The organism is Mesorhizobium sp. M1322, from assembly GCF_040318085.1.
Lineage (GTDB): Bacteria > Pseudomonadota > Alphaproteobacteria > Rhizobiales > Rhizobiaceae > Mesorhizobium.
Window position 1 is genome coordinate 1 of the sequence record NZ_JAMYLP010000042.1, and the last position, 45,487, is coordinate 45,487.

General features: G+C 59.8%; 39 protein-coding genes and 3 pseudogenes. 24 read left to right on the top strand and 18 right to left on the bottom strand.

The annotated features are described in order from the left end of the window. Window positions 1-88 precede the first annotated feature (88 nt). The 3 genes from NKH12_RS16925 to NKH12_RS16935 form a co-directional block, all read right to left on the bottom strand. A complete protein-coding gene (locus tag NKH12_RS16925) occupies window positions 89-2,170 on the bottom strand; it encodes a sigma-54-dependent Fis family transcriptional regulator (RefSeq protein WP_352954181.1) in 2,082 nt (693 codons plus the stop codon). A gap of 103 nt (window positions 2,171-2,273) precedes the next feature. Continuing rightward, the gene (locus NKH12_RS16930; RefSeq protein ID WP_352954182.1) at window positions 2,274-2,747 is read right to left on the bottom strand and encodes a hypothetical protein; all 474 of its coding nucleotides are present in this window, start codon (window positions 2,745-2,747) and stop codon (window positions 2,274-2,276) included. Between the two features lie 406 nt (window positions 2,748-3,153). Continuing rightward, window positions 3,154-3,804, bottom strand: a complete 651-nt coding sequence (locus NKH12_RS16935; RefSeq protein WP_352954214.1) for a GntR family transcriptional regulator — start codon at window positions 3,802-3,804, stop codon at window positions 3,154-3,156. 194 nt (window positions 3,805-3,998) lie between these two features. On the opposite strand from NKH12_RS16935, the pseudogene NKH12_RS16940 reads away from it, so the two are divergent. The 3 genes and pseudogenes from NKH12_RS16940 to NKH12_RS16950 all read left to right on the top strand — a co-directional run bounded on the left by NKH12_RS16940 (window position 3,999) and on the right by NKH12_RS16950 (window position 8,395). Then, window positions 3,999-5,393 (top strand): annotated as a pseudogene (locus NKH12_RS16940) (malonyl-CoA decarboxylase). Between the two features lie 22 nt (window positions 5,394-5,415). Continuing rightward, on the top strand, window positions 5,416-6,936 hold the full coding sequence (locus tag NKH12_RS16945) for a malonate--CoA ligase (RefSeq protein WP_352954183.1): 1,521 nt from the start codon (window positions 5,416-5,418) through the stop codon (window positions 6,934-6,936). Window positions 6,937-7,049: 113 nt separating this feature from the next. Further along, window positions 7,050-8,395: pseudogene (locus tag NKH12_RS16950) on the top strand (SLC13 family permease). 195 nt (window positions 8,396-8,590) lie between these two features. Here the strand turns inward: NKH12_RS16950 and hutC are convergent. The 8 genes from hutC to NKH12_RS16990 form a co-directional block, all read right to left on the bottom strand. Further along, the gene (gene hutC / locus NKH12_RS16955) at window positions 8,591-9,322 is read right to left on the bottom strand and encodes a histidine utilization transcriptional repressor HutC (protein ID WP_352954184.1); all 732 of its coding nucleotides are present in this window, start codon (window positions 9,320-9,322) and stop codon (window positions 8,591-8,593) included. After that, complete coding sequence (locus NKH12_RS16960; RefSeq protein ID WP_352954185.1) at window positions 9,319-10,323, bottom strand: zinc-dependent alcohol dehydrogenase; 1,005 nt, start codon at window positions 10,321-10,323, stop codon at window positions 9,319-9,321. Before NKH12_RS16960 ends, hutC begins: the two co-directional genes overlap by 4 nt. A gap of 6 nt (window positions 10,324-10,329) precedes the next feature. Beyond that, complete coding sequence (gene hisD / locus NKH12_RS16965) at window positions 10,330-11,652, bottom strand: histidinol dehydrogenase (protein ID WP_352954186.1); 1,323 nt, start codon at window positions 11,650-11,652, stop codon at window positions 10,330-10,332. Window positions 11,653-11,687: 35 nt separating this feature from the next. After that, a complete protein-coding gene (locus tag NKH12_RS16970) occupies window positions 11,688-12,488 on the bottom strand; it encodes an ABC transporter permease (RefSeq protein WP_287098327.1) in 801 nt (266 codons plus the stop codon). After that, a complete protein-coding gene (locus NKH12_RS16975) occupies window positions 12,485-13,429 on the bottom strand; it encodes an ABC transporter permease (RefSeq protein WP_352954187.1) in 945 nt (314 codons plus the stop codon). Before NKH12_RS16975 ends, NKH12_RS16970 begins: the two co-directional genes overlap by 4 nt. Before the next feature lie 65 nt (window positions 13,430-13,494). After that, a complete protein-coding gene (locus NKH12_RS16980) occupies window positions 13,495-14,601 on the bottom strand; it encodes an ABC transporter substrate-binding protein (RefSeq protein ID WP_352954188.1) in 1,107 nt (368 codons plus the stop codon). A gap of 35 nt (window positions 14,602-14,636) precedes the next feature. After that, window positions 14,637-15,782 carry an ABC transporter ATP-binding protein gene (locus NKH12_RS16985; protein WP_352954189.1) on the bottom strand — a complete coding sequence of 382 codons (1,146 nt, stop codon included), beginning with the start codon at window positions 15,780-15,782 and terminating at the stop codon, window positions 14,637-14,639. Window positions 15,783-15,898: 116 nt separating this feature from the next. Further along, entirely contained in the window at window positions 15,899-16,672 is a 774-nt protein-coding gene (locus NKH12_RS16990; RefSeq protein WP_352954190.1) for an SDR family NAD(P)-dependent oxidoreductase, read from the bottom strand. 314 nt (window positions 16,673-16,986) lie between these two features. Between NKH12_RS16990 and NKH12_RS16995 the strand changes: the two genes are divergently transcribed. Beyond that, on the top strand, window positions 16,987-17,235 hold the full coding sequence (locus tag NKH12_RS16995; protein ID WP_352954191.1) for a plasmid stabilization protein: 249 nt from the start codon (window positions 16,987-16,989) through the stop codon (window positions 17,233-17,235). After that, the gene (locus tag NKH12_RS17000; protein ID WP_352954192.1) at window positions 17,232-17,645 is read left to right on the top strand and encodes a type II toxin-antitoxin system VapC family toxin; all 414 of its coding nucleotides are present in this window, start codon (window positions 17,232-17,234) and stop codon (window positions 17,643-17,645) included. Before NKH12_RS16995 ends, NKH12_RS17000 begins: the two co-directional genes overlap by 4 nt. A gap of 634 nt (window positions 17,646-18,279) precedes the next feature. Here the strand turns inward: NKH12_RS17000 and NKH12_RS17005 are convergent. After that, window positions 18,280-18,537, bottom strand: a complete 258-nt coding sequence (locus NKH12_RS17005; RefSeq protein ID WP_352954193.1) for a hypothetical protein — start codon at window positions 18,535-18,537, stop codon at window positions 18,280-18,282. Between NKH12_RS17005 and NKH12_RS17010 the strand changes: the two genes are divergently transcribed. Both NKH12_RS17010 and NKH12_RS17015 read left to right on the top strand, forming a co-directional pair. Continuing rightward, complete coding sequence (locus tag NKH12_RS17010; protein WP_352954194.1) at window positions 18,530-19,048, top strand: transglutaminase-like cysteine peptidase; 519 nt, start codon at window positions 18,530-18,532, stop codon at window positions 19,046-19,048. The two genes, NKH12_RS17005 and NKH12_RS17010, sit on opposite strands and share 8 nt — an antisense overlap. Before the next feature lie 490 nt (window positions 19,049-19,538). Continuing rightward, window positions 19,539-20,276 carry a TylF/MycF/NovP-related O-methyltransferase gene (locus NKH12_RS17015; protein WP_352954195.1) on the top strand — a complete coding sequence of 246 codons (738 nt, stop codon included), beginning with the start codon at window positions 19,539-19,541 and terminating at the stop codon, window positions 20,274-20,276. 16 nt (window positions 20,277-20,292) lie between these two features. Here the strand turns inward: NKH12_RS17015 and NKH12_RS17020 are convergent, their stop codons facing one another. Beyond that, window positions 20,293-21,228, bottom strand: coding sequence for a GSCFA domain-containing protein (locus tag NKH12_RS17020; RefSeq protein ID WP_352954196.1), 936 nt, complete (start codon window positions 21,226-21,228; stop codon window positions 20,293-20,295). A gap of 242 nt (window positions 21,229-21,470) precedes the next feature. Then, window positions 21,471-21,704, bottom strand: coding sequence for a hypothetical protein (locus NKH12_RS17025; protein ID WP_352954218.1), 234 nt, complete (start codon window positions 21,702-21,704; stop codon window positions 21,471-21,473). On the opposite strand from NKH12_RS17025, the gene NKH12_RS17030 reads away from it, so the two are divergent. From NKH12_RS17030 to NKH12_RS17060, 7 genes are all read left to right on the top strand, one after another. Further along, window positions 21,682-23,334 carry an ABC transporter ATP-binding protein gene (locus NKH12_RS17030; protein WP_352954215.1) on the top strand — a complete coding sequence of 551 codons (1,653 nt, stop codon included), beginning with the start codon at window positions 21,682-21,684 and terminating at the stop codon, window positions 23,332-23,334. The genes NKH12_RS17025 and NKH12_RS17030 overlap by 23 nt on opposite strands. A 6-nt stretch (window positions 23,335-23,340) precedes the next feature. Next, a complete protein-coding gene (locus NKH12_RS17035) occupies window positions 23,341-24,519 on the top strand; it encodes a hypothetical protein (protein ID WP_352954197.1) in 1,179 nt (392 codons plus the stop codon). Window positions 24,520-24,527: 8 nt separating this feature from the next. Then, window positions 24,528-25,715, top strand: coding sequence for a hypothetical protein (locus tag NKH12_RS17040; RefSeq protein ID WP_352954198.1), 1,188 nt, complete (start codon window positions 24,528-24,530; stop codon window positions 25,713-25,715). Between the two features lie 256 nt (window positions 25,716-25,971). Further along, window positions 25,972-26,877: a glycosyltransferase family 9 protein gene (locus NKH12_RS17045; protein WP_352954199.1), complete on the top strand. Its 906-nt coding sequence runs from the start codon at window positions 25,972-25,974 to the stop codon at window positions 26,875-26,877. A 190-nt stretch (window positions 26,878-27,067) separates the two neighbouring features. Next, window positions 27,068-28,102, top strand: a complete 1,035-nt coding sequence (locus tag NKH12_RS17050) for a hypothetical protein (protein WP_352954200.1) — start codon at window positions 27,068-27,070, stop codon at window positions 28,100-28,102. Between the two features lie 38 nt (window positions 28,103-28,140). Then, complete coding sequence (locus NKH12_RS17055) at window positions 28,141-28,905, top strand: sulfotransferase domain-containing protein (protein WP_352954201.1); 765 nt, start codon at window positions 28,141-28,143, stop codon at window positions 28,903-28,905. Continuing rightward, complete coding sequence (locus tag NKH12_RS17060; RefSeq protein WP_352954202.1) at window positions 28,902-29,588, top strand: sulfotransferase family protein; 687 nt, start codon at window positions 28,902-28,904, stop codon at window positions 29,586-29,588. Before NKH12_RS17055 ends, NKH12_RS17060 begins: the two co-directional genes overlap by 4 nt. An 18-nt stretch (window positions 29,589-29,606) precedes the next feature. Here NKH12_RS17060 and NKH12_RS17065 read toward each other — a convergent pair whose 3' ends face one another. Beyond that, a complete protein-coding gene (locus tag NKH12_RS17065) occupies window positions 29,607-30,527 on the bottom strand; it encodes a sulfotransferase family 2 domain-containing protein (protein WP_352954203.1) in 921 nt (306 codons plus the stop codon). 396 nt (window positions 30,528-30,923) lie between these two features. Here NKH12_RS17065 and NKH12_RS17070 point away from each other — a divergent pair, with 396 nt between their 5' ends. The 5 genes from NKH12_RS17070 (at window position 30,924) to NKH12_RS17090 (ending at window position 35,561) form a co-directional block, all read left to right on the top strand. Beyond that, a complete protein-coding gene (locus NKH12_RS17070) occupies window positions 30,924-31,535 on the top strand; it encodes a sulfotransferase domain-containing protein (RefSeq protein ID WP_352954204.1) in 612 nt (203 codons plus the stop codon). Between the two features lie 119 nt (window positions 31,536-31,654). Further along, on the top strand, window positions 31,655-32,824 hold the full coding sequence (locus NKH12_RS17075; RefSeq protein ID WP_352954205.1) for a glycosyltransferase family 4 protein: 1,170 nt from the start codon (window positions 31,655-31,657) through the stop codon (window positions 32,822-32,824). A 125-nt stretch (window positions 32,825-32,949) separates the two neighbouring features. Continuing rightward, complete coding sequence (locus NKH12_RS17080) at window positions 32,950-33,765, top strand: glycosyltransferase family 2 protein (protein WP_352954206.1); 816 nt, start codon at window positions 32,950-32,952, stop codon at window positions 33,763-33,765. A gap of 43 nt (window positions 33,766-33,808) precedes the next feature. Further along, complete coding sequence (locus NKH12_RS17085; RefSeq protein ID WP_502910805.1) at window positions 33,809-34,579, top strand: glycosyltransferase; 771 nt, start codon at window positions 33,809-33,811, stop codon at window positions 34,577-34,579. 526 nt (window positions 34,580-35,105) lie between these two features. Beyond that, window positions 35,106-35,561, top strand: coding sequence for an NUDIX hydrolase (locus NKH12_RS17090; protein ID WP_352954207.1), 456 nt, complete (start codon window positions 35,106-35,108; stop codon window positions 35,559-35,561). 57 nt (window positions 35,562-35,618) lie between these two features. On the opposite strand, the gene NKH12_RS17095 is transcribed toward NKH12_RS17090, so the two are convergent. Continuing rightward, complete coding sequence (locus tag NKH12_RS17095; RefSeq protein WP_352954208.1) at window positions 35,619-37,334, bottom strand: hypothetical protein; 1,716 nt, start codon at window positions 37,332-37,334, stop codon at window positions 35,619-35,621. 365 nt (window positions 37,335-37,699) lie between these two features. Between NKH12_RS17095 and NKH12_RS17100 the strand changes: the two genes are divergently transcribed. The 4 genes from NKH12_RS17100 to NKH12_RS17115 all read left to right on the top strand — a co-directional run bounded on the left by NKH12_RS17100 (window position 37,700) and on the right by NKH12_RS17115 (window position 41,568). After that, window positions 37,700-38,005 carry a hypothetical protein gene (locus tag NKH12_RS17100; RefSeq protein WP_352954209.1) on the top strand — a complete coding sequence of 102 codons (306 nt, stop codon included), beginning with the start codon at window positions 37,700-37,702 and terminating at the stop codon, window positions 38,003-38,005. 282 nt (window positions 38,006-38,287) lie between these two features. Next, window positions 38,288-39,100 carry a porin family protein gene (locus tag NKH12_RS17105; protein ID WP_352954210.1) on the top strand — a complete coding sequence of 271 codons (813 nt, stop codon included), beginning with the start codon at window positions 38,288-38,290 and terminating at the stop codon, window positions 39,098-39,100. Between the two features lie 91 nt (window positions 39,101-39,191). Beyond that, window positions 39,192-40,451, top strand: coding sequence for an alpha/beta hydrolase (locus NKH12_RS17110; RefSeq protein ID WP_502910806.1), 1,260 nt, complete (start codon window positions 39,192-39,194; stop codon window positions 40,449-40,451). Window positions 40,452-40,554: 103 nt separating this feature from the next. Beyond that, the gene (locus NKH12_RS17115; protein ID WP_352954211.1) at window positions 40,555-41,568 is read left to right on the top strand and encodes an Lnb N-terminal periplasmic domain-containing protein; all 1,014 of its coding nucleotides are present in this window, start codon (window positions 40,555-40,557) and stop codon (window positions 41,566-41,568) included. Between the two features lie 151 nt (window positions 41,569-41,719). Here NKH12_RS17115 and NKH12_RS17120 read toward each other — a convergent pair whose 3' ends face one another. After that, window positions 41,720-42,247 carry a hypothetical protein gene (locus NKH12_RS17120; RefSeq protein ID WP_352954212.1) on the bottom strand — a complete coding sequence of 176 codons (528 nt, stop codon included), beginning with the start codon at window positions 42,245-42,247 and terminating at the stop codon, window positions 41,720-41,722. A 338-nt stretch (window positions 42,248-42,585) separates the two neighbouring features. Beyond that, a pseudogene (locus NKH12_RS17125) lies at window positions 42,586-42,731 on the bottom strand (IS5/IS1182 family transposase); the annotation flags it as partial. Between the two features lie 187 nt (window positions 42,732-42,918). Between NKH12_RS17125 and NKH12_RS17130 the strand changes: the two are divergent. After that, on the top strand, window positions 42,919-44,994 hold the full coding sequence (locus tag NKH12_RS17130; RefSeq protein ID WP_352954213.1) for a mechanosensitive ion channel family protein: 2,076 nt from the start codon (window positions 42,919-42,921) through the stop codon (window positions 44,992-44,994). Window positions 44,995-45,487: the final 493 nt, after the last annotated feature.

The window sequence follows — 45,487 nt, forward strand, 5'->3', positions numbered from 1 at the left end:
CAACCGATCCATTACACCCAAGGCTGCCTCCAAAAGCAGTCTTGAATCATGCTACGGTCAAAAAGGGAATCCTAAGAGTCCACACCACCTAGAGGAAACCGCGGCGGATGCCGTATTGCTCGAGCTTGCGGTAGAGCGTTGGCCGGGAGATGCCGAGCCGTCGCGCGACCCGGCTGAGGTTGCCGCCTTCCGCGGCCAAGGCCTTCTTCATCGCCTGGCGTTCCGCCTCGACGAGCGTGCCTCCGTCCTGCGGGGTCGCTGCACTGATGTTCGATCCGGCTTCCAATCCAGAGCCGGACGCGGTGATCTCCTCAGGAAGGTCGTAAAGCCCGATATCTCGGCCCCGCGCCAGGACATGCAACCGCCCGATGAGGTTCTTCAGTTCGCGTACATTGCCCGGCCAATGATAGGCGAGCAGGGCATCGAGCGCTTCTTGCGAAAATTCCAGCAGGTCCTCGCCCGCTGCGGTGGCGATCTGCCGGTTGAAATGTTCGACTAGCAGCAGCACATCCTCGCCGCGCTCGCGCAGTGGTGGAACAGTGATCGAAACCGCGCCAATTCGATAGTAGAGATCGCGGCGGAATCGGCCTGCGGCAATTTCGTGCTTGAGATCGCGATTGGTCGAGGCGACCAGGCGCACATCCACCGGGCGGCCCCGGCTGTCGCCAATGCGGTTGACCACGCGCTCTTCCAGGACACGCAGCAGAAACGGCTGGATCTCGAGCGGCAATTCGCCGATCTCGTCGAGACTGAGGACGCCGCCATGGGCGAGCTCGAAAACCCCCGGTTTGCCTTCACGCGAGGCGCCGGTAAAGGCGCCGGCGACATGGCCGAACAACTCGCTGCCGAACAGGTCCCTGGTGATCGCCCCGCAATTCATGGCGATGAACGGATCGTTCGCCGTGCGCCGGCTGCCGGCATGGACAAGCCGCGCAAAAAGCTCTTTCCCGACCCCTGTTTCACCTTCGACCAACAGCGATGTTACGCTGCTCGACCGGGCGACGCGGCAGGCGACGTCGATGGCGGCATGCAGAGCTTCGCTTTCGCCGACGATCATGGCGACAGCATCTTGAAGATGCTTGTTGACTTCCCGGTAGACCACCGCCGCACTGGAGGCTGCCGGCACGGAGGGGAACACCAGCGCTGCGCCGCGGAGGTCGCCATCGAGCTTGAGCGGGGTGATATGGCAGGATCGCAGATGGGCCGGCAGCGCCCTGGTAAGGTCGGCTTCGGAGCCGGAGGACGGAAGGTTCATCAGCCAGCGGCCACGGCCTGGCTCCATCGGGCCGTCCATCATCTCAGTGGCCTCGCCATCAGGCACATTGTTGCAGAAGATGGCACGACCGCGGTGGTCGACGATTACCAGCCCGTCTTTTCGGCGGTAGCCGGGAGCCGATGAAATGAAAGCTTCGAGCAGGCGCGTGCGCTGTTCCTGCTGCTGTTCGGCCAATGCCTTTTCGATCTGCCGGGCTGTCGCGGCGACGAGCGCGGTGTTGTGCGGCCTGAAGATCGGCGAATAGCCTGACAGGTCGACCACACCGATGATCTTGCCGTCCAGCGAGTCGCGAATGGGCGCGCCGGCGCAGGTCCAGGACTTGATGCCGGCGCAGAAATGCTCGGCCGCATGCACGAAAGTCGGCTCGCCGGTCCACAGCGCCGTACCGATGCCGTTCGTCCCGACGGCATCCTCGTTCCATTTGCCGCCAATGGCGAGGTGGATATCCATGCCGTCATGCAGCGTCTTCTTGTCGCCGATGGCGTCGATCAGCACGCCGTCGCTGTCGGCCAGAACCAGCATCGCGCCGGTCCCGTCCAGTAACTGGCCAAGGGAGGCAAACGACCGCCGCGCCGCCGAAAGCAGTTCTGCATTGGCCCGAGTCAGATATTCGATTGCGTCGCGATCACTGCTCAGCGGCGCTTCAACGCCTTGGGCGTTGATGCCGCCGGTGGCACTGCGATACCAGGAATCGTGAATGAGGGAGCGGACGTGGCTTGGGTGGACAGGATCGCCGGCGCATTTGGGCTCGTCAGCCAGAAAACTTTCCCAGGCGCGCATGGTGGCACGCTCGTCATAGTCGATGTTGCTCAGAGCCATTTGGCCGGTGGCCAGCGAAGTACGCGCCGGACGGGCATCGATTTTCATCTGGTTGGGGGCTATCTCGCGTTTCATTCAGTCATCACAGAACCTTTGAGGTATGCCATTTCTGTATGCTGTCGTGTTCGTAGGCTGCCGCGAGTTGGACGTGAAGAAGCACGCCTAGGCGTCGGCCTGATCAGTTGATGCCGAGTTTCGCGCCGATGTCGAAGGCAAGCTGTTCTTCGGTATAGTTGGCAGCGAGGCGGGATCCGTCCATGTCGGCAAGCGCCTTGGCAACGATTTCGTCAACCGGCGAGAAGAAGCCATTCTGCTTTGTTGCCAGCACGAAGACTTGGTCGCCGCCGCGGTCGCGGATATCGCCGATGTGATGAAGTTGACGGCCTGTATTCCGATCCTTCGAAATGACCCGGCCGTTCATGGTGACTTGGATGGACGGCTTGGCCTCGGCCACCGGTGCCGCGCCGCCACCGACATGGATGATCAGGCCTTCCGCCTTGGGTTGCTGGCGTGGCTTTCGCGAAGCTGAATAGCCGCCACCGCTGATCTGGTCGGCAAGGCGGACGATGGTCGAGCGGTTCTGCTCGATCAGTCTTTTGACTTGTGCGTCCTCGCGCCGCGGGCCATCCCGCTTGGAGATAATCTCGATCATGAATCCTCCCAGATTCGCTCCGCGTCGCCGTTTCTACGGCTCAATTCTTCTTTTGAGGTGAACCCTACACCGCCTCGGCGAAGTTCGCCATTCATATCAGATAGCGCCAAAATTTGCTTTGCTGGTAGCAGGCGGCTGCTACACGGGATTTCCGGACGTTTTGAGTAACGCCCGCTTGTCAGGCTGCCTTGCTCGTCAAACTCCGAGGGTTGCTGTCGAGTTGTTGCCTGTCGCGCACGTCACGCTTTCGCAGGATGCCTTCGGCTAGGCCTCGCTCCTACAGTTCGATCACCACGCCGAACGGGGCGAACGCCCGCTTGCTCAAATGCACGCCCGCTGGCATGCCGGCCTCGGCATGCCGCTTGGCTTCATTGAGGCGGCGGCGAGAGGCTCGACTTGCGACGGACTATCTGCTCGCCAGCGTCGCTACAAGATCGCTGAAACGTTCGCCCTGGATGCTGACATGTTGGCGCAGGAGCGTGCGCGCCTGCTCCGCGTCGCCGGCGAGGATTGCTTCCACGATCGCGTCATGCTCGGCGAACGACGTGGCAACGCGGTTGCGCACGCGCAGTTGGAGACGCCTATAGGGCTGCAGACGGCGATGCAGTGCGACGCACTGCTCGGCCAGAAAACCGCTGTGGCTGCCAGCGTAGATAGCTTTGTGAAAGCGTTCGTTATCGTAATAGTAGGCGTCGCTGTTGCCGGCCGAAGACGAACGCTCGCAATCTGCATGCGCGGCCAGGATGGTTGTGCGATCGGCATCGGTGAACCGTCGCGCAGCCAGCGAACCGGCCAAACCTTCAAGTTCCGCCATCACCTCAAACATTTCGAAAATGCGGTGCGGTCCCGGGTCGATCACCACGGCACCCCGGCGCGGCCGGATCTCTACCAGCCCGATTGCGTTCAACTGCATCAGCGCCTCGCGCACCGGCGTTCTCGACACGCCGAAGCGTGTTGCCAATTGCACCTCGTCCAGCCGCGCACCGGGGGCGAAGTCGTTCGAGATTATGCCGTTTTCAATCTCGTCACGTAGGCGCTGAACGACATTCTCCGACATTTCTTGGGCCTTCCAATGCAGCATGATAAATCTTGTATGCAAGAACGTTGACTTTGCGTACAATGACGTTTAAAAACGATACCATAAAAGGCAAGTCGCACACAAATCGCTGGACGCATCCGAGCACCAGCACGCGTCGAGACCGCGTGGAAGGTCTGCTTGCGCCGATTTCGACTTTGCCAGGAGGACTCGACATGGCCGGCATCTCGTTCTTCAGCGATATGGTGCAAAGCATCACCGATCGCGGCCGCAGGTTGCTTGCGGCAGGGGCGCGCAGCGAGCCGGTCCAAGCCGAGACGAATATCGAAACACTCTGCGACATGCTTTTGTCGAGCCGGGGCGAAGCCTCGGGCATGGCATTGGCCGCCGAGGTCCTTCAGCGCTGGGCCCACTGGACACGGCCGGTCACCAAGACTTCGTGCGTATGCTGCACGAACAGTTCGGCCCAGACATCGCCAAGCTTGACAAAGCCCTCGAGCGCTACCGCAGCGACAGGAGTTCGGACGCCGTCATCGAACTGCACCAGGCCGCCGAGCCGCGTCGCCAGGAACTGGTGCGCAGACTCAACCTGGCCCCCAAAGGCACGGCAAGACTGGTGGAGATGCGCGAGCGCCTATTAGCCATGAAGGATGCGACGGAACCGTTTCGCGCCGTTCGATGCCGACTTCGCCCACCTGTTCGGCTCATGGTTCAACCGCGGTTTTCTGACCCTGCGTCCGATCGACTGGTCGACGCCAGCCGACATCCTGGAGAAGATCATCAGATACGAGGCTGTGCATGAAATCGCCGGCTGGGAGGAACTGCGGCGGAGGCTAGCTCCAGCCGACCGCAGGTGCTTTGCGTTCTTCCACCCGCGTCTCGCAGACGATCCGCTGATCTTCGTTGAGGTTGCGCTCACCAAGCCGATTCCCTCTGCAATCGCTGATGTGCTCGACGTAAACCGTTCGCCGATCACGGCCCAGGACGCCACCACCGCTGTCTTCTATTCGATCTCGAACTGCCAGGACGGACTGCGCGGCATCTCTTTCGGGAACTTTCTGATCAAGCAGGTGGTGGAGGATTTGCGCCGCGACCTGCCGGGCTTGAAGACCTTCGTGACGCTGTCGCCGGTTCCGGGTTTCGCTGGCTGGCTAGCAAGACTGCGCAAGGCAACCGATGCGAGCCTCGATGATCAGGCCCTCAAGACGCTCGAGCTGCTGGACGATCCGAGCTGGGCGGACAATCCGCAGAAGGCACGGGTCGTTGAAGCTGTGCTCCTCCCGCTCGCCGCACGCTATTTCGTCAAGGAACGTGCCACCGGCAGACGGCCGGTCGATCCTGTGGCGCGTTTTCATTTGGGCAACGGCGCTCGCCTTGAACGGCTGAACTTCCTCGCCGATCGCTCCGCCAAGGCGATGCGGCAGTCCCACGGCTTGATGGTCAACTACTTTTACAAGTTGGACGACATCGAGGCGAACCACGAAGCCTTGGCGCAACATGGCGAGATCGCTGCTTCGCCGGAGGTGAGAAAACTGGCGGCAACCGCTTCGACCGACACCAGTATTGACGCCCCGGTTCGTCGACGCCGCACCGAAATGCAGAAAACCTAATAAGCAAATTGGGAGGAGTTCAATGAGCAATCACCTGTTCGACGCCATGCGAGCATCCGCCAAGTCAGGCGAGTCGATTTTCATCGAGACTATTGATGGTCAGCGTTGGACCTATGGAGATGCGCTGCGGCTCTCCGGACAGATCGCCAGCGCAATTGATGTGCTCGGCGTTCGCCCAGGCGACCGCGTCGCGGTCCAGGTGGACAAGAGCCCGCTGGTTCTGATGCTCTATCTCGCATGCGTGCGCTGCGGGGCGATCTATTTGCCGCTGAATACCGCCTATACGCTGGCTGAACTCGACTATTTTATCGGTGACGCCGAACCGCGGCTCGTCATCGTCTCCTCGAAGTCGCGAGCTGATGTCGAAAGGATCGCGCACGGCCACGGCGCGATTGTCGAAACGCTCGATGCGGACGGCGCCGGGTCGCTCATGGAGTTGGTCAGGGACGAGTCTGCCGATTTTCTCGACGCGGCGCGCGCGCCTGACGATCTCGCCGCGATCCTGTACACATCTGGGACCACCGGCCGTTCCAAGGGCGCAATGCTGACGCACGACAACCTTTTGTCCAATGCATTAGCACTGCGCGAATGCTGGCACGTGACCGCAGCCGACCGGCTGATCCACGCGCTGCCGATTTTTCACACGCATGGGCTCTTCGTGGCGACCAATGTCACGCTGGTTTCCGGCGCCTCGATGTTTCTGCTGCCAAAGTTCGAGCCTGACGAAATCCTTCCTCTGATGTCGCGGGCGACGCTGATGATGGGCGTGCCGACCTTCTATGTCCGGTTGCTTCAGCATGAGGGCCTGAACCGGGAGACGGTCGCCAACATTCGGCTGTTCATCTCCGGCTCGGCGCCGCTGCTCGCTGAAACGCACGCCGCATTCAAGCAGCGCACCGGTCACGCCATTCTCGAACGCTACGGCATGACCGAAACCAACATGAACACCTCAAACCCCTATGACGGCGAGCGAAGGGCAGGGACAGTCGGTTTCCCACTCCCGGGCGTGTCGGTGAGGGTCACCGATCCGGCCACGGGCGAGACGCTCGGACCAGGCGAAACCGGCATGATCGAGATCAAGGGCCCGAACGTTTTCAAAGGTTATTGGCGGATGCCTGAAAAGACTGCGGCGGAGTTCACCAAGGACGGCTATTTCATCAGCGGCGACCTCGGCAAGATCGATGAGGCGGGCTATCTCCACATCGTCGGCCGCGACAAGGACCTGGTGATCTCCGGCGGCTATAATATCTACCCGAAGGAAGTCGAGGGTGAGATCGATCAACTCGACGGTGTCGCCGAGAGTGCGGTCATCGGCATTGCACATCCGGATTTCGGGGAGGGGGTCACGGCCATCGTGGTGCTCAAGCCCGGTGCCACAATGGACGAAAAGGCCGTGCTCAACGCGCTGCGCGACCGCCTCGCGCGCTACAAGCAGCCGAAACGGGTGATCTTCGCCGAGGACCTTCCGCGCAATACCATGGGAAAGGTGCAGAAGAACCTTCTGCGCTACCGGTTCAGCAACCTTTACATGCCCGCCTCCTAGCAGGCGCTGACTGCCCTGCGTTGGTGATTGGGAGCGAGACCAACGCAGGCTGATCTACGAACCGATGGAAAATTAGAACGGGCGCCTGAAGGCGTTTCCCGAGGGAGGAAGCTATGAACATCCAGATTCTGTCGATCGCGCTGCTGGTCGGCATGTTCGTGATCGCCACCATCCAGCCGATCAATATGGGCGCACTCGCATCGCATGCGCCTTTTTGGTCGGCTCGCTCATCATGGCCATGAAGCCGGCGGAAATATTTGCTGGCTTCCCGAGCGACCTCTTCCTGACACTGGTCGGCATTACCTACCTGTTCGCCATCGCCCAGATCAACGGTACCATCGATTGGCTGGTCGAGGGCGCGGTCAAACTGGTGCGCGGACATGTGGCGTGGATTCCCTGGGTCATGTTCCTGGTCGCCGCCGTCATCACCGGCTTCGGTGCGCTCGGACCTGCGGCGGTCGCCATCCTGGCCCTGGTGGCGCTGGGTTTTGCGTTCCAGTACCGCATCAATCCGGTCATGATGGGATTGATGGTTATTCACGGTGCACAGGCGGGCGGCTTTTCGCCGATCAGCGTCTATGGCGGCATCACCAACCAGATCGTCGAAAAGGCGGGCTGCCGTTCGCGCCGACATCATTGTTTCTCTCCAGTTTCTTCTTCAACGTGGCCATAGCCGTCCTCGTATTCTTCGTCTTCGGCGGCTCGAAGGTGCTGCGTAAGTATTCGGTCACGTCGGGACCGCTGCCTGACCTCCACCCCGAGGGCGTGACGCAGTCAATCGTCGGCCACGGTGGCACGCCGGCTACTCCGATCAGCCATCACGTCTTTGAGGAGCAGACAAAAAATGTGTCGGCGCTTTCCGGCCTGACGACGGAAAGGTTGATGACATTGATCGGCCTAACCGCGCTCGCGGTCGGCGCACTTGTCCTCAAGTTCAATGTCGGCCTGGTGGCGATCACCGTCGCGGTCGCTCTCGCGCTCCTCTCGCCGAAGACCCAAAAGGCAGCGATCGACAAGGTCAGCTGGTCGACGGTGCTCCTGATCGCCGGCATCATCACCTATGTCGGCGTGATGGAGAAGATCGGCACGATCGACTACGTCGCCCACGGCATTTCGAGCCTGGGCATGCCGCTGCTGGTTGCACTCCTCCTCTGCTTCACCGGCGCCATTGTATCGGCATTCGCCTCGTCCACGGCATTGCTGGGAGCCATCATTCCACTGGCCGTGCCGTTCCTCCTGCAGGGACAGATCAGTGCCATAGGTGGTTGCCGCGATCGCGATCTCCACAACCATCGTTGACACCAGTCCGTTTTCGACCAACGGTGCGCTGGTCGTCGCCAATGCCCGGGAAGAAGAGCGCGAGAGCGTGCTGAAGACGTTGCTGATCTACAGCGCGCTCATCGCCATCATCGGTCCTGTCATCGCCTGGCTGGTTTTCGTGGTCCCCGGGTCAGTTTGAACGGTCGGCCGCTTCCCGGACATTCCCAATCAGTCTGGCCGCTCCGGTGCAATTTGACAGGCGGCCAGGCTTGACCCAGAACCTGAGCCGGTCGGCGTCAACAAGAAAAACGGCGGCGCAGGCGGAACTGATTCCCTATCAAAGCAGCCGTTGGGCCGATAGGGTGCCCCGCCCGGCTTGGCTACGTGACCCCGCTCATGCGGGCGAGGGCGCGTAGCGGCTGCCCAGCGAATAGCGGCTGCCGACATAGGTGAGCTTGTTGACGGTAGCGACCGCCGCGCCTGACCAGGTCCGCCGATGCAGGAGCAGGCAGGGGTCGCCTGGCCGGATCATCAAACGGCCGGCGGCCATCTCGTCGGCGGCGACGGCCGAGATCACGTGCTCCACTTCCGTCAGCGGCGTCGCCCGCTGCAGATAGTCGTAGGTGGTGGTCGCGACAAAATTTTGCCGGTGGTAGTCCGGTGCGAGAGCCGAATTGACGAAGCGTTCCTCAAGCTGGACGGGCACATCGTCCTCGAAATGCAGGATGATCGAATGGGCGACCGGTCTGCGGCGCATGAACTCGAACGCGACAATGAGGTCCAGCGCCGGGTCGCGGATCTTCTCGAGCACGAGGACCTCGGCCCTGTGGCGTCCACCGCGCGCGGCGATCTCGCCGGCGATGTTCCTGATTTCGATGAGGGCAGATTGCGGTTTCGGCGGCGCCACGAAGGTGCCTACGCCCTGGATGCGCAGGAGGTGGCCTTCCGAGGTCAGTTCCCTCAGCGCCCGGTGCACGGTCATGCGCGAGACGCCGAGCGTGCTGACCAGTTCGTTTTCGGAAGGCAGCCTGCGGTCCTTCGGCCATTTGCCGCTGCCGATGTTGCCAAGCACGTAGTCCTTGACCTTTTCGTAGAGCGGTCCGGCGGTTTCGGGAAGCTTGATCATCGCCCTCTCTCCATTCGGACGATGGTCTTCAGGCCGCCGCTGGCGCCTGCGATCAGGCGCTGGTAGGCGGCGGGGATTTCATCGATCGCGATCTCTTCGGCCACGAAACGCGACAGCGCCGGGGCGAGATCGCCAAGCATGCCTACGGCCGGCGCAAGCTCGTCGGCGAAGGCGTGGCAGCCGACAAGCGTGATCTCGCGCTCGACCAGGAGGTTGGGGTCGAGGTCGAGGCGGCCATGCGAAATGCCGACCAGCGCAAGCGTGCCACCGCCGGCCAAAAGATCGAGCAGCCGCGCCATCACCGTCACGTTTCCCGTCGCGTCGATAGCATGGCGCAGGTTGGGATCACAGGGCACGGCGTCCAGGTCGACGACGGTCGCGCCGCTCACCTCGGCCACAAGATCCGCACGCGCCGCATTGCGGTCGGCGACGAGGACCGGTCTCTTGCTGCGCCGCGACAGGAGCAGCGCCGCCAGCCCGCCAATCGGGCCGCAGCCGGCGATAAGCACCGGCGCCCCGGCCGGCGCCGACAGCCGCCGCACTGCGTGCAGGGCGACCGCCAGCGGCTCCGCCATGGCGGCGATTGCGGGATCGAGCGCAGGGTCATGGCGCATGAGCAGCCGCGCCGGCAGCTCTGTCTCTTCCGCGAAGCCGCCGTCGCAGACCTCCCCTACAAAGCCCAGTGTGGCACAGACATTATTCAGGCCGGCCCGGCAAGCAGGACATTCGCCGCACCAGAAACGCGAATTAGCGACGACCCGGTCTCCGAGGGCCACCTGGGACACGCCGGCCCCCACGGCAGTCACTTCGCCAGCGAACTCATGTCCAACAACGCTCGGCGCGCGGCTGATCCACTGACCGGTGCGGAAATTGTGGAGGTCGGAGCCGCAGATGCCGGCGGCCGTCACCCTGAGCCGCACCCAGCCAGGCGCTGGTTCGCCGGGAGACGGCACATCCTCAACCCGCAGATCGCCCGCCGCATGGAGTCTGGCCGCCTTCATGATCCGCTACCGCACCAGATATCGGTCGCGCACGTCGGAAACGGCGTGTTCATGCGAGGAGAAGCCTTCGTAGCGGGCAAATGTGCGGGCATGGCGGGCGAATTCCGGATAGGCCGCCGCCGTCACGTAGCCGATCGAAGAGCGCTTGACGAAATCCGTGACCGAGAGCGGTCCACAGGTACGCGCCCAGCGGCTGGTCGGCAGCACGGCGTTGGGACCCAGCCCGAAATTGCCGATCGAAACCGGCGTGTGCGGCCCCATCAGGATCTCGGCAGCTTCGGTGATGTGGCTAAGGTGCGCGAACGGATCGGTGGAGAGGATCTCCAGATGCTCGGGTGCATAGTCGTTGATGAAGCGGTAGCTCTCCTCGATCGACGCCGTCAGCACGATTCCGCCACAGGCGCCGGTCAGGACCGCGGTGGAGAACGCTACCCGCTGCTCGGTCATGCGCGCCCAGTGCTCAGGCAGCGCCGCCAGTGCCTCCTCCGCCACGCGGCGGCTGTGGGTAACCAGATAGGCCGACGAGTCCGGCCCGTGCTCCGCTTCGATCAGGAGGTCGAGCGCGGCCAGCCCGCCATGCACACTGTCGTCGGCGAGAATGATCGCTTCGGACGGACCGGCGGGAAGGCCGGGATCGATGACTCCCGCAAGCAGCCGCTTGGCCGCAACGACCCAAGGGCTGCCTGGACCGACGATCTTGAGCGCGGGCCTGATCGTCTCTGTACCGTAGGCGACCGCTGCGACCGCCTGCGCGCCGCCGCATTTGTAGACCGTTTCGACGCCAGCGAGGCGCGCCGCAACCAGTGTCGCTGCGTCCACCGAACCATCGGCCGCTGGCGGCGTGATGATAGCAAGCTCCGGGACGCCCGCCACGACGGCGGGCACTGCGGTCATCATTGTCACCGAAGGGAACGCCCCCTTGCCGCGCGGGACATAGAGCGCCACCGAGCGGATCGGCGTGAAGCGGTCCCCGGCATACGCGCCGGGCCGCATTTCCTTAAGCCACATGGCTTCCGGCTTCTGCTCTTCGTGGAAATGCCGGATGTTGTCGATGCCGAAGCGAATGGCGGCGACCACGTCCTCATCCACCATGCCGAAGGCGGCGTCGAGCTCGGCGGGGCTGACCTTCAGCCGCGCGGCATCGAGATCTGCCTTGTCCAAGTCGCGGGCGAAGCGGACGAGCGCGGCGTCGCCTTCCGTTCGAACCGCCTCGATGATCGGTGCGGCCTTCTCCATAAAACCGGAGAGGTCGATCTCGGAGCGTCGCATTAACGCCGCACGACCAGCGGCGTCGATCTGGCTCAAGTCATGGAACGATACGTTTGGCATAGGATTTCCTTCGCGACCCGGCGGGCCGGCATTCCTCATTTCGATTTCAGGAAGATGTCGAGCCCGACCAGCCTGTCGAGCAGGAAGATGGCGACAGCCGAGCAGGCGATGAAGACCACGGAGATCGCCGCAAGGTCCGGTGTGATGATCGAGCGGATGGAATTGTAGATTAGCACCGGCAGCGTCACGATGCGCGCATCGACGAGCAGCAGGCTGACCAGGAACTCGTTGAGCGCAAGGATGAACATCAGCAGCGAGCCGGTAATCACCCCCGGCATAACCGCCGGCAAGGTGACGGAGAAGAACACCTGGAGCGGCGGCGCGCCGCAGTTGGCGGCGGCCAGTTCCAGGTCCGGGTCAAGTCCGGTGGCACTCGCCGTGACCGCCCAGATCATGAAGGGAAGGTTGATGACGCAGCAGGCGATGCCGACCGGCCAGAGCTGGCCGAGAATGCCGGCGTTGCCGAAAATCAGCATGAGGCCGATGCCCGATCCGATCAGCGGGATGGTGAAGGGCAGCAGCAGATAGATCTGGATCGTCTTCTCAAAACGCACCGCATATTTCGCCAGCGCGATGCCAGCCAGCGTGCCCACGGGAATGGCAACGATCGTACAGACCGTTGCGACATGGAGCGTGCGCAGGAAAGCGTTGCGCAGGTCGGAGGCCTGCGAGATGCGCGCGTACCACCGCAGCGACAGCCCGTCCGGCGGAAACGTGATGATGTTGCCGCCGGTGAAGGAAGCGCCGAGCACGACGATGGTCGGCGCCGAAAGCGTCACCAGGGCGATCGTAACCAGGGTCCACAAGACAACGGATTTGCTGCGCGAGCCGCTCACACCCGTGACCTCCCCATCGCAAGCGTTCCGGCTCCGAACAGCGCGAACACGAGGCCGACAAGGATTGACCCGAGCGCGACCAGCATAAGTGCCAGCGTCGCGCCGAGGCCCTGATCGGACGTTCGGAAGAACTGATCGTAGATGGCGTTGGCGATGAAGTCCTGCGAGCCGCCGCCAAGGATCGCGGGGACTGCGAAATCGGTTAGCGAAAGCGTCAGCACCACCACTCCGGCGCCGATGAAGCCCGGACGAGCGAGTGGCAACACGACATGGATGAACGTGCGAACCCAGTTGGCGCCGAGCGATCCAGCGGCCGCCTCCAGTTCTTCGGGAATGGCGGTGAGTGCCGGCGCGAGCATCAGCACGGCAAACGGCAGCATGTATTGGACGAGGCCGAACAGCACGGCGGGATAGTTGTAGATGAGCCGCATCGGGGCGACCCCGACAAGGCCGAGCGCCTCGTTTACCATGCCCTGATTGCCGAGGATGATCAGCCAGCCATAGGCACGCACCACCTGGCCGATGAAGAAGGGCAGGAACAGCGCAATTAGCAGGAATTTGCGCAATCCTGGCGAACGCGTGCGCACCATCAGATAGGCGTAGGGAAAGGCGAAGACGAGCGTCACTGCGGTGACGATCAGGGCGGCGATGAGGCTGCGCTGCGCGACAACGAGGAACAGCGGCTCCGTCAGTGCGCGGCGGAAATTGGCGATGGAGTAGTCGTCCGAGAACTGGAAGGTGGTGGTGTCGAGCGTGCGCAGGCTCGCATCCGCGATCTGGATGAGACCGAGCACGAGCAGTCCGACCAGCAGCACCGCCGGAAGCAGCATCAGATAGGGCGTAGCGCGCCGGAACCGCGCTGGCCAGATGGCGGCGGCAACGCCTTCCAGCGCATCCATGATGCGCCATTTGAGGGGATAGGCTGTCCTGGTTGCCCGCATGAAAAATCCGTACCGACATCGTGAAGGAGCCGGTGCCGCGCAAGCGCAGCACCGGCCGACCGGCGTCAGCCCTGCATGATCGCCTTGAACTTGGAAAACCACTCGCTCTCATTCTCGACCTGGATCTTCGACGAGATGCGGATGAGGCGCTTAAAATCCGCTTCGGTGGTCGGATAGGACGGATCCCCCAAGAGATCCTTCGGCGGTGTGAGGCCCGGCACCACACCCGGCAAACCGAGGCCGTCCAGCCAGACCTGCTGGGCTTCCTTGGTCAGCGCATGGTTGATGTACTGCTTGGCCCAGTAGAGTTCGTTCTCCGGCAGGCCCTTGGGAATCCACAGACCGTCCGTGTCGAATTTCGCACCCTCCTCCGGCACGACCCATTCGATTTTCACGCCGTTCTTGCGGGCCTCTCGGGCGTTGGTCGAGATGGTGCAGGCGGCGTCGATCTCGCCGTTCTGGAACCAGGTGGTGAAGTCGGGATCTTCGCCGAGCAGCGGCTGCTGCGCCTTCATCTTTGTGATGAAATCCCAAGCCGGCTGCATGTTGCCGGGTATGTCCTCCAGCTTGCCGCCACCGGCGACCTGGGCTGGGAAATGGAAGCCGATGCCGTCATTGTAAAAGGCAAGCCGGCCCTTGAACTTCGGGTCGAGCAGGTCTTTCCAGGACTTCGGCGGTCCGTCCGGGAATGCCGCAGGCCGATAGGCGAGCACATAGACATAGCCGTAGGTGTTGACGATCGGGAAGCCTTCCAGGCCGGCCGGCTTGGCAAGGTCCGTCACATTGGCGAGGTTCGGCAGGTCGGAGAGGTCTTCCGTGACCCCGCGCAATGCCGACTTCGTGGCATTGGTGGTGGTGTCCCAGTTGATGTGGATCGGCGGGACGCGGTTCTGCGCCACGGCTGCCCAGACCTTTGGCTGGATCTCGTTGTCTTCGGTCAGGTCGTGACGGACGGCAATCCCCGTCATTTTGGTGAAGCTGTCGGACACGCCGGCCTTCAGGCTGTCCACCCAGCTGCCGCCCCAGGCGCGCACGATGATCTCCGCCGGCTTTTCCGGTTCCTGCGCATAGGCGCCGCGCAGGCCGAGCGCTGAGGCGCCGCCGAGCGCGGTGGTGGCTTGAAGGAAGGTTCTGCGGGAAAGATGGGATAATGTCGGCTTAAAGCGCTTCATCTGCATTCTCCTCTGGGTTTGACCGGTTTCCGGTTCTATCGAAAAACAAGCATGTCCCTGGCATTCCACCCCAGGAACACGCTTTCGCCTATGTCGAACTGCGTGTGCGCGGCGGGATCATGGTCGAAAACGCGAATGACCTCGTCGCCAATCGCGGCGCAGGCTACCTCGTAGACCATGCGCTCGCCTTCGAAGATTGTGTCGGTGACAGTCCCGGCCAGCACGCAATCGAGCTTCGACAGCTGAGCAGCATCGCCGGCGAGACGGATCTGTTCTGCTCGGATCGCTCCCGACGCCTTGCCGCCCTCGATGGGCGGATTGACCGGATGGCCGACCTTGCCGGCAAGCATCAGAGCACCGCGAAGGATGGAGACGTCGCCCCCTTCCGATACGGACCGTACCGTACCGGCAATGAAGTTGGTGACGCCGATGAAATTGGCGACGAAGGCGTTGCGGGGCTGACGGTAGGTGTGGATCGGCCGCGCCTTCTGCTGGATCTCGCCCTGATCCATGACGACGATGTCGTCGGAAACCACCAGCGCCTCGCGCTGGTCATGGGTGACGTTGATCGTGGTGACGCCGAGCTCGCGCTGGATGCGGCGGAATTCGAGCTGCATTTCCTCGCGCAACTTGCGGTCGAGTGCAGCCAGCGGCTCGTCGAGAAGCAGCAGGTCGGGCTCGAACACGAGAGCGCGCGCGATCGCGACGCGCTGCTGCTGTCCGCCGGAAAGTTCGTGAATGCGCCTGCCGCCGTAGCCCCCGAGGCGGACCAGCGCGAGATATCGCTCGACGCGTTCGGGAATGGTGCGTGCGTCGCGCCGACGCATCTTCAGCGGGAAGGCGACATTCTCTGCCGCCGTCATATGTGGAAACAACGCAAGCCTCTGAAAGACCATGCCGATCGACCGCTTGTGCGGTGGTACTGCGCTCACCGCTTCGCCGTTGATGAAGATCTCGCCGCTGCTCGGGGTCTGGAACCCGGCGATCATGCGCAGGAGGGTTGTCTTGCCGGACCCCGAGGGCCCGAGAATGGTGAGGAAGCGGCCCTTCGGCAGATCGAAGGACGCATTCTTGACGGCATGAACCCCATCGAAGTCCATCCCGACATTGCGGACCGTGACCGCGATTTCCCTGTCGCCTTCCGCTTCGCGCGAAGCTGTGGCTCGGAAAGGCTCCTGCATTGTGGTTCCCCTTTTTGCCGCCAGTCGCATGCAAGAACACCCAGCGTGTCAGGTGGTATATACAACCATATACAAGATCGGTCTACACGGTCCTCATTGCACCGAACCTCAATCGCTCAGATGGATGCGAGGTAGCCGCCGTCGACTGGGAGGCAATGCCCGGTGACATAGGCGGAAGCCCCGCTCGCAAGGAACACAACGGCGCCGGCCAGATCCTGCATCGTGCCGAAGCGCCGCTGCGGGATCTTGGCCAGCATCGCTGTCTGCCAGTCGGGATCCTGATAAAAGGCATCCGTCATCGCCGTATGGAAATAGCCCGGAGCGATGGCGTTGACGCGGATGCCGAGCGATGCCCATTCCGCGGCGAGCGCGCGCGTCATGCCCAGGAGCCCAGACTTGGACGAACCGTAAGGCACCGCGGTCGGAATGCCGACATAGGAGGTCAGTGAGCAAAGATTGATGATCGCGCCACCGCTCTTGTCGGCAGCCATCCGCCGCGCCGCAGCCTGCGCGCAGAAGAAGGCGCCCTTCAGATTGGTCGATACGATGCGGTCCCACACTGCTTCGTCCACGTCGAGCGAGGGCTGGACTTGTTCGTAGCCGGCGTTGTTGACTAGGATGTCGAGCCCACCAAAGCCATTCGCGACATCGTCGACCACCACGCGGATACGGTCGGTGTCGAGCACGTCGAGAGACCGGCAAAGCGATCTTCGCCCGTTAGCGCTAATTCGGTCCGCCGTCTCACGAAGCGATGTTTCGTCGCGGGCGGTCACCGCGACGTCGGCACCAGCCGCGGAGAGCGCCTCCGCCATAGCCTGGCCGATGCCGCGGCTGGCGCCCGTCACCAGAGCCGTTTTTCCCGTCAGGTCGAACAAGGGAGCGGCATCCATGGCGTTACGGTTCCTGCATTCCCGAAAATTGAATGCGGGAAGCGAACACCAGTTGCGGCCGGTTGTCTATACATCTTGCGATCTTCGCTGGCGGCAGATCACTGATCAGCGCCAGTAGGGCGGGATGTAGAGGTTGTCGCGGGCCAGCCTTCATCTCCTGTAGTAGTCGCTGCTTGGTCAGGGCGTTCAGATAAACCGAGCCCGCTTGGCAATATCGGCGAAGACGACCTCGCCCAGCTCACGGATAGCAAGCCATCACCTGCCATCTTGCTAGCAGTGCGATGAAGGGCTATATCTGTGCCAAAGGAGTCCATATGGCCGAACCTCAGCTTTCCGTACGCAGCGCCAAGGCGCGTGATCTTGCGCACCGGCTTGCTCGACGCGAGAACCGCTCGATCGCCGACGTGGTCGAGCGTGCCCTGGAATCCTACGAGGTCCGGGAAGCAGGTCGCGAGCCGGCATCGACGTTCTACGCTCGTATTGCTAGCGCTTATGGCACCGAAATCGACCTTGAAGCAGTAATCCGGGATGATCGGCAGGTTCATGCGGGACCTGAGCTTTGATCTTCCTTGATACAAACGTCATTTCCGAGACGTTGAAGAAGTCGCCCGATCCTGCCGTGATCGCATGGTTGGTCCGCCATGACGCTGAACTTGCGCTTCCGACCGTGACGATTGCCGAGATCGCCTTCGGCATCCAGAAAATTCGACCAGATCAGCGTGCCGAGCGTTTGGAGCAGGGGCTCTCGGATTGGCGTCGTCGGTTTGCTGATCGGATCTTCGGGCTGACCGAGGAAGCCGCGATGGCCTACGGGGAAATCATGGGTACTGCCGTGCGGCAGGGCCGGGGGATGTCAGCGCCCGACGGCATGATTGCTGCAATCTCAAAGGTGAATGGTGGCCGCTTGGCGACGCGGAATTTGGGTGACTTCGGCACGACCGGTCTCAAGTTGTTTTCTCCGTGGGAGTTCTGACCTGGGATATGGGCTCATTCGGTGAGGTTGAAGCGGAACCGATCGCAGCGCTTGAGACATTCAATTCATCCATGGCAGCAGGATTTCTTGCGCTCCCCTGTCCAACCACCCTCGTTGCATGGCGGGTGATTGGACATTTTTCCATGGGAGGACAAGGTCAGTATGTTAACGGCCCGCCCACGGTGCACGACCCTGAGGACCTTGCCGGGCTGTGGTTGTTCTTCTTTGGGGGCTACCACGGGCTGAGGCAAGGAAGCCGTATGACTGGTGTCCAACGTCATTTCGCCGTTGTCGACGCTAGTAGCAAATCCGCGGGTGGGATCGCGATCCGGGTTTTGATTGGCAGCGAGCGAGACTCCCGTCGACATGGCAAGAAGGGCTTGTTCATCGTATTTTCCTTTCTTCGAATGAGCAGACCGGCCAATCGGCGGCTCGCGCGCTATGGACTCCTGCTTGCGAAATCGCTGTCGGCTTTCCGTCCCGTCACTATGACGAGGCTTCCTGCTCACTATTGAAACTTACGCCACGTCTGTCGCGGAGGTTTGCCCGGGTGCCATCGAAACGTATCCGAATGTATGTGAATCTACGCGAGAGCCCCGTAGCTCTTGGACTTCGGTCGCTTCGACAAATTTGGCTACAATTTTATCTCGGCCGCCTGTCCACGTTTGGCGATGGCGACGTCGCTGTAAATTTGTGACGGCTGCGTTGATGTGCCCATGAAAAGATGGTAACGCGATATTAAAGATTGTTTCGGGTCGTTACCTTGGGCGGGGCGAATGGGATTGGTGATACCGAGGGCATGGCTGTGTGCCGGCCTATTGTTGGGCTTGATGATGTCCGCGACGCCGATGGAGAAAGCTTCGGCGGATGCGGTGCCTGGTGCCATGGCCATCGGGCAGCGGAGTTCCATCCCGGTCGGCTACATGGAATTCTGCCGAAGGCAGGCCGCAGAATGCAGGATACGATCGGGCAGGGTCCCTCCAGTCCTTTTGAGCAGAGGCATGGAAAACAAGCTCGCGTCCGTCAACAAGCTGGTGAATGGATCGATCAAGCCCGTGAGTGATTTTGCCGTTCACGGCACGATGGAATTTTGGTCCTATCCTGTTAGCGCGATCGGCGACTGCGAGGACTACGTCCTGCTTAAGCGTCAGATGCTCAATTTGGAGGGCATATCGCTCTCGAACCTTCTGATCACCGTCGTCAGAAAGAAGGACGGCGAGGGGCACGCAGTGCTGACAGTCAAGACCGACAAAGGCGACTATGTGCTCGACAATCTCAGCGACGATGTGAAGCTTTGGTCGGAAACTGGATATAGATTCCTAAAAAGGCAATCGTCCACGCATAGCGGGCGCTGGGTCGCGATACTTGAACACCCCGATGTTCTGGTCGGGGCAGTCGACTGAACCTCTCGATTTGCGACTGAACAATACCTGGCGCACCCGCGCCTTGCTCGAGAATGGCGGGAATGCGCCAGCCAGCCGTTCTCGCTGTGTTGAGACCTGTGGCCTTCCTCCGCCAGCGATCGATGTTGAGGGCTGCCTGCCGCCGCCAAGCGCGATGACGAGCCTGAGCTTTTCGATGGGCATCTGCCGCAGGCGCCGTCACTTGCGGCGCGCGCAGCGCCAGCCGGGCAATGCGTTAACTCAGACAGTCCGCCTGGGATCGACTACTTCCTGCCTGGGGCTAGGCACGTGACCCGTGATCTTCAGTCGCACTCCATGGGAGTTCCATTCTCGGCGCTGGCTCTTATTACGAGCACTCTGAGCGCTTCCTTGCGGCGCTCGATAAGCCAATGTCCTTCAGCCGGGAACTCGATTTCATTCCGCGTCTGATGCCGGCAGAGCTTTCTCTTCTGCCCGTTTTGTGAACATATCGAAATGCTGGAGGATACAGATGAAATTGAGAGACGCGGCACTTGCTGTTATTTCGAAAAAACGCAGAGGCGTGGCTTGGTATAAGGTCTCTCAGAAGAAGGCCGACAAATACGGCTTCTATGTTTATTCCAGTCATATGGTCTGGAAGGACCAGCCGTTTTTCCGAAAGGCGCTGCAGCGGGTCAAAGACATCCGCGGGATCCCAGATCCCCGGGCTTTCGTCCTGCAAAGCTGCTTGCGATCGATCGAGCGCATCGATGGCGATGTGGCCGAATGCGGCGTCAGGCAAGGCCGGTCGACGATATTCATGCTGATGAGCGATCTTCGGCCCCGGCAATACCACCTTTTCGACTCGTTCGCTGGCCTCTCCGAACCAACCGCAGAGGATCGCAAGCTAAACGGCCGAACGCCATGGAAGTCCGGCGATCTCAGCACCGACGAGAAGATAGCCAGAGAGAATATTTCCGACTTCAGCAACACCACTTTTCATGTGGGATGGATACCAGACACTTTTTCCAGCGTATCCGACCGGCGTTTCGCCCTGGTCCATATTGACGTCGATCTATACGAGCCGACACGTGACGCGCTTGCCTTCTTCTACGATCGGGTGTGCGCGAATGGCATGATCATCTGTGACGACTACGGCTCTGCGCTCTGTCCTGGAGCCCGAAAGGCATTTGACCAATTCTTCGAAAACCGCCCGGAAGGCATCATCGAGCTTCCAACGGGGCAGGCGATCGTCGTAAAGGCAAGCTAGCGCTGAATGGCTGCGGCTACGGCGACGACGGCGAAAAGAACGCATTGAAGAACTGTTCAACAATCTCGTCGACGACTGATATCTTTACGTGCCGTAAGTCCTCTCGATAGCTACGAGCAAGGCCTCTATAGGTGACAAACTCGAACGAGGGAAGGTAATGGACATTGTCCCGTTCCCGGCAGACTTGACCAAGCACAGCCCGAAGAACGGATTTGCCTTCAGTGCTCGCGGTGACGACATCCACGTCTTGAAACGTGCGAGCCAATGCAACCGGTGAGACTGTGAGAATTATCGGTGCATCGGGTTTGTGTTGACGGACCATGTCCACGGTCGCCATCACGTTGGCGTAGTTTTCCTGGAAGCTGCTGACGTGAAGCGTCGTTTCCTGCATTCCGCCTCCGCCACGATAAAGCGGTTTCTGTGCTGCTACTTTGCCACTGGCCCTGTTGATGAAGACCTCAGTCATTCCGAAGGTGAATATGAATGCCGTGGCTGCATCAAAGCCAACCCGCATCTCTCGGTTCATGCTCTCGATCACCTCTTTGAGAACTTCCGGAGATTTGGCGAAGATGCCGCGGCGGTACGGGTCCTGAAAGCAGATTGGGCCCCAAGGAGCACGTTTCTTGACCTGCCACCAGTCGTCATCGGCCTGATCCCACAAGCCAAGCATTTGCTCGACCTGAAGGCGAACAGTGAATGTGTTGTAGAAGTTCATATGCTCCTGCCGAGGCAGCTCATCTACAATGGCCTGTGTCGGGTCGAAGCTGATATTTCTGTAAGACGGAACGCATGCGATATGCCTGCTTGTCAATGCACGTCGAATTTCCTGCGCGAAGCAACTCCCCATCGTGAAGAATATATCGTCAGAAGTGAATATTGAAGTTTTGCGGATTGTTATGGTGCCAGAACTGGCAAAGTCGTCATACTTCGTGTTTGGTTTGTTCGATGCCATCAAACGAATAGGTTTAATGTATCCGAGTTGGTGGCGGAGCCGAAGATACTTTCGTCGAACTCGCTCTAGCAATGTCACAATGGCTCCATGATCTTCATAGCCGGCCGCCGACAGCAATGCCCGACACTTAGTCCGCTTCGCCGCTAGCCGCAATCAGGAGGATTCAAGATTGACTATAACTTCGAACGAAGTCAGACGTCAGGTATCAGTTTGGCGCATGTGTGACGGCGCCGAGAAAATTTTCATGGATCGGCAGGAGCGAGGGTCGTCAGAAAACGATACATCGCATCGGGAAACGGAATGAGCGCAAAGAAACGAATTTCAGCGGCCCTGACGTATCCGCCGGTCAAGCGCCTGATCGTCGAAAACCTGCCACCGCATAAGACGCTGTATTTGACAGGCTTGCTGTGTTCGATCGCCGCTGCGGCGGCGACCGGCGCAACGGCTTGGATCATGAGTGTCATGATCAATACCATTTATGTGGATCGGAACGCTGCCGCCGCATGGGGTATCAGCCTCGTGATCATCGGCATTTTCCTGATCAAAGGGATCGCTGACTACTGCCAGACTATTACGACGGGGAAGATTCGCCGGGCTATCGTTTCGGACCTTCAAAATCGGCAGTTTTCCCGAATGGTGCGTTTCGACATCGGCCGGTTCGCCAACCAGCATCCGGCGAAATTCGTCTCCAAAATCATGTTCAACGCGCGCGCCGGGGCCGCCGTTATTCTCACCCTCACAAGCAGCTCTGTCTCCGATGTGCTCAAGCTGATTGCCCTGGCAAGCGTCATGGTCAAGCAGGATCCGGTGATGTCGCTGATATCCGTGACGGTTCTACCGCTGCTGTTCCTATCGGTGGGCGCCATAACCAGGAAGCTCAAGGCGCTGGCAAGGGGTGAGACGGAGTTGGCTGCACTGGTCCAGTCGATCGGCACGGAAGCCGTCGAAGGCATCCGCACCATCAAGTCCTTCCAACTCGAAGACAAGGCAGCCGCCAGCTTCGCAAAGGCCGTCGGCAAGATGGAAAGGCGCGGCATCCAGATCAACCGGACATCGGCGTTGATGAGTCCGTTGATGGAGACCGGCGGCGGTTTCATCATCGGCCTTTTCGTTATGTATGCCAGTTGGCAGACCCTCGGTAACGGCAAGACGCCGGGCGAATTCATGGGCTTCATAACCGCCTTTATGCTTGCCTATGAGCCCGTCAAGCGGCTCGCCCGGGTCAATGTCGACATCCAGAAGCAAATGGTGGCCGTCGAGCAGATGTATGATTTGATCGATACCCCCGAACAGCGACAACTCGCAACCGCGGGCGAACATCTCACCGACGTCGAGGGCAGCATCCGTTTTGAAGATGTCGCCTTCACCTATGGCGGCAACAGCCCGGCGCTGCATGGTGTTTCCTTCGAGGTGCGACCTCGTGAGAAGCTGGCGATCGTCGGCCGCTCCGGCGCCGGCAAGACAACCATCGTCAATCTTGTCCTGCGCCTGATGGAGCCGGACAAGGGCAGGATTCTCCTCGACGGAAAGGATATTTCGAAGATCAGCCTCTCCGACGTTCGCGACAATATCGCACTGGTGTCACAGGACGTCTTCCTGTTCGAAGGCTCGATCCGTGACAACATTCGTGACGGACGCCCGAACGCCACGGATCGGGAGATCGAGTCCGCGGCGGATCTCGCCCGGGTCACCAGCTTTGCCTCTAACCTGGAAAACGGGCTCGACACGCTTGTCGGGCCGAGCGGTACCAATCTATCGGGCGGACAGAAACAACGCGTTGCCATCGCGCGCGCCCTGCTCAAAAATGCTCCGGTGATTGTCTACGATGAAGCAACATCCGCGCTTGACGGCGAAAACGAACGGGCGGTCATGGAGGCTGCCTTCGACGATGCATTTCAGCGCACTGTGATCTGCATTGCGCACAGGCTTTCAACGATCAAGGCGGCCGATCGTATTCTGGTATTTGATGCTGGCATGCTCGCGGACTCCGGGACTCACGACGAGCTTGCCGAGCGCAGCGAAATCTATCGCTCGATCTTCCATCTGGAAGCATCCGCTCCGATCGTTGAAGGCGGCAAAACGCTGCGGCAGAGCGTATCGCGCTGAAGGCCGATGACCAGCTTTTACCACGGTTCCTATATCCGGTACGTGATTGGTGGATTGGGCCTGCGGTTGCGCCGATATACAAAGGCCGTGCGGAGGCTGTTTACCGGTTCCAAACCCCGTTCCGTTCTTGAGCAGCAGGCCAAGGTCGACGCGCTGATCGCGCGCAGGGACTGGACAGGTCTTGAAGCAAGTACCAATGAAATGGCCATCATGGCCGATCGTGCCCGCGACCCTGAAATGATGCAGAAGGCAGGCCAGGCGTTCGAACGGCTGGGCAACTTCGCGCGGGCGGCCGAGCTTCGGCTTTCCGCTCGCCGGCAACGAAAAGGGAAAGGTGTCGATGAGTGGACTGGAGAAGACCTCGGTTCGGATAGACTGCTGATCGATCTTGTAGAGGATGACCCTCGCAGTCTTGGCCGGGTTATCCGCCATGCGCGACTAGCCGGCGCCGCCGCTGGATGTGCGCAAAGCGCGACAATTCGGGTCGAGCCGCGTCTCGTATCGCTGCTGCAGCGGACGTTCCCGAATGCGACCGTGGTTCCAGCGCAGCAGAATGTCGTTGGTGACAAATTTGCGACCTTCGAAAATCTCGCTTGGGTTTTCGGCCGCGATGCCGAAAGACTTGCCGCCGATTTCGTGCCGCTGCGGGCAAATCCTGAACTCGTCCAGACATTCCGCAAGCACTATCGCTCGATGACGGATCTGCCGCTGGTGGGTCTGTCCTGGGGCAGCAAATCCCACACCAAGGACGTGCCTGATTTCCCCGAATGGGCACGCTTTATCGCCCGGACACACGCGACGTTCGTTTCCCTCCAGTACGGACAGATCAAGCCGGCGCTACGGCGCCTGCGCAACGGCAATGATGCGCGGCTTATCTATGACGATAGTGTCGACCAGATGGTTGATATGGACCGTTTCGCGGCGCAGGTCGCCGCGCTCGATGCCGTCGTAACGATCAGCAATACGGCGGCCCATCTATCCGGAGCACTCGGCGTGCCGACTATTTTCCTGATCGACGACAATTTTCAGACAGCGTGGCCAGTGATTGGCGATCGAACGCCCTGGTATCCGAACGGCGTCGTCATGCGCAAGGAAGGACGCGCGTGGCCGGTGGTGCTCGACGACGTCGGCCAGCGCCTCTCGTCGATTCTGACGGCGCGTTCGACGCTGTCTAGCGATAGTTGAGGGTCGCCGTGGCGAGCAGACGATCCATCCTTGAGAAGGCAAAAGCCGCCGACCTGCGCCCGCAAGGTGTTGACGGCAAGCGGCTGCAGAAGGTTCTCGATCGGGCGAAGAAGTTTTTTAGGCGTCCCTCGCGCCATGCTGACGAAAGCGTCGAACGGCATATGAGCCTGATGGCGCAGAGTGTCGAGCGGCGTGACTGGCAGGCGGCCCGGGATCATGCGCTGGCACTCGGCCTGCTCGGTGAGCAGCTTGGCGATCCCGGGCTTGTCAAAAAAGCCGGGCGTGGACTGAGACGTCTCGGCGGCGGGAATCGTGCCTGGCAGCTGATTGCGTCGAGCAAGCAAGTGCCGGGCCGGCCCGAATGGGATGGCAGTGATCTTGCGGGTCGCCGGCTTGCCGTCGAGCGGCGCGAAGGCGATCTTGCAATCTTCCTCCAGTTCGCATCGCTGCTTGGCCCGGCGATTGCAGCTGCCGACCGATGCACCGTCTTTGTCGAGCCGCGATTGGCGCCACTTTACCGCAGAACATATCCTGCGCTCGATGTCAGGCTAGAAGGAGAAGAGGAGGTGGCGGCGATGGACGCCGATGTCTTCGCCTGCTTTGAGACACTGGCGAAGCACTTCTGGCCGGATGAGCCGGCAGCACGCGCGCCGTTCACTCCGTTGGAGCCGGACCGCCGACTGGTCGCCGAGTTACGCCGCAGCTATCTCGATCGTGGCCCGGGGCCTCTGATCGGCTTCGCCTGGGGAAGCTTGAACAAGAGCAAGGATCTGCCGGCTCTGGATGATTGGCAGGCGTTGCTCGGCAATCTGCCGGGACGTCTCATCAGTGTGCAATATGGTGACGTCGGGCCAGCGCTCTCCGAATTCGAACACTGGGCGCCTGGACGCATTATTCATGACGCTTCCGTCGACCAGTTGTCGGATATGGACCGCTTTGCCGCGCAAATCGCGGCGCTCGATGCGGTGGTGACGATCAGCAATACCGGCGCCAATCTGGCGGGAGCGCTTGGCGTTCCGACTGTCGTCATGCTCGACGATGGGTTTCGGCTGTCGTGGCCTGCCTTCGGCGAGACGGTAGCCACATATCCGAACATTCGGCTGGTTCGAAAGGGTGGCCAGGCATGGGGGTCTGCAATGCAGGAAGCAGGCAAACGGGTTACACAAATCATCGATGGAGTTGATGATGGCCGGTAGCCAATTCCTTCGCCGGTTCCGCCGCGGTGTCGCGCTTGCAGGCTACAACTACAAGGTCTGGTTCCGTCGCCACCGGCGGCAGCTTTTCCTTCGCTGGCGTGAGGGCGACATTGCCGATCAGATGGCGGATTATCGGCGAAGCGTTGAGGCGCGCGATTGGCCGGCAGCGCTGCCGAAAGCGCTGGCTCTGGGGTCGATTGCCAAGTCGCGGGGCGAGGTTCGCCTGCTCGACGAACTCAGCAAGGCGCTGATGCGTATGGGCGCCTACGGCCCGGCGGCCGAGCTCAAGATCGCCCGGCGCCACATCGTTGAGGGCCACGTCAACGGCGAATGGCTCGGCCAGGATATCTCGGACCAGACCCTGCTCGTCGATCTGATGGAGACCGAAAAGCAGGGGCTGGCCACCGCGATCCACCATGCGAGTTCCGTCGGCCGTGCGCTCGCCCGGGCCGCTCGTTTGATCGTCCTGGTCGAGCATCGGTTGGTGCCGCTCTTTCAGCGGACATTTCCCGCCGCCGATGTGCGAGCGGTCGGTCCCGGCACCAAGGCCGCCTACGGTGAAGCCCAGGCCTTTGCGGGCGTTCAGCATCTGACGGCCGTATTCGAGACAGATGAGACCGCGATCCGGAAGAATTTTGTCCCCCTGAAGCCGGATCCGGCCCGGGTCGCTGAACTTCGTGCGCGCTATCGGAAGGATGGCCGGCCGTTGGTCGGCATCGCATGGGGCAGCTCCAATCCCGGCAAAGACCTGCCGCCACTTACGGCATGGCGCGGGCTTCTCAGCCGCCCGGACCTCCGGTTCGTTTCGCTGCAATATGGCCAGGTCGCGTCCGACCTGAAGATCCTGACCGATGGCGAGCTCGCGCGTATTCTCCATGACGGATCAATCGACCAACTCGTCGACATGGACCTTTTCGCGGCGCAGGTTGCCGCGATGGACGCCGTGGTAACCATCAGCAATACCGGGGCGCATCTGGCCGGCGCGCTCGGCATCCCGTCGGTCTTCATTCTTGGTGATGGGTTCAAACGTTCCTGGCCGGTCGAGGGCGATCGCACACCCTACTATCCGTCCGCAGTGCTGGTCTCGAAACGGGAACGGCCTTGGGCCGCGGTGATGGAAGATGCACAAAACCACATGGGCTCACTCATCAGCGCTGGTTGAATCCACCACGCAAGACATCGCGCGTGTGCCAGGCAGGTCACAACCGGCGAAGTAGTCAAGCGCCTTTCTTGACGGCGAGTGCATTGTAAAATACCCGGCGGGCGGCGTTCTAAATTTCACGGATAAGAGGCGATGCATATCTTTGGGTAGGTTGGGAAACAACGCGGCTTCTCCTGTCAGGGAAGGCTTTGTGCAGCGGCTCCTCGCGGCGTACCGGCTTGTCCATCCAGGAAATCTGTTCAAGCGCGGGCGTATCTACGCTCGCGGCAGAGCAGCGAAGAGGACTGTCTACTTCGTCCCCCACAACCGCAACAATGTTCGGCTGCTGGCAGACGCGGCAGGTATACTGGTTGACTGCGGCATCCGATGCGTGTTCGCGCATCTTGATGGATTGAAACGTGGCGGCGTAGCGCGGCCTGAACTCGACGCCCGGGGAATATCGCATATCGGCTTTGCCGAACTCGAGCGGATGATCAGACCCGGCGACATGCTGGTGACTGGAAATGACTATGCGCCGCAATTCTTTAGGCGGTTCATAGACTCCATTAACTTCGGGATGGTTCGCGTGGTCGGCCTCATCGGAGGTGCGCGACTGCTGCAGCCGCATCGATTTGTGAGAGCTGACTACATCCTGTCGATGGGACCAGCCGCGCTGCAGCAAAGACGACAGCCGACATACGTTGTCGGCTCCCCGGTCATTGAGCGTGCCGTCGGAAGTGCTGGGGCCAGGCACGAGGAAGGGCTTTTTGTGCTGGTGAACTTCAAGGGGGATATCGAAGACCCCGCAGATCGCCAAGCGATTGAAGCCGTGGCAGCCGCATGCGCTAAACTCGGCCTTGCCTATGTCGTTAGCGTCCACCCCACGATGTTCGCAAAAGTCGATATCCCGAACAAATCGACCCTGGATTTCGCACAGCTGCTCCCGGACGCTCTGGCGCTCGTAACGCGCCCAAGCACCACTGTTTACGAAGCAATCGCCTGCGGCATTCCGGTGGTGCTGTTTCCGCTGGTTTCGCCCATGGTTGAGTTCGACAGCCCTATGGGCGCTTTCAAACCAACATTGTCGGAGCATGACCTTGTCGACGATATCCGCGCTGCGGTCAGGTCAAGGCCGACTTATTTTGAGCAAAGTCGGGACTTCCTCAACGCCAATCTGTCGATTGATCCAAAGGTGCCGGCTTCGCAACGGATCGCCAATGCCTTAATCGATATTTACAATCACTGATCTGCTCGATCAAAGCGCCCGCAATCGGAGTCCGCAAGTTGAGTTTGTTTTCCAAGTTTTTTGCAAGAAAGCCGCCCCTCCTTGTCGTCTCGTTTCCCAAATCCGGGCGGACCTGGCTGCGCGTAATGCTTGACGATCTGGGCGTCGATGCGGCTTACACGCATGACGGTTCCGACCACAAGGATTTGCGTGACATTATGCAGATCAGCCCCGACAAATCTCGCTACAAACGGCAGCGAATTCTATTCCTGACGCGAGACCCCCGCGACACTGCGGTGTCTGGATATTTTCAGGTCAACAAACGCCATGGGCTGGAAGCAGGTCCGATCGGCGACTGTATAAGAAGCCCCAACCACGGTGTCGAGAAGATTGCCCTTTTCAACCTGCAGTGGTTCGCAGCCGCAAGTCACCTGCGAAGGGTTGCGCTTCTGCGCTATGAAGATGTGCAGCGGGATACCAACGACTCATTGCGCAGCATCGGGAAATTTTTGGAAAAATCCTTTGAGGAGTCCCAGCTTGCTGATGTTGCCGTCAGCAGATCGTTCAAACGCATGCAGCAATCTGAGATGTCAGGAGAACTGGGTGCGCGCTATGGCGGGAGATTGCAACCGCGCAATCCTGACGACCCGGAAAGCTTCAAGGTTCGAAAAGGTAAGGTCGGTGGTTATTTGGACTACCTCAGCGCGGATGATGTAGCCTTCTGTGACGATGTGCTTGCGCGGCTCGATTACTGGAAGCGGCTCGACGAAGCCTTTCAGCGGCACGGCATATCTTATGTCGACGACAGGGCAGGTGTGAATTGATCCGATCCACCGGGTTTGTCTGCGGATGCGGGCATAGCGGCACTACGCTGATAGCGACGATTCTTGCCTCGCATGCCGATGTCTTTTTGCCATTCGAAGAAACCAATGTGTTTTTCAAATGGACCCCACTTGCGCTGTATCGCTACTCAAAGCTGAAGCAGGCGGCCATTGGCGCGGGCAAGTCGGTGCTGCTTGAAAAGACACCGCGTCATATCAGGCGTGTCGACCGGATACGACGCCTGGTGCCGGGCGCGAAGTTCGTGATGCCGGTACGCGATGGGCGCGATACCGTCGCTTCGCTGACCAGGCGGCTTGGCGATGCGACCGAGAGCCTGGATCGCTGGATTTCGGACAACACAATGGTGCTTGCCGAGCGCGGCAGCGCGGACGTCCTGATTTATCGTTACGAAGATCTTGTCGATGACCCGCAAACCACCGTCGAAAAGATCTGCACCTTCCTGGGATTGTCGTTCGACCAGAGTTTGCTCGACTATCATCGGAACCCGCAACGATGGTTCACACTTGACGCGCAACCCCAACACGCCGCGTTGCGCAACCAGCAGGTGAACCAGCCAATTTATGATGGCCGCGGCCGCTGGAAGGCTGAACTGGGTCAGCAGGAATTGATGGAGCTTACCGAGGGGCGGGGGAAACCCCTGATGCAGGCATTTGGATACATTTGAGACGGCCGCGCGACCACTTTACTCTGGAAGCGCGCGCGGATAGCCAAACTGATCGAAGTCGCGCTCATACGCACGATAAATGGTGTCAGCCAGCTCTGGCGTGAAATAGTCGGCAAGCCTGCGGCGCGAGGAGGTGTGCAGAGGAGGCATCGCCGCGCGTCGCACCTCGTCGCTCGCATCGACATGATCGAGAACCCGTTCGAAATCCTTTGCGAAAGTCTCGGTCTTACCGATGAGGTCGAACGCAACCCCTGGAAGGTCGATGATGTCGCTTTGCCTCTGCCAATGCTTGTCGATGCGCCATGTGGACGTCGTGCAGGCAAAGGCGACGAAATCTGCAAAGGACAGGCTCTTGTCAGCACCGACAGGCAGCGCCGGATCAGCCCTTTCGCGGTGGGCTAGATAGACCTCAACCCTGCCATAACCGGGCACTAGGGGACGTTCACGATATTGGTCGGCCCAGCACGACAACAGCCTTGTATAGGGATTGCGAACGAAGGTAAATCGCAAGGCTTCGGGACTTGTGGCCATGCGATAGAACTGCACGACTCCATGGCGAGGCGCCTGCAAGTTCGACGCCTTTCGGTTGTGCACCTTCCAGTTCTGGTCGCTGCGCCACCCCGACACGGTGTCGTTGCCGATCATGGCTGCAAGGTTGCTGCGAATGCGGCTGCTCGCCGCCTTTGGCGTGGCGAGGTACAGGATCTTGAGTTGCGGGACTACGTCGATCAGGTCGTCCGGCAGATATGCGGTTTCCATAGCTCTGCGGTAAAAAGCCAACGCCTCGGGATTGCGCCAGCTCAAAACCTGCTCGACAACCCGCCACCGAAGCGACCGCAGTTTCGGCCTCAACTGGCGTTCGATTTTCCTCAATCCACGAGTCTGCTTCGATTTCGGGACGGGAATCTCATACGACAGGTCGGGGGTGCTGGTGTTCATCCGCTCTTCCTATTAGTTTCTAAATGCCTCACCGCTGGGAAAACCGCAAGCAACAGTGGACAATCGACCCAAATCTGTTTTCGCCGCGCGCCAGCACCGACTTCCTGATCTACCGCAACAGTGATTTACAGTTGACCAACCCGTCGCCGCGATTGGGAAGCGCTTATGGTGAGGCGCGACAAAATATGTGGTTGCTCGTCGGCCAAGTTTGATCGAGATGATTCGTCATGTCATAAGGTCCGGGAGGCGGGTCCTTAGCAATCGGCAGATGATAGGAATGTTTGCGAGGTGACCATGAAACTACTGCGGTGGCTCAAGCCGAAGGCAGACGGAAATTCAACTAATTTAGGCGTTTGCATTTCCTACCCAAAGTCAGGGCGGACATGGTTGAGAGTCATGCTTGATCAGCTTGCCGTCGGCCTTGATTATACCCACGGCGGCAGCGTGTTCCACAGAAAAGATTTCCGCTCTGCCGACGCTTTTTTGGGAAAGCGGCCCCTGATTTTTTTGCATCGCAATCCGATCGACACAACAATTTCCGGATATTTTCACGTCACCAAACGCGAAGCATGGCGCGGCCTATTCCAAGGTGATTTGTCGAGCTATGTACGAGACCAACGGTTTGGTATCGAGAGGACAGTCCGGTTCAATGCAATGTGGCTGGCCGCAATCAGCGAAAGAGACGATGTGTTGATCACACGATACGAAACGCTCCACAGCGATGCCCTCTCCGAGCTTAGCCGAATCGCAAAATGGATGAAGGTAGAATCAGACGAGGAGAAAATTACGAAAGCAATTAACGCCGGTCGATTTGAGTCCATGAGAGCCAACGAATCCTCTGGGCAAAGTGATGAGAGCTATGGCCATCGCTTGAGAACGGTAGACAGAATGGATTCCGATAGCTTTAAAGTTAGACGCGGCGTAGTTGGCGGGTATAAGGACTACCTTACCGAAAAAGAAATTTTATACTGCAAAAATATCATGGAAAATTATGGAATAACTGCCTAGCAATAACCACAATATTCACTACGGCAGTGCAGGCGGATAGCAAAACTGGTCAAATCGCGCTCATCCGCGTGATTCATCAATTCACCAGTTCCGGAGTGCAAAAAGTGTAGCGAGATCGCATGGATTTGTCACAGCATGATCAACGGGTTCAAGCTGAACCGAAGACGCCTATTGTGTTCGTACGCCAGCGCTATGCGCCTTTTGGCGGAGGCGAGATCATGCTGGAAAACATCATGGCGGCGTTCGCCGCGCGTCAACGGCCGGTGGCCGTGCTGTCCGGCGACTGGCCGCGATATGAAGGCATAGAATTCATCCAGTGTGCCGGTCGCCGCTTTCCCCGCTCCTTGCGGGCGACGTCCTTTGCTCGAGCCGCCTGCCGCAAGATCGCCGAAATGCCGCCGGCCTTGGTGCAGAGCAATGATCGTCTTCCATGCTGCGATGTCTTCCGGGCCGGGGAAGGCGTTCATGCCGCCTATCTTGCCGAGCGGCGGCGTTTCGAGACGCGGCTTGACAGGGCAGCGATGGCGCTTAGCCCCTTTCATCGCCAGACGCTGCGTCTTGAACGCACAACCTATGCCAGCCCGCGGCTAAAAGCTGTGATCGCCATTTCGAAAATGGTGGCTGAGGACATTGTCCGTCACTACGACTATCCGGCGGAACGTGTGCACCATGTTCCCAACGGGGTTGACCTTGACCGCTTCAACCTGGAGCTGCGCCAACAGCATCGGGCGGCGGTCCGCGCGCAGCTCGACGTCGACGATAACAGGCCGGTCGTCCTGTTTGTCGGCTCGGGTTTTGCGCGAAAAGGCCTTCTTCCATTGATGAAGGCTGTCGCCACGCTTGATTGTGAGCCGGAGTTATGGGTCATTGGCCACGATTCGCGCGCCAATGCCTTCAAGCAGGCTGGCGACAGACTTGGTCTTGGCGCAAGGCTCAGGATGCTGGGGCCGCAGAAAGACACGTTGCCATGGTACGGCGCGGCGGACATTGCCGTGCTGCCTTCCATTTATGATCCATTCGGCACAGTAGTGATCGAAGCCATGGCCAGCGGCTTGCCCGCCGTGGTAAGCACCGGGTGTGGCGCGCGCGAGCTTGTCGATCGGTTCGACCCGGCGCTTGTTTGCGACGCAGCCAGCGTAAACGACCTCGCCGCCGGGCTTGCCCGCGCGTTGCAGCTGTCGTCACGGCCTGAGACTGCGGCTAAGGTCAGAGCGGCGGCCGAACACTACGATTTCAACGTCATGATCGGGAGAATGATAGCGCTCTACGAAAGTCTCGACCTGAGATAATTTTCGACATTCTTTTTGAATCCGTTAGTATCTTGAATCCGTTAGTATCGCTCGGAGTGCCAACAGGCGGGGGGGGCAGTTTCTTTGAACAACAGTAGCAGTTTTGATGCCGGAACCGTCTGACCGTGCCGGCGCTCTCAGTCATCATAATCAGCCGCAATGAGGAAGCGTGCATTGCACGTTGCCTTCGCTCGGTGCATTTTGCCGACGAAATCGTCGTCCTCGACAATAACAGCACCGATCAAACCAGGGACATCGCCAGTGGACTCGGGGCCAAGGTCCTGATCACCCTCGATTGGCCCGGTTTCGGCGCGCAAAAAAACCGTGTCCTCGCCGCGGCGACAGGCGATTGGGTCCTTTCGCTTGATGCCGACGAATGGGTCGAGCCACCGCTGGCTGCAGAAATCAGAGCCGCTATCGCCAACCCAAAAGGCTATGATGGCTTCGAAATACCAAGAAGATCCCGCTTTTGTGGGAACATCGTCCGCCATGGCGGCTGGTCGCCCGATCTGGTGCTCAGGCTTTTCCGTCGACAGTCCGGGCGCTTCAGCAACGACACGGTGCACGAGAAAGTTGTGGTGAATGGGAAGGTCACGCGATTGTCCCACTCTATGGAGCATGACTCCATCGCCGACCTGGCAGACGCGCATGACAAGATCGGCCGATACGCAGAAGCGTCCGCGGCGCGGCTGCTTGCCGAGGGCAGAAAAAGCTCGATAAGCAAGGCGGTCTTCCGCTCGGTCTGGGCCTATATGAACAGCTACGTTTTCAAGCTGGGATTTCTGGATGGTTCGACCGGTGCGATGGTCGCCGCTTATTCGGCCAGCTACACCTATCAGAAATGGGCGCTTGTCGCATTGGGCAGCGAGACGAAATCCGCCGAAAAAAGCCGGCCCGCGGTGAAAGGCAAATCCGTGCGGTTCAGAAATCGTCCTGGCTAATTTCTGCACCATTGTTGCCGAGTTGTTGCCAGACAGTTAGTGTATGACCGTTTTGAAATCAGGAGCCAAGGTACTGAATATGACTGATGCGTTTAGGGTATTCGTTGGATGGGACAGCCGTGAACCGATCGCCTACGACGTAGCGCGGCACTCTCTGCTTAAAAACGCTTCGGTGCCTGTCTCCGTTATTCCAATCAAACAGGACGAACTGCGCGCTCGTGAACTGTATTGGAGGGAAAAAGATCCGCTCGCGTCAACAGAGTTCACCTATACGCGGTTTCTCACGCCTTTTCTCGCCGACTACACGGGTTGGGCCTTGTTCTGCGATTGCGACTTCCTGTGGCTCGGTGACGTCGCAGGTTTGCTGGAATACACGAAGTCGGATAAGGCGGTCTATTGCGTCCAGCATGACTATACGCCGAAGGCCACCACCAAGATGGATGGCGTGGTTCAGACGTCCTACCCTCGAAAGAACTGGTCCTCGCTGATGCTGTTCAATTGCGCGCATCCTTCGGTTAAATCGCTTACGCCAGAGGTCGTGAACCGCGAAAGTGGTGCCTACCTCCATCGAATGCAGTGGGTCGCCGATGAGGACCTGGGCTCGTTGCCAGTAGAGTGGAACTGGCTTGAAGGTTGGAACGAAAAGCCGGCGCTTGGCACACCTAAGGCGGTCCACTATACGAGCGGCGGCCCGTGGTTTGCCGAGTGGCAGAATGTCGACTATGCGGATCTGTGGATAGCCGAACTCGACGAATTCTTGAGTAATGCCGATCAGACAGAAGCGTCTCTTCGCGCTCGGCGAGCCGGTAGCTAAGCCAACCGATCGGCTCGACTATATCAGACGTTTCGTCGAGGTCGCCGGCAACACGCGGTTCGTGCAGATCGGCGAACAGACCGCGCGTGTCTGGCCGAAATCGAACCGAGCGGGTCGTCGCAAAGCCATTTTTGGCGGCGTGCTTTCCAGCGCGCCAATGAATCGCCTTGGGCCAATCGCACCCGGTTCAATTCCGCAGGGCATTGCGGCATTTGTTCGCGGATTGCCGACCACTCCGGATCGAATGAGTTTGCACTCGCTACTGTGATTTTCTGAGGATCACCTCTGGCGGAGCTATTGGCCCTCCGATGCCTGTTGGCCCAATCCGCCCGATGAGACGGGACGGGGCCGCAGCCCAGAGGACGATATGCGGTCGTCTTTGAAAAGCGGGGGGCTCGATCGTTTCGTGTCGTATTGATGGGGTGTAGCCAGTCGCATCGACACAGGGCAGGGCAGTCTATCGACAAACCGAACATCCCGTTCAGCCTACCTGCGATGGTAGGCCGGATTCAGGAGGCTTGAGGCGATGGCGAAAAGAAGTGCGGGCATACTGCCTTACCGCAGATCGAGCAACGAACTGCAGGTGTTGCTTGTTCATCCGGGCGGGCCGTTCTGGCAAAGCCGCGATCTTGGCGCATGGTCGATTGCGAAGGGCGAGTATGGTGATGACGAACAGCCGGAAGCTGCGGCGCGTCGCGAATTCGTGGAGGAAACCGGCTGGGAGATCAAGGGAGCACTGCTTCCGCTGGGAGAACTGCGCCAGCGCGGCGGCAAGCTCATTACGGCGTTCGGCGTCGAAGGCGATTTCGACGCCGGCAGCCTGCGCAGCAACATGTTCGAGATGGAATGGCCGCCGCGCAGCGGCCGCATACAATTCTTTCCAGAGATCGATCGCGCAGGGTGGTTCGGCCTGGATATGGCCCGGGAAAAGCTACTTGTCGGTCAGCGGCCTTTTCTCGACCGGCTTGTGGTGTCTGTCTAAGGGTCGGGGCAAGTTCTGTGCAGAACAACTAACGGTATCCTATTCGCAGGATTACGGTCAGTCTGCGATGCTAAGGCCCGCTTTCCTCAGCGAGCCGAGGAAAAACTCGACATCTTGCGATCGGGCCAACCGCGCCGAAACCACCTGGCGCATGTTCTTCACCAAATCAGGTTGATTTTGGTTCAGCCATGCGACCTCGCGATCAGCGGCGATTTTGTATCCTCCCTCGCCGAAAACGGCAGCCGCAAGCAAATGATAGACCGGATTCGACGGAAATGGCGATTTGTTGATCCACATAGCTGCCTGAGGATAATCTCCGCTGAAATACGAGCAAAGGGCCAAATCCACGTCATAGTAGCCTGACCCTGGGTTCTTCTGACGCGCTTCCGCGATCAACTGGCATCCGTCATGCCAGTTTCCAGAAACCGCCAGACGCTCTCCATATTCGCCCATAAACTCGGTGTCGTTCGGGTTGATGGTCAAAGTCTGCTTGCCCACTTTCAATGCGGCATCGATCTCCTTGTGGAAATAGAGCGCAACCATTTCTGCCTGGCGTCCGCGGATGTTGACAGGGTCAACCCCCACAGATCGCCTTGCCGCCGCCAAGGCGCGCTCGAGCGCAGCGGCGGACTGTGCGGGGTCGCCTGAAAACTCGAATCGATAGTCATCTATGTAGATCAGCGAAAGAAGGCCCCAGGCGGTGGCGTAGTTTGGAAAGCGGTCCACTGCCTTCTCAAGGCACGCGCGTACCGATGAACGGCTTTCTGCATCGACACCGGCCCGATATGCGTAGAAGGAAAGCGTGCAAGAGTAGGCGGCCCAATCGTCCGGCGGATTGTCGACTTGGAGATTGGCGTCTGCCTGAAAGATGACGCCATATGCCTGGGCCAGGCTCGATGACACATTGCGCGCGATGTCCGTCTGGACTTCCATAAGCTCCGCCACTTTCAGCCCACCATCATAGCTTTCTGCCCACAGAACCGAGTTGTCCGCCCGGTTGAGCAGCCGGACCCGAAGGCGGAAGGCATCGGTCGACAGGTTCACGCTTCCGGCCAGGACATATCGTGCTGGCGAGATCGATGAATCCTCCCCCTTTGCGGCCGACTCCACGACCACGATGTCCTTGAACTTGGAAAGCTGGCTGACGACTTCCTGCTTTAATCCACTCGCGACGGCCGCCGCGGCGTGAGTGCCGTTCAGATCGTCAAACGACTCCACAAGCACCCGAGGCGTTTCCGGGGCGCCCACTCTGACGGAGGTCCACCACCACGCCAATACAAATGCGCCGGCCGCGAGAAAGGCCACAAGGACAGACGGCAGCAGCAGCCGTGACGGCAAGCGCCGGAAGGGAAGTTGAGCGACAGCAGCAGAAACAAGGGGCATCGGTGGGTCCACCAACAACGGTTGCGAACGGAGCGAGAAGACAGGAACGTAGCCGCCTTTCGGAATCGTGATGAGAATTGGATCGTCATGTCCGGCAGTCAGGTAGTATCGCTCGAGCCCGCGCCGGAGGTGGCCAGCCTCGATGCGGACAATCGGATCCGTCTGCGGGTCGAAGGCCATATCGCGGCCGAACACTTCGACGGCGATCGAATACGCCTTGATACGATCGCCGCGACCGGCCAAGGTCTCCTCCACCACATGGCTGAGGAAGCGGCGCTCGCGACCGGTTGCATCGAAGTCCGCGCTGTTGAGGATCAGGACAAGCTGGGCACGACAATCCTCCGGGGTGAGCTCATGCCCCCTCCCTGCGGCTGGTTCCGCCCGGATCATCTTGGTTCCCTCACCTGACGTCCTGGGAGGATTTACTCCCAGTTATATTTTCTTTTTCGCCGGTTACCTCTGCCGCGTAATTTACATGCGCGAGCCAATTCTTGCAATACTCCTAGTAGTCTGAACGAATAACATCCGGATGACGGCTGCGGTTTGCGCAACGCCGCGGCGGGTGACAACGGATCAATAGTCAGGCGACCTCACCGGCAGCGTAGTTGGAATTTTCGATTTTTAGGGCTGGTGCCGACCGAACTCGCTACTGGATGTTCAGAAATTACCCTGTCGCCCACGTAACTTACATTCCGCAGGCGCCTCCATGCGATAGGCTAGGGTGGTTTCGGAAACTGCGAATTAGCGCCATGAGGATGGACAACGAACCGGCTGATAGAAAAAGAGCCGTCTCGGCGGCAGTGCGTCGGTTCCCGCAATTTGAATTAGCGATCCATCGGCTGATGGGCCGAACTGAGGGTTTTCAGGATATGTGCGAGGAACTTGCAGAAGCGGAGCTCGCACTGTCGAGGATCGACAAGGTCCCGCCGGCATTGCGCGAGTCCAGACGAGCCGAATGGCAGGAACTGGTGGATCGGTTGGTTGGGGAAGTCGGAGCCGTGCTGCACGCGGACGCCACCCGCAAACCGCATGTCATTCCTTGGCCGCCACGCCAGGACTAAACGGAGGCTGGCTTGGAATTTCTGTCTGGCAATCGACCTGTATGCGGTATTGGGCGGTGGCCCGACGGCTTCGGATTCCGCACGGGAATTGCCCTGCTGTTCCCGAAGTAGGCCCAGCACTGTCTGTGACAGCCACGAACAAATGAACCGCTTTCGACAGGAAAAAACAATCGGAAGCCGATATCATTAGCTGAGCAGCGCGAATACATATATGTTGTCACTGCGGACGCAAGACGATCGCATCGGACATGAAGTAAAAGGCGGAATTAGAGGGGACTTTATATGGGAATCATCCGAGCTCTCGTGTTGGCTTCGGCGGGAACAGCGGCAGCGCTGCTTGCGGTGCCGGCGATCGCTGCGGACGCTGCCACGCAACTTCCTGAAGCCGCGCCCGTGCCTGCTGAAGCCGCGCCGGCCTGGACCTTCACCGCAGAGCCCTATTTCTGGATGGCAGGCATGAAGGGCAGGGTCGGCGTCAGGGGCCTGTCGCCGGTAGACATCGACGTCGATTTCAGCCAGATTTTCGACCACATCGATTGGTCCCCCCCGCCGGTTATGCTTGCCGGTGAGGCGCGCAATGGCCGCTACGCTCTTTTCACTGACTTCATCTACCTGGGACTCGAGGCCGATGGCACGTCGGCCGGCCCGTTGGCTCTTTTTTCGGCCGAAGTGAACATGAACACGGTGGTGTGGACCTTCGGCGGCTCCTATCGGGTCGTCGACAATGGCACCGCAAGCTTGGACGTTCTGGCCGGCGGACGGCTCTGGTACCTGGACACGGATTTGACGGTTACTGGCCCTCTCGCCGTAAGAGAGGCCAGCGGCAGCAAAACTTGGGTTGACCCCATTATTGGTGTGGCCGGCGATGTTGCTCTCGGGAACGGATTCGGACTCCATGGCGAGGCGGATATCGGTGGCTTCGGCCTTGGCGCCGACATCGATTGGCAAGTGCAGGGCACGCTTCAATACCGGTACAGTGATTCGGTCACGCTGGAAGCCGGCTATCGCTACCTTGCCGTAGACTACGAGGACGACGGATTTGTGTTCGACATAGCAATGCAGGGGCCAATCATCGGCGCCAGATTTCGGTTCTGACTGGATCTGAGCCTGGGATGACTTCGAACGGGAGAAGAGTTTGGGGAACTGTTTCGTGAACCCGCCCAAAGTCGGACGTGTCAGCAACGTTTTGTTGGCGTCGGCCTTGGTTGGCCTGCTGTGGGGGTGCGCGTCCCGTCCGACGAATGTGCTGCTGCCCGTGGCCGATACCTCCCCTTCCTCCAGCAAGGTTGAGATGCTGGTCACAACGACACGCAGCCGTTCCTCCAATCCGGCACAAATGTATACGGGCGAGCGCGGACTGGCCCCCTCGTTCGCGGAAATTACGGTTTCGATCCCTCCGCCATCGGTCCGCAAGGTTGGAGAGGTCGCATGGCCCAAGAAGCTGCCATCGAACCCGGCGACTGATTTCGCAGTCGTGCAGGCCCAAGAGTTGACGCTCCAGACAGCGAAGGGGTGGCTTAGCGCCTCTGTCAGGAAGAGCCCGGATCACAGCGTCCTCGTCTTTATTCACGGATTCAACAATCGCTTTGAAGACGCGGTCTATCGCTTTGCGCAGATCGCGAAGGACACGGGCACGCAGAGCGTCCCGATCCTGGTCACATGGCCGTCCCGAGGCAGTGCGCTGGCGTATGGCTACGATCGTGAAAGCACCAACTACACGCGAAATGCGCTTGAACTGCTGTTCCAATATCTTGCCCGCGATCCTGAGATAAAGGAAGTTTCGATCCTCGCCCATTCGATGGGCAACTGGCTTGCATTGGAAGGCTTGCGGCAGATGGCCATCCGCAATGGCGGCCTTCCGGCGAAGTTCAAAAACGTCATGCTGGCTGCGCCTGACGTCGATGTCGACGTGTTTCGCACTCAGATTGCCGACATGGGCAAACAGCACCCGCAGTTCACCCTCTTTGTCTCGCAGGACGATCGCGCGCTCAAAGTTTCGCGCCGGGTCTGGGGCGATATCCCCCGGCTCGGATCGATTGATCCGGAACAAGCTCCATACAAGGAAGAACTCGCCAGCAACAATATAACCGTCATCGATCTGACGAAAATCAAATCCGGAGATCGTTTGCATCACGGCAAGTTCGCGTCGTCACCGCAGATCGTGCAACTGATCGGGGCGCGTATGGCCGGCGGCCAGACGTTGACCGACAACAGGATAGGCCTGGGCGACACGATCATTCACGCAACGACCGGTGCGGCGGCAGCGGCGGGCAGCGCGGCAGGGTTGGTGATTGCGGCACCTGTTGCAGCGGTCGATCAAAACAGCAGAGAAAATTTAGGCAATCACATCGGCGCCTTGACGGGTTCCCAGACTAGCCGGAAACCGAACCCTGGCAGCAAGGATTGCGCTGTCTCCTCCCCGACTATCAAAGACTGCAAGAAATAATCATTCGTCGAGCCAAAGAGGCAGCACTGAAGCCGGATGACGGGAGGGTCAACCGCATCCGCAGGAACGTTGCCACGGTTCCGTCTGGCTAAAGGGGGAATGAATGCGTCGCGTCGCTCGGATCTCGCTTGTCATCATCCTTTCACTAGCCGTCGCAATCCTGACTGCCTGGGCCGGACTTGCCATCTGGTATCGCCTGCCCGTGGCTGAGCTTGGACGGGCTGTGGCCGGCGGCCTTTTCATCTTGTTCGGCCTCGCTACCGTCATCGCGCTCTTCAGCCGGCTTCGCATCAGGGCGCTTGTCCTGTTTGCAGCTGCGTTTGCTGTGGTTCTGGTTTGGTGGAGCACCATCAGGCCTTTCGATCATGCGGACTGGGCGCCCGACGTCGCCCGTCAGGTAACCGGCGCCCGCGACGGCAATCTGTTGACGCTGACCGATGTGCGCGACTTCGAATGGCGTAGCGACACTGATTTCACCGAACGCTGGACAACGCGCACCTACGACCTCTCCAACGTTCAGACGGTCGACCTCTTTATGTCTTATTGGTCCGGGACCAAAATCGCCCATGTCATCATAAGCTTCGGCTTTGCAGGCGGTGACTTTCTTGCCTGGTCGATCGAGGTGCGGCGCCAGGGAGACGGCAAGTTTTCCCCCATGGCAGATCTGTTCAAGAGCAATCCCCTGGTCATTATTGCGGCTGACGAGCGAGACGTCGTCGGTGTCAGGTCAAACATTCGCGGAGAGGATGTCCAAATCTATCGGCTAAAAGTGTCACCGGAAGCGGCCCGGGCGCTCTTGCTGGAATACGTCTTGGACGCAAATGCACTTTCCAAGACTCCGGAGTTCTATAATTCCATTACGACGAACTGCACGACCACGATCGTCAAGATGATGCGAGCGGTCGGCGACGTGGTCCCGCTTGACTGGCGCCTCATCGTTAACGGCTATCTTCCGGAGTATGCGTATGCACGGGGTGCACTCGATATCAGCTTGCCGATGTCGGTTCTGAGGGAGGCAGCCCACATTGACGGCCGTGCGCGGGAGTCGGGCCTTTCGCCAGACTTTTCAAGATTCATCCGTGTTGGCGTACCGTCTCCCATCGCAAATGCGCATTGAGCTGCATCATGGCCGGCGAACGCGCCACCCAAGAAATCCAGCCGCACGGTGCCCGACTAAACGTCGGGTAGAATAGAATTGCCAATTCTGTTTCAAACGCCAACTTCGAGTTCCGGACCTATGAAAGGCAAATGAGTGGTCAGAGCTGGGGTCACTGCTTGAGGCACTTGCGGCCCATTGCCATTGCCTTGAAAGTCCCCTTCAGATCGACGACAAAGGCCCCCTTGGTTTCCGGAAACACGATCATTTCATATTGCTTCGCTACGTCGCGCTTGAACTTCGGGTCGTCTGTCAAGATGTAGCCGCCAGAGTATCCACCCTTGAGTTCGCCGCTCGTGCTGGTGGCCACACCACTATAGAGACGGCCGCCGATTGAGACGAAGATTTCCGACTTGTTCCCGTTCTGAAGGCCGATATCCTGCTTCGTGAACACGCCAAGATATCCGACCTCCTGATTTGCGGTAACGCCCATTTGCACCGAACTTGGGCCATCTGAGTGCACGATCAAGCAATCTCCGCGGGTTTGATTGGCATAGACGGTCCAGCCCTCGACGTCGTCCCCGTATCTGACAAGCACATCGCTGGCCTTGGGAAGGGGGTTTTGATCTTGTGCGTAGGCTGTCATCGTAGACGAAAGTGCTACTGACGTTGCCGCGATGAGTGTCATGAATTTTCGCATTGATATTCCCCTTGTGTGCAAAATTGTTTTTGGCTATGGGCGCCCCTATCGATTGCCCAGAGGCTGCTGTCCTCTTGCGGGGCGAGGCGGTATTATGCGCTGTGAGTGACCTTGGCCGATCGGCTCACGTCAGGGAACGTAAATAACTGTAACCTACGGGCTAATGCTGGCCAGCGCACTGCAACCGTTCAGTCCTCGACGCCATCGACAAATGGCGGTTGGGCACACACACGAACGCCGCCTAGTCGACCGTGAACAATCTTGACCGCTGAGCGGCAAGCTGCTTCGGCCGGTTCAGAAACGCGGCGATCAAGAGTCACAAAAATTGGTTCCGCCGGGGAGAAGATATAGCCGGCTGCGGCCAGGATGGGCCTTGATCGCATCGCCTTGGGTGTGAGCGAGGTAATTGCGGCCCAATTCTGTGTTCGTTCTTGATTTGGCCGATCACCGGCTCGACGGCCGATCGCCCCCGCATCTGGCGCCTGCATGGAGTTGGCGAAGCGGACCTTCCAGTTTAGCAAGGTCCTGTATTTATGCACCTTATCGTTTGACGAAAACATCCTTGCTGACGTCTCCCGGGAGACGTATCATGCAGCCAGCACAGTTGCCCTTAAAAGGGGAGGAGCCGCTATGTGCGGAAGCAGCTGCGGCGTTCAGAACTCGGGGGACTCATGAAAAACATGCTGCGCCTTGGGTTCTTGCCGGCTGTCGTTGTGCTCTTGCTGGCGCTCTTGCCGGGAACTTCGCTCGCTCAACAGCCGTCCCCCGACGTCCCGCCCGAAAAGGCAAAGCAGTTCCTCGAGCTTTTGTCCGATCCAGAACTAAAGGCATGGCTCGAGAGAAAGATTCCAGCGGCCACGGACGAACCCGGCCTGTCCATTTCCGAGGACATCTTGAGCCTGGAGGCGGGTATCCGTGCCCGTATCGGCGCGCTCGGTGCCGCGATCCCGCGCCTGCCGGAAGAACTGGCGCACGCTGCGGGCGTTGTTTCGCGTGACGTGAACTCCGGCAGGCCAGGGTTGGTAATCGGCATTCTGGCGGTCCTGATTGCGGTCGGATTCGGGGCCGAGTGGCTGGTCCGACGAGCGCTCGCCAGGACGAGGAGCGCGGTTGCCCAGGAAGATGCTGGTCAGGCGATCCTCTTCGAGACTGTCGCCCTGCTGACTTTTGCGCTCGCCAGCACCGGTTCGTTCTTGGCACTCGGATGGCCACCCTTGCTCCGCAGGATCATTCTGACCCTGCTTCTTGCGTTCATCGCGTTCCGTATCGTTCGCGCGGCGGCCCGATTGCTTTTTGCGTTCGGCGGTTCGACGGGCGACCCCTCGGACAGGCCGACTCCGCTTTTCGAAAGCGAGGCTTCGATCCGCTTCTGGCGGTGGCGAGTCAGCCTTGTGGCCGGGTTTTTGTTGTTCGGCTGGGCAATCGCCAGCCTCATGCCTGGCCTGGGCTTCTCGCAAGAGGTTGCAGAGCTCGCCGCCTTCCTGTTCGGGCTTGGTATTCTGGCGACCGCGATCGACGTCGTCTGGCAACGGCCCGACGGGCGAGGCTCTCTGGTCAAGCAGTCGTTTCTCACCTTGTTCCTGATCCTGCTTTGGGTGGCTTGGGTCACCGGCCTGCTCGGCGTTCTGTGGCTTGGTATTTTCGCCCTGGTGCTGCCGACAGCCTTGCGCGGCGTCGGCGCCGCGGCACAGGCCTTCGCAGGCAGGTCGAAACGCAGCGGCGCGATGGGCGTCGTACTCAACGTGCTCATTGTCAGGGGCTCCAGGGCGGCGGTCATTGCCGCGGCGGTCGCATGGCTCGGCTATATCTGGCGGATTAGGGCCGCGAGCCTCGCTGGCAGCGAAACCGGCGGCTTCCTGATAACCGGGCTGCTCCACGGCATCATCATTTTGCTGATTGCCGACCTGCTCTGGCAACTGTCGAAGTCCCTGATCGAATATCGCATGAACCTCGCGCCGGCAGATGCAAGCAGCGCGGATGTGCTGGCTCGCAGCGGCCGGCTGCGCACGCTGCTGCCGATATTCCGCAACGCCCTTGCCGTGTTCATAGCCGCCGTCACCGCGCTAACGATCCTCGCTGGGCTCGGCGTGCAGATACTCCCGCTGATTGCCGGCGCCGGCATCTTCGGCATCGCCATCGGCTTCGGCTCGCAGACCCTAGTCAAAGACGTGCTGAGCGGCGTGTTCTACATGATGGACGACGCCTTCCGGGTCGGTGAATACATCCAGAGCGGCAGCTACAAAGGCACGGTCGAATCCTTCAGCCTGCGTTCGGTGCGTCTGCGTCATCATCGCGGCCCCATCTATACCGTCCCGTTCGGTGAGCTCGGGGCGGTCCAGAACATGAGCAGGGATTGGGTGATCGACAAGATCACGATCGGCGTGACCTATGATTCCGACGTGGACCTCGCGCGCAAGCTGATTAAGAAGATAGGCCAGGAACTGGCAGCCGATCCTGAATTTGCGGCCGACACAATTGAGCCGCTCAAGATGCAGGGCATCGACAATTTCGGGGATTATGCGATCGTTCTCAGGATGAAGCTGACGACGAAGCCCGGGACCCAATTCGGCATCAAGCGGCGCGCCTTCATGATGATCAAGGCGGCATTCGCGGAAAACGGCATCAAAATCGCCGTGCCGACCGTCCATGTTGAGGGCGGCGGAGCGACCGCGGCCGCTGCACACCAGGCCTACGAGGCATCGAAAAAGAGCAACGCCCCTTTGGAGGTGGTGAGGGGCGCGCCGTAGTGCTGGGCGATATTATCACCTGTGAGCACCGATGAACGGGAGTGACAGCGTCAACCCCAGGGCTTAGATTGGACTATACTTCCTGGGCTGTCGAGAGCGCCGCAATCCGGCGCGGAGGGGTTGGGCGATGGAAGAGATACATCCCGTTGCGGTGAAGCATCTGCCGCCGTTCATTACGTCCCCCGGTCAGACTGACATTCTGTTCGTCTTGATGATGGTCTTCCTCATCGGCATCGTCCTTATCATCGGCAACCTCTACCCCGCGATGGCTGTTTCTGCACATGGTAGACACGGTCGGAATCGTGCACGCCGGGATCCTGCGGGCTCAGGCGCTGCTGCTTCCGGTGCAGACCCTGGTCTTGACGGGCCACTGACGCGGGACGCATGCAAGGAGGTCGGCTAGCTGTGAGCTTTCGGGAGGTTGTCCATTCGGACCGGACCGGGGAGACTGGAGTTACCAGGCTTCAGCACTCACCGGAGGGTCCGAATGAAC

What these genes read in the sequence shown, in the direction of transcription:
- hisD (WP_352954186.1), bottom strand. Translation starts at nt 11,652, where the DNA reads ATGCCAAACGTATCGTTCCATGACTTGAGCCAGATCGACGCCGCTGGT.
- NKH12_RS16935 (WP_352954214.1), bottom strand. Translation starts at nt 3,804, where the DNA reads ATGTCGGAGAATGTCGTTCAGCGCCTACGTGACGAGATTGAAAACGGC.
- NKH12_RS17010 (WP_352954194.1), top strand. Translation starts at nt 18,530, where the DNA reads ATGGCCATCGGGCAGCGGAGTTCCATCCCGGTCGGCTACATGGAATTC.
- NKH12_RS16995 (WP_352954191.1), top strand. Translation starts at nt 16,987, where the DNA reads ATGGCCGAACCTCAGCTTTCCGTACGCAGCGCCAAGGCGCGTGATCTT.
- NKH12_RS16930 (WP_352954182.1), bottom strand. Translation starts at nt 2,747, where the DNA reads ATGATCGAGATTATCTCCAAGCGGGATGGCCCGCGGCGCGAGGACGCA.
- NKH12_RS17090 (WP_352954207.1), top strand. Translation starts at nt 35,106, where the DNA reads ATGGCGAAAAGAAGTGCGGGCATACTGCCTTACCGCAGATCGAGCAAC.
- NKH12_RS17070 (WP_352954204.1), top strand. Translation starts at nt 30,924, where the DNA reads ATGCTTGATCAGCTTGCCGTCGGCCTTGATTATACCCACGGCGGCAGC.
- NKH12_RS16925 (WP_352954181.1), bottom strand. Translation starts at nt 2,170, where the DNA reads ATGAAACGCGAGATAGCCCCCAACCAGATGAAAATCGATGCCCGTCCG.
- NKH12_RS17015 (WP_352954195.1), top strand. Translation starts at nt 19,539, where the DNA reads ATGAAATTGAGAGACGCGGCACTTGCTGTTATTTCGAAAAAACGCAGA.
- NKH12_RS17065 (WP_352954203.1), bottom strand. Translation starts at nt 30,527, where the DNA reads ATGAACACCAGCACCCCCGACCTGTCGTATGAGATTCCCGTCCCGAAA.
- NKH12_RS16960 (WP_352954185.1), bottom strand. Translation starts at nt 10,323, where the DNA reads ATGAAGGCGGCCAGACTCCATGCGGCGGGCGATCTGCGGGTTGAGGAT.
- NKH12_RS16990 (WP_352954190.1), bottom strand. Translation starts at nt 16,672, where the DNA reads ATGGATGCCGCTCCCTTGTTCGACCTGACGGGAAAAACGGCTCTGGTG.
- NKH12_RS17025 (WP_352954218.1), bottom strand. Translation starts at nt 21,704, where the DNA reads ATGGTATTGATCATGACACTCATGATCCAAGCCGTTGCGCCGGTCGCC.
- hutC (WP_352954184.1), bottom strand. Translation starts at nt 9,322, where the DNA reads ATGATCAAGCTTCCCGAAACCGCCGGACCGCTCTACGAAAAGGTCAAG.
- NKH12_RS16945 (WP_352954183.1), top strand. Translation starts at nt 5,416, where the DNA reads ATGAGCAATCACCTGTTCGACGCCATGCGAGCATCCGCCAAGTCAGGC.
- NKH12_RS17085 (WP_502910805.1), top strand. Translation starts at nt 33,809, where the DNA reads ATGACCGTTTTGAAATCAGGAGCCAAGGTACTGAATATGACTGATGCG.
- NKH12_RS16975 (WP_352954187.1), bottom strand. Translation starts at nt 13,429, where the DNA reads ATGCGGGCAACCAGGACAGCCTATCCCCTCAAATGGCGCATCATGGAT.
- NKH12_RS17030 (WP_352954215.1), top strand. Translation starts at nt 21,682, where the DNA reads ATGAGTGTCATGATCAATACCATTTATGTGGATCGGAACGCTGCCGCC.
- NKH12_RS17095 (WP_352954208.1), bottom strand. Translation starts at nt 37,334, where the DNA reads ATGATCCGGGCGGAACCAGCCGCAGGGAGGGGGCATGAGCTCACCCCG.
- NKH12_RS17130 (WP_352954213.1), top strand. Translation starts at nt 42,919, where the DNA reads ATGAAAAACATGCTGCGCCTTGGGTTCTTGCCGGCTGTCGTTGTGCTC.
- NKH12_RS17105 (WP_352954210.1), top strand. Translation starts at nt 38,288, where the DNA reads ATGGGAATCATCCGAGCTCTCGTGTTGGCTTCGGCGGGAACAGCGGCA.
- NKH12_RS17045 (WP_352954199.1), top strand. Translation starts at nt 25,972, where the DNA reads ATGGGCGCCTACGGCCCGGCGGCCGAGCTCAAGATCGCCCGGCGCCAC.
- NKH12_RS17100 (WP_352954209.1), top strand. Translation starts at nt 37,700, where the DNA reads ATGGACAACGAACCGGCTGATAGAAAAAGAGCCGTCTCGGCGGCAGTG.
- NKH12_RS16985 (WP_352954189.1), bottom strand. Translation starts at nt 15,782, where the DNA reads ATGCAGGAGCCTTTCCGAGCCACAGCTTCGCGCGAAGCGGAAGGCGAC.
- NKH12_RS16980 (WP_352954188.1), bottom strand. Translation starts at nt 14,601, where the DNA reads ATGAAGCGCTTTAAGCCGACATTATCCCATCTTTCCCGCAGAACCTTC.
- NKH12_RS17005 (WP_352954193.1), bottom strand. Translation starts at nt 18,537, where the DNA reads ATGGCCATGGCACCAGGCACCGCATCCGCCGAAGCTTTCTCCATCGGC.
- NKH12_RS17035 (WP_352954197.1), top strand. Translation starts at nt 23,341, where the DNA reads ATGACCAGCTTTTACCACGGTTCCTATATCCGGTACGTGATTGGTGGA.
- NKH12_RS17020 (WP_352954196.1), bottom strand. Translation starts at nt 21,228, where the DNA reads ATGGCATCGAACAAACCAAACACGAAGTATGACGACTTTGCCAGTTCT.
- NKH12_RS17075 (WP_352954205.1), top strand. Translation starts at nt 31,655, where the DNA reads ATGGATTTGTCACAGCATGATCAACGGGTTCAAGCTGAACCGAAGACG.
- NKH12_RS17115 (WP_352954211.1), top strand. Translation starts at nt 40,555, where the DNA reads ATGCGTCGCGTCGCTCGGATCTCGCTTGTCATCATCCTTTCACTAGCC.
- NKH12_RS17120 (WP_352954212.1), bottom strand. Translation starts at nt 42,247, where the DNA reads ATGCGAAAATTCATGACACTCATCGCGGCAACGTCAGTAGCACTTTCG.